At 72.5% G+C, this 54861-nt stretch carries 57 protein-coding genes (2 of these 57 cut by a window edge); 33 read left to right on the top strand and 24 right to left on the bottom strand.

From position 1 onward, the window contains the following. The 8 genes from QFZ71_RS19685 to QFZ71_RS19650 form a co-directional block, all read left to right on the top strand. Window positions 1-209 carry the end of a Uma2 family endonuclease gene (locus tag QFZ71_RS19685; protein ID WP_307669497.1) on the top strand. 358 nt of this gene lie to the left of the window's left edge, so 209 of the gene's 567 nt are visible here — the last part of the coding sequence; its start codon lies beyond the left edge, outside the window; its stop codon occupies window positions 207-209. Between the two features lie 372 nt (window positions 210-581). After that, entirely contained in the window at window positions 582-755 is a 174-nt protein-coding gene (locus QFZ71_RS19680) for a hypothetical protein (RefSeq protein WP_307669496.1), read from the top strand. A gap of 659 nt (window positions 756-1414) precedes the next feature. Then, window positions 1415-1714, top strand: coding sequence for a hypothetical protein (locus QFZ71_RS19675; protein ID WP_307669495.1), 300 nt, complete (start codon window positions 1415-1417; stop codon window positions 1712-1714). Window positions 1715-1800: 86 nt separating this feature from the next. Next, window positions 1801-2319: a septum formation family protein gene (locus QFZ71_RS19670; RefSeq protein ID WP_307669494.1), complete on the top strand. Its 519-nt coding sequence runs from the start codon at window positions 1801-1803 to the stop codon at window positions 2317-2319. Continuing rightward, window positions 2316-3329, top strand: a complete 1014-nt coding sequence (locus tag QFZ71_RS19665) for an ABC transporter ATP-binding protein (protein WP_307669493.1) — start codon at window positions 2316-2318, stop codon at window positions 3327-3329. The genes QFZ71_RS19670 and QFZ71_RS19665 overlap by 4 nt, the downstream gene beginning before the upstream one ends. Further along, entirely contained in the window at window positions 3316-4272 is a 957-nt protein-coding gene (locus QFZ71_RS19660; RefSeq protein WP_307669492.1) for a hypothetical protein, read from the top strand. Before QFZ71_RS19665 ends, QFZ71_RS19660 begins: the two co-directional genes overlap by 14 nt. Then, on the top strand, window positions 4272-5222 hold the full coding sequence (locus tag QFZ71_RS19655) for a hypothetical protein (protein WP_307669491.1): 951 nt from the start codon (window positions 4272-4274) through the stop codon (window positions 5220-5222). The genes QFZ71_RS19660 and QFZ71_RS19655 overlap by 1 nt, the downstream gene beginning before the upstream one ends. A gap of 214 nt (window positions 5223-5436) precedes the next feature. Continuing rightward, entirely contained in the window at window positions 5437-8661 is a 3225-nt protein-coding gene (locus QFZ71_RS19650) for a tetratricopeptide repeat protein (protein WP_307669490.1), read from the top strand. A 236-nt stretch (window positions 8662-8897) separates the two neighbouring features. Here the strand turns inward: QFZ71_RS19650 and QFZ71_RS19645 are convergent, their stop codons facing one another. Further along, window positions 8898-9137, bottom strand: coding sequence for a hypothetical protein (locus QFZ71_RS19645; RefSeq protein ID WP_307669489.1), 240 nt, complete (start codon window positions 9135-9137; stop codon window positions 8898-8900). A 1-nt stretch (window position 9138) separates the two neighbouring features. Beyond that, window positions 9139-10020 carry a mycothiol conjugate amidase Mca gene (mca, locus tag QFZ71_RS19640; RefSeq protein WP_307669488.1) on the bottom strand — a complete coding sequence of 294 codons (882 nt, stop codon included), beginning with the start codon at window positions 10018-10020 and terminating at the stop codon, window positions 9139-9141. A 212-nt stretch (window positions 10021-10232) separates the two neighbouring features. Between mca and QFZ71_RS19635 the strand changes: the two genes are divergently transcribed. Next, window positions 10233-10649 carry a DUF4307 domain-containing protein gene (locus QFZ71_RS19635; RefSeq protein ID WP_307669487.1) on the top strand — a complete coding sequence of 139 codons (417 nt, stop codon included), beginning with the start codon at window positions 10233-10235 and terminating at the stop codon, window positions 10647-10649. A gap of 222 nt (window positions 10650-10871) precedes the next feature. Next, window positions 10872-11369, top strand: coding sequence for a transcription elongation factor GreA (gene greA, locus QFZ71_RS19630; protein ID WP_030115193.1), 498 nt, complete (start codon window positions 10872-10874; stop codon window positions 11367-11369). Window positions 11370-11475: 106 nt separating this feature from the next. On the opposite strand, the gene QFZ71_RS19625 is transcribed toward greA, so the two are convergent. The 3 genes from QFZ71_RS19625 to ilvA all read right to left on the bottom strand — a co-directional run bounded on the left by QFZ71_RS19625 (window position 11476) and on the right by ilvA (window position 14806). Next, a complete protein-coding gene (locus tag QFZ71_RS19625; RefSeq protein WP_307669486.1) occupies window positions 11476-12339 on the bottom strand; it encodes an ABC transporter permease in 864 nt (287 codons plus the stop codon). Then, window positions 12336-13367, bottom strand: coding sequence for an ATP-binding cassette domain-containing protein (locus tag QFZ71_RS19620; RefSeq protein WP_307669485.1), 1032 nt, complete (start codon window positions 13365-13367; stop codon window positions 12336-12338). Before QFZ71_RS19620 ends, QFZ71_RS19625 begins: the two co-directional genes overlap by 4 nt. A gap of 209 nt (window positions 13368-13576) precedes the next feature. Further along, window positions 13577-14806: a threonine ammonia-lyase gene (ilvA, locus tag QFZ71_RS19615; protein ID WP_307669484.1), complete on the bottom strand. Its 1230-nt coding sequence runs from the start codon at window positions 14804-14806 to the stop codon at window positions 13577-13579. A gap of 156 nt (window positions 14807-14962) precedes the next feature. On the opposite strand from ilvA, the gene QFZ71_RS19610 reads away from it, so the two are divergent. The 4 genes from QFZ71_RS19610 to QFZ71_RS19595 all read left to right on the top strand — a co-directional run bounded on the left by QFZ71_RS19610 (window position 14963) and on the right by QFZ71_RS19595 (window position 16692). Further along, the gene (locus tag QFZ71_RS19610) at window positions 14963-15493 is read left to right on the top strand and encodes a MarR family winged helix-turn-helix transcriptional regulator (protein WP_307669483.1); all 531 of its coding nucleotides are present in this window, start codon (window positions 14963-14965) and stop codon (window positions 15491-15493) included. Between the two features lie 149 nt (window positions 15494-15642). Then, window positions 15643-16176: a sigma factor-like helix-turn-helix DNA-binding protein gene (locus QFZ71_RS19605; protein ID WP_307669482.1), complete on the top strand. Its 534-nt coding sequence runs from the start codon at window positions 15643-15645 to the stop codon at window positions 16174-16176. Continuing rightward, window positions 16173-16430, top strand: coding sequence for a hypothetical protein (locus QFZ71_RS19600; protein WP_307669481.1), 258 nt, complete (start codon window positions 16173-16175; stop codon window positions 16428-16430). Before QFZ71_RS19605 ends, QFZ71_RS19600 begins: the two co-directional genes overlap by 4 nt. Before the next feature lie 70 nt (window positions 16431-16500). Next, on the top strand, window positions 16501-16692 hold the full coding sequence (locus QFZ71_RS19595) for a DUF1059 domain-containing protein (protein WP_307669480.1): 192 nt from the start codon (window positions 16501-16503) through the stop codon (window positions 16690-16692). A 60-nt stretch (window positions 16693-16752) separates the two neighbouring features. Here the strand turns inward: QFZ71_RS19595 and QFZ71_RS19590 are convergent, their stop codons facing one another. Next, complete coding sequence (locus QFZ71_RS19590; RefSeq protein ID WP_307669479.1) at window positions 16753-17898, bottom strand: cystathionine gamma-synthase; 1146 nt, start codon at window positions 17896-17898, stop codon at window positions 16753-16755. Window positions 17899-18046: 148 nt separating this feature from the next. Here QFZ71_RS19590 and QFZ71_RS19585 point away from each other — a divergent pair, with 148 nt between their 5' ends. Further along, complete coding sequence (locus tag QFZ71_RS19585; RefSeq protein ID WP_307669478.1) at window positions 18047-19150, top strand: hypothetical protein; 1104 nt, start codon at window positions 18047-18049, stop codon at window positions 19148-19150. A 97-nt stretch (window positions 19151-19247) separates the two neighbouring features. Beyond that, window positions 19248-19913 (top strand): peptide-methionine (S)-S-oxide reductase MsrA, encoded by a 666-nt coding sequence (msrA, locus tag QFZ71_RS19580; RefSeq protein ID WP_307669477.1) that lies wholly within the window; start codon window positions 19248-19250, stop codon window positions 19911-19913. Between the two features lie 140 nt (window positions 19914-20053). On the opposite strand, the gene QFZ71_RS19575 is transcribed toward msrA, so the two are convergent. Then, window positions 20054-20497, bottom strand: a complete 444-nt coding sequence (locus tag QFZ71_RS19575) for a helix-turn-helix domain-containing protein (protein ID WP_307669476.1) — start codon at window positions 20495-20497, stop codon at window positions 20054-20056. Window positions 20498-21033: 536 nt separating this feature from the next. Continuing rightward, a complete protein-coding gene (gdhA, locus tag QFZ71_RS19570; protein ID WP_307669475.1) occupies window positions 21034-22410 on the bottom strand; it encodes an NADP-specific glutamate dehydrogenase in 1377 nt (458 codons plus the stop codon). Window positions 22411-23186: 776 nt separating this feature from the next. Here gdhA and QFZ71_RS19565 point away from each other — a divergent pair. Next, window positions 23187-23690 carry an RDD family protein gene (locus QFZ71_RS19565; RefSeq protein WP_307669474.1) on the top strand — a complete coding sequence of 168 codons (504 nt, stop codon included), beginning with the start codon at window positions 23187-23189 and terminating at the stop codon, window positions 23688-23690. A 38-nt stretch (window positions 23691-23728) separates the two neighbouring features. Here QFZ71_RS19565 and QFZ71_RS19560 read toward each other — a convergent pair whose 3' ends face one another. From QFZ71_RS19560 to QFZ71_RS19545, 4 genes are all read right to left on the bottom strand, one after another. After that, entirely contained in the window at window positions 23729-24034 is a 306-nt protein-coding gene (locus QFZ71_RS19560; protein ID WP_307669473.1) for a hypothetical protein, read from the bottom strand. A gap of 228 nt (window positions 24035-24262) precedes the next feature. Beyond that, on the bottom strand, window positions 24263-24643 hold the full coding sequence (locus QFZ71_RS19555) for a DUF1330 domain-containing protein (RefSeq protein WP_307669472.1): 381 nt from the start codon (window positions 24641-24643) through the stop codon (window positions 24263-24265). 169 nt (window positions 24644-24812) lie between these two features. Continuing rightward, window positions 24813-25025 carry a DUF397 domain-containing protein gene (locus QFZ71_RS19550; protein ID WP_307669471.1) on the bottom strand — a complete coding sequence of 71 codons (213 nt, stop codon included), beginning with the start codon at window positions 25023-25025 and terminating at the stop codon, window positions 24813-24815. Beyond that, window positions 25022-25903: a helix-turn-helix transcriptional regulator gene (locus QFZ71_RS19545; protein WP_307669470.1), complete on the bottom strand. Its 882-nt coding sequence runs from the start codon at window positions 25901-25903 to the stop codon at window positions 25022-25024. The genes QFZ71_RS19550 and QFZ71_RS19545 overlap by 4 nt, the downstream gene beginning before the upstream one ends. Before the next feature lie 242 nt (window positions 25904-26145). Here QFZ71_RS19545 and QFZ71_RS19540 point away from each other — a divergent pair, with 242 nt between their 5' ends. Beyond that, window positions 26146-26442 carry a recombinase family protein gene (locus QFZ71_RS19540; protein ID WP_307669469.1) on the top strand — a complete coding sequence of 99 codons (297 nt, stop codon included), beginning with the start codon at window positions 26146-26148 and terminating at the stop codon, window positions 26440-26442. Beyond that, a complete protein-coding gene (locus tag QFZ71_RS19535; protein ID WP_307669468.1) occupies window positions 26439-27002 on the top strand; it encodes an ATP-binding protein in 564 nt (187 codons plus the stop codon). The genes QFZ71_RS19540 and QFZ71_RS19535 overlap by 4 nt, the downstream gene beginning before the upstream one ends. Before the next feature lie 108 nt (window positions 27003-27110). Here the strand turns inward: QFZ71_RS19535 and QFZ71_RS19530 are convergent, their stop codons facing one another. Next, on the bottom strand, window positions 27111-28379 hold the full coding sequence (locus tag QFZ71_RS19530; protein WP_307669467.1) for an Ig-like domain-containing protein: 1269 nt from the start codon (window positions 28377-28379) through the stop codon (window positions 27111-27113). Between the two features lie 237 nt (window positions 28380-28616). Continuing rightward, the gene (locus tag QFZ71_RS19525; protein WP_307671518.1) at window positions 28617-29021 is read right to left on the bottom strand and encodes a hypothetical protein; all 405 of its coding nucleotides are present in this window, start codon (window positions 29019-29021) and stop codon (window positions 28617-28619) included. Between the two features lie 152 nt (window positions 29022-29173). On the opposite strand from QFZ71_RS19525, the gene QFZ71_RS19520 reads away from it, so the two are divergent. Further along, a complete protein-coding gene (locus QFZ71_RS19520; RefSeq protein WP_307669466.1) occupies window positions 29174-29470 on the top strand; it encodes a hypothetical protein in 297 nt (98 codons plus the stop codon). Between the two features lie 145 nt (window positions 29471-29615). On the opposite strand, the gene hutH is transcribed toward QFZ71_RS19520, so the two are convergent. The 5 genes from hutH to QFZ71_RS19495 all read right to left on the bottom strand — a co-directional run bounded on the left by hutH (window position 29616) and on the right by QFZ71_RS19495 (window position 35858). Next, the gene (hutH, locus tag QFZ71_RS19515; RefSeq protein ID WP_307669465.1) at window positions 29616-31166 is read right to left on the bottom strand and encodes a histidine ammonia-lyase; all 1551 of its coding nucleotides are present in this window, start codon (window positions 31164-31166) and stop codon (window positions 29616-29618) included. 124 nt (window positions 31167-31290) lie between these two features. Next, window positions 31291-32445, bottom strand: a complete 1155-nt coding sequence (locus QFZ71_RS19510) for a diguanylate cyclase domain-containing protein (RefSeq protein ID WP_307669464.1) — start codon at window positions 32443-32445, stop codon at window positions 31291-31293. 102 nt (window positions 32446-32547) lie between these two features. Further along, complete coding sequence (locus QFZ71_RS19505) at window positions 32548-33360, bottom strand: enoyl-CoA hydratase/isomerase family protein (RefSeq protein WP_307669463.1); 813 nt, start codon at window positions 33358-33360, stop codon at window positions 32548-32550. 238 nt (window positions 33361-33598) lie between these two features. Continuing rightward, a complete protein-coding gene (locus QFZ71_RS19500) occupies window positions 33599-34798 on the bottom strand; it encodes an adenylate/guanylate cyclase domain-containing protein (RefSeq protein ID WP_307669462.1) in 1200 nt (399 codons plus the stop codon). A gap of 190 nt (window positions 34799-34988) precedes the next feature. Further along, window positions 34989-35858, bottom strand: coding sequence for a biotin--[acetyl-CoA-carboxylase] ligase (locus QFZ71_RS19495; RefSeq protein WP_307669461.1), 870 nt, complete (start codon window positions 35856-35858; stop codon window positions 34989-34991). A gap of 251 nt (window positions 35859-36109) precedes the next feature. Between QFZ71_RS19495 and QFZ71_RS19490 the strand changes: the two genes are divergently transcribed. From QFZ71_RS19490 to QFZ71_RS19475, 4 genes are all read left to right on the top strand, one after another. Continuing rightward, entirely contained in the window at window positions 36110-37690 is a 1581-nt protein-coding gene (locus QFZ71_RS19490; protein ID WP_307669460.1) for an acyl-CoA carboxylase subunit beta, read from the top strand. A gap of 41 nt (window positions 37691-37731) precedes the next feature. Next, window positions 37732-37938, top strand: coding sequence for an acyl-CoA carboxylase epsilon subunit (locus QFZ71_RS19485; RefSeq protein ID WP_307669459.1), 207 nt, complete (start codon window positions 37732-37734; stop codon window positions 37936-37938). A 93-nt stretch (window positions 37939-38031) separates the two neighbouring features. Further along, complete coding sequence (gene mmpB / locus QFZ71_RS19480; protein ID WP_010058523.1) at window positions 38032-38160, top strand: morphogenic membrane protein MmpB; 129 nt, start codon at window positions 38032-38034, stop codon at window positions 38158-38160. Window positions 38161-38202: 42 nt separating this feature from the next. Beyond that, window positions 38203-38814 (top strand): nucleoside triphosphate pyrophosphatase, encoded by a 612-nt coding sequence (locus QFZ71_RS19475; RefSeq protein WP_307669458.1) that lies wholly within the window; start codon window positions 38203-38205, stop codon window positions 38812-38814. Window positions 38815-38987: 173 nt separating this feature from the next. On the opposite strand, the gene QFZ71_RS19470 is transcribed toward QFZ71_RS19475, so the two are convergent. Beyond that, window positions 38988-39425 (bottom strand): hypothetical protein, encoded by a 438-nt coding sequence (locus tag QFZ71_RS19470; protein WP_307669457.1) that lies wholly within the window; start codon window positions 39423-39425, stop codon window positions 38988-38990. Between the two features lie 353 nt (window positions 39426-39778). Between QFZ71_RS19470 and QFZ71_RS19465 the strand changes: the two genes are divergently transcribed. Further along, window positions 39779-41533 carry a biotin carboxylase N-terminal domain-containing protein gene (locus QFZ71_RS19465; protein ID WP_307669456.1) on the top strand — a complete coding sequence of 585 codons (1755 nt, stop codon included), beginning with the start codon at window positions 39779-39781 and terminating at the stop codon, window positions 41531-41533. A 262-nt stretch (window positions 41534-41795) separates the two neighbouring features. Further along, window positions 41796-42392, top strand: a complete 597-nt coding sequence (locus QFZ71_RS19460; protein WP_373465130.1) for a TetR/AcrR family transcriptional regulator — start codon at window positions 41796-41798, stop codon at window positions 42390-42392. A 191-nt stretch (window positions 42393-42583) separates the two neighbouring features. Here QFZ71_RS19460 and QFZ71_RS19455 read toward each other — a convergent pair whose 3' ends face one another. Further along, on the bottom strand, window positions 42584-43555 hold the full coding sequence (locus QFZ71_RS19455) for a DeoR/GlpR family DNA-binding transcription regulator (RefSeq protein ID WP_307669455.1): 972 nt from the start codon (window positions 43553-43555) through the stop codon (window positions 42584-42586). Between the two features lie 186 nt (window positions 43556-43741). Beyond that, window positions 43742-45181: an NAD(P)H-quinone dehydrogenase gene (locus QFZ71_RS19450; RefSeq protein ID WP_007458836.1), complete on the bottom strand. Its 1440-nt coding sequence runs from the start codon at window positions 45179-45181 to the stop codon at window positions 43742-43744. A gap of 484 nt (window positions 45182-45665) precedes the next feature. On the opposite strand from QFZ71_RS19450, the gene QFZ71_RS19445 reads away from it, so the two are divergent. From QFZ71_RS19445 to QFZ71_RS19435, 3 genes are all read left to right on the top strand, one after another. After that, the gene (locus QFZ71_RS19445; protein WP_006127099.1) at window positions 45666-46103 is read left to right on the top strand and encodes a gamma-glutamylcyclotransferase; all 438 of its coding nucleotides are present in this window, start codon (window positions 45666-45668) and stop codon (window positions 46101-46103) included. Window positions 46104-46485: 382 nt separating this feature from the next. Further along, window positions 46486-47310, top strand: coding sequence for a purine-nucleoside phosphorylase (locus QFZ71_RS19440; protein WP_307669454.1), 825 nt, complete (start codon window positions 46486-46488; stop codon window positions 47308-47310). Window positions 47311-47779: 469 nt separating this feature from the next. Further along, window positions 47780-49420 carry a phospho-sugar mutase gene (locus QFZ71_RS19435; protein ID WP_307669453.1) on the top strand — a complete coding sequence of 547 codons (1641 nt, stop codon included), beginning with the start codon at window positions 47780-47782 and terminating at the stop codon, window positions 49418-49420. A 191-nt stretch (window positions 49421-49611) separates the two neighbouring features. Here the strand turns inward: QFZ71_RS19435 and QFZ71_RS19430 are convergent, their stop codons facing one another. Further along, window positions 49612-50250 (bottom strand): PH domain-containing protein, encoded by a 639-nt coding sequence (locus QFZ71_RS19430; protein ID WP_307669452.1) that lies wholly within the window; start codon window positions 50248-50250, stop codon window positions 49612-49614. Window positions 50251-50490: 240 nt separating this feature from the next. Between QFZ71_RS19430 and deoC the strand changes: the two genes are divergently transcribed. Genes deoC through QFZ71_RS19415 form a run of 3 tightly spaced genes read left to right on the top strand, consistent with a single transcriptional unit; the run spans window position 50491 to window position 53811 of the window. Further along, window positions 50491-51438: a deoxyribose-phosphate aldolase gene (gene deoC / locus QFZ71_RS19425; protein ID WP_307671516.1), complete on the top strand. Its 948-nt coding sequence runs from the start codon at window positions 50491-50493 to the stop codon at window positions 51436-51438. A gap of 5 nt (window positions 51439-51443) precedes the next feature. Next, window positions 51444-52880, top strand: coding sequence for an aldehyde dehydrogenase family protein (locus QFZ71_RS19420; protein ID WP_307669451.1), 1437 nt, complete (start codon window positions 51444-51446; stop codon window positions 52878-52880). Beyond that, window positions 52873-53811, top strand: a complete 939-nt coding sequence (locus QFZ71_RS19415) for an aldehyde dehydrogenase family protein (RefSeq protein ID WP_307669450.1) — start codon at window positions 52873-52875, stop codon at window positions 53809-53811. Before QFZ71_RS19420 ends, QFZ71_RS19415 begins: the two co-directional genes overlap by 8 nt. 72 nt (window positions 53812-53883) lie before the next feature. Here QFZ71_RS19415 and QFZ71_RS19410 read toward each other — a convergent pair whose 3' ends face one another. Continuing rightward, the gene (locus tag QFZ71_RS19410) at window positions 53884-54303 is read right to left on the bottom strand and encodes a hypothetical protein (RefSeq protein ID WP_307669449.1); all 420 of its coding nucleotides are present in this window, start codon (window positions 54301-54303) and stop codon (window positions 53884-53886) included. 62 nt (window positions 54304-54365) lie between these two features. On the opposite strand from QFZ71_RS19410, the gene QFZ71_RS19405 reads away from it, so the two are divergent. Continuing rightward, a protein-coding gene (locus QFZ71_RS19405; protein WP_307669448.1) for a uridine kinase crosses the window boundary here: on the top strand, window positions 54366-54861 show its 5' portion. Its footprint extends 215 nt past the window's final position; the window shows 496 of its 711 coding nt (coding positions 1-496); it begins with the start codon at window positions 54366-54368; the stop codon falls past the right edge of the window.

Below are 54861 nucleotides of genomic sequence, written 5' to 3'. Positions count from 1 at the left end.
CCACCGACCGGATCGTGAAGGTGGACCAGTACGCCAAGGCCGGCATCCCCTTCTACTGGCGAATCGAGCAGGCCGCCACCGGTGTCCCGATCGTCTACACCTACGTCCTCGATCCCGCCACCAGGGCTTATCGGGACGGCGAGATGTTCACCGGCACGGTCGGGGCTGCCGTGCCCTTTCCCGTCACTGTGGACCTGGGCGTCATCTGAGATCGCCGGAACATCTCCGGGGTCGCCGTGGACGTTCCGCATGCGCTGCACGGAGGACCGTCGGTCTCGCCACCCAGCGCTCCGATGTGCCGAGCCGTCGCCTCGGCGGCGGAACGGCGGCCACCGGACGAGGCAGGGTCTTCATTCGGGTGATATCGGCGGGGCGGAGCGTTCCTCGGACGGAGTCGTCTCGTTGGGGAATCTGGAATTCTCGAACGACCGCTAACTCCGACCACCATCGGCCGCCGCTCGTCCGAGTCTCCGTGTTGCCTTCGCAGGAACGTATCTGCTGAGGGGTCGCGGGACGGCTCGGGCGCGGCAGCCCCGAGCCCCGACGTGGCCCCCGCCACCGTCACGACGGATACGGACACCGTGAAGAAGCTCATCGCCACCGCACTGTTCGCCGGCGCCTTCGCCGCCGGCACGGCCATGACCGCCCCCGAGGAACTGACCAGCCGCACCTCCGAGTTGCCGGCGGCCGACGCCCTGTACGACCTGCTGGAGGAAAGCCCCTTCGAGGAGGCGCCGTCCGCGCCGCAGATGTAGGCCGCCACTGCGCCCCGGCCGTAGCGCACAGGGACCGTCCAGGTTCCGGTCGGCTCGCGTCCCCGGTGCCCTCCTGAGACCTGGGCCCGCCCGCCTCGGGAACGTGCAGGTCATGCGGGTGTACCGGGGACGGAGACCAGGGCCACGGGAGGCGCGGGCTCCTGGCGTGCGGGCATTGCGGCCCCACGCGGGCCTCCAACACCGAACAACGGCAGAGGAACGGGGAGCGAGGAGAAGGGGTGGGGCGAGGGCAGGAGACCGCGTGACGCGACGGTGACCGGGGAGTCCTGCCGCTGCCCCGGCCTCCCGTTCGGCAGGCCCGTGGCCTCCCTCGATCCCCGCTCTCCCTCTCGGCATCTTGTTCTCCGGCCGACCGCCCCGAGGGCCAAGATCGAGACAGTTTGACGCACCACGGACGACGCGCCCTCACCACGATGATCACCCACCGTACTGACGGAGTCGCGGCCTCCGCCCCGCATGCCCGTCACGCTCGTCCTCATGATCACGCAGAGGACATATGGAGGTCACGCCTCCGACAGAACCATTGAACAGTGCCGCTGTCTTGAACTGGCCATTCACATCAAATCCCATTGCCTCTCCCTACAGCCGCCGTGAAGAGTGGGTCCCGCTTCAGTTCATCCATCCGAGGGGGCAAAGCAATGAAGAACAACGTTCGCAGAATTGGCGCGATCGGTACGGCCGCAGCAGCACTCGCCGGCATTATCGTGCTCGGTGGAGGCACCGCGGCACAGGCGGACACCCGCTGCAACTGGGGCACCATCACCATCAACAGCGGCAGGGGCGCCGAGGCCCCGAGCACGGCGTCCGGCCACCGGCACGACACCGGAAACCACTACGTCAAGTACATCTCCGGCGACCTGGTCGACTGGTGGGCGGACAACAACGGCGGCAGCGACGGGGACACGTGGGACTCGTACTACGGCACGGCCAAGTGCTAGTCTCCCCGATCGGCTAAATCAATTCCCGTGCTGCGGGGGCTTGTTCACCCGCAGCACGGGGCCCCATCCCAGAAGGCGAACCAGGCATGCGCCGTCATCTCACGTTCTCCCTGGCCACAGCCGCCCTGACGGCGCTGGTGTTGTCGGGTTGCGCCACGATCCAGGGGGAAGCGGAGAATCCGGCTCCCGATGCGGAACAGTCCGCGAACTCTCTCGACGCGATGAATGACCTGCCGCAGGGGACTCCCACGGCGTTCTCCGATCTCAAGGTCGGTACGTGTTCCAACTTCCGGGGGAATGTCCGGTCGGACCAGGAAGTCGGCACGGTGGACTGCGCGACCCCGCACCGATTCGAGATTCTTTCCGAGACCGAGATCCCCGAAGACGCGAAAAGCCCGTTTCCCGGTGACCGCGGCGTCATGGACGCCATGCGCACCCTCTGCACTCCCGTACTGGACCCTCTCATCTCGAAGAACAAGGGCTCCATGATCGGTCTGCTTTTCGCCCCGCTCGACAAAGAATCCTGGGAATCCGGGAACAGGACCGGCTACTGCGCCATAACGTTCCCCGAGCCCCGGACCGGAAAGATCGGCAAAGCCGCGTGACGCCGGAGCCCGAGCACACCGGGCCCTCCGACGTGCTGGTCCGCTTCGACGATGTGCGGAAATCCTTCCGCACCGCCCGCGGACGTCGGCAGCCTGCCCTGGACGGGTTCTCCATGTCCGTTCCCCGAGGTTCGATCGTGGGACTTCTCGGACCGAACGGGTCGGGCAAGACCACGGCCCTCAAGACGCTTCTCGGTCTCGTCCGGCCCGACAGCGGCACGGTGCACGCCTTCGGGCACGCGCTCCCCAAGGATCAGCGGTACGTCGCCGGCCGTATGGGTGCGCTCATCGAAGGCCCCGCGTTCAACGCCTCGTTGACCGGCGAGCACAACCTCCGGCTGATCGGCGAGCTGCACGGCGCGGATTCCACCGAGGTGGCCGAGGCGCTGGAGCTGGTCGGGATCGCGCACGCGGCCCGGCGCGCCTACTCCGGTTACTCGCTCGGCATGAAACAGCGGCTCGGCGTGGCCGGGGCGCTGATCTCCGGCCCCGAACTCCTCGTCCTCGACGAGCCCATGAACGGGCTCGACCCCGAAGCCGTGCGGGACATGCGGGAGTTGCTGAAGCGGTTGCGCGACGAGCGCGGTATGACCGTGGTCGTCTCCTCCCACATCCTGGCCGAGGTCGAGCTGGTATGCGACTGGGTCACCATCGTCAGGAACGGCCGCGTCATCTGCGACGCCGGCGTCTCCGAGCTGATCGCCCGAGGGACCGAGCACCTGGTGGTGCGGGTGCACGACACGGTCACCGAGCAGGCCGTGGCCGTACTGGAGCGACACGGCCACTCCCCCACCCGGATCGCGGGCCCGCGCGGCACGGACGAGCTGCGTATGGCCGTCCCGCCGCAGCAGTCGGCCCCGCAGGCGCCCGAAGTGCTGCGGCTGCTCACCGCCCAGGACGTCTATCCGCGCGAGCTGCTGGTCCGGGCCGCCTCCCTGGAGGACATCTACGTCGCAGCGGTCCGGGCGGCCGACGCCGCCGCGAAAGGCGGCCCCGTTGACCGCCGTTGACCGGGTGCGCGGATACGGCGCCCCGCCCTGGGACCGCCTCCTGCGGGCCGAGCTGCACCGGCTGACCGCCCCCCGCGCCGTACGCCGGGTCGCGGCCGGGCTGCCGCTGCTGGTCCTGGCCTTCGGCCTGTCGAAACTGTTCACCCACAGCCCCGACACCGGTCCGGCACTGCGCGAAGCGGACGCGCTCCACCGGGAGTTCCTGGAGCAGGCCGCCCGTACGGGGATGCCGACCGGAACCATCGGGCGGGACAACTTCTTCGACGACCCGCGCTACCTGATGGAGGCGCTCTCCTTCGGCGATCTGCGCACCGTCCTGCTCGGGCTCTGCGCGGCGGCCACCGTCTTCGGGATCGTCGGCGGCGGCGCCGACTGGGCTTCGCGCGTGATGCTCACGCTCACCGCCGCCGAACCCCGGCGCGCCCGGCTGTTCCTCACCCGGGGCCTGCTGGTCGTCGGTCTCTCCATGGCGGTGGCCGCCGTGTGCGGGCTGCTGCTCGTACCGTGTCTGCTGCTCGCGGCCCAGCTCCGGGGCAGTACCGCCGGGCTGGACGCGGTGTACTGGTCGGTGCTGGCCAGTCAGTTCCTGCGGGGCGTCGTGCTCGTGGGGCTCCTGGCCCTCCTCGGCTACAGCCTGGCCGTGCTGACGCGCCATGTCCCCGCCGCCCTCGCCATCGCGTTCCTCTACCTGGCCGGCGCGGGCAGGATCTTCGGGGGGCGGGGGCCGCGCCTGGCCGAGTACGACATGGACGGCCTGACCTTCGCCGTGCTCAACGAGAAGCCGGTCATCCCCATGGCGGAGTCCGACTGCATCGCCGGCCCCGGCTGCGAGGCGGTCCACGTCGATCTGACCGCCGGGGACGGCTTCGTCGGAATCCTCCTGTACCTCCTCCCGGTCCTCGCTCTGGCCCTGTGGCGCTCCACCCGGACGGATATCGGCTGATGACCCTTCTCGCAAGGCCCTCGCCGCCGCCCCTGAGCCGCCTCGTCCGCGCCGAACTCCACCGGCTGCTGAGTCCGAAACCCGTCCGGTACGCCCTCGGGGCGCTCCCCGTGGTCCTTCTGGCGCTCGCCGTCTCCGCCTTCGTCAGCCATCACACCGACGTGGCGGCGGCATGGCGGACGGCCGAAGCGGCGTACCGCGTGTACGCGGAGGAAGCGGCGCGCCGGCCTGCGGGCTCGGTCGAGACCCTGTCCCCCCGCGCGTTCTTCGACGACCCCCGCTATCTCATGACGAAGGCATCGTTCGTCGACCTGCGGGCGATGCTGTCGGGGCTGTCGCTGGCCGCGCTGGTGCTCGGCATCCTCAGCGGGGGCGCCGACTGGTCGTCCCGTGTGATGCTCACCCTCACCGCCGCCGAGCCCCGGCGCACCCGCCTCTTCCTCACCAGGGGCCTCCTCGTCACCGCGACCGCTACTGCCGCCGCCGTCCTGGCCTCGGTCCTCTTCGTGGCCCTCCTGTTCGTCGTGGCCCACTTCAAGGGGTCCCTGGCCGAGGCGGACGGACGGTACTGGACGGTGCTGGCCGTCGTCGGGGGGCGGGGCGCGGTCCTCGTCGGCCTGGTGGCGCTGCTGGGCTACGCCCTCGCCATGCTGACCCGGCGCACGACCACGGCCCTGGGCATCGCCCTCGCCTATCTGGTCGCCTCCGGCCGTATCGTCCAGGAGTACGTTCCGTCGCTGGCCGAGTACGAGCTGGCCGGGATCACGTTCGCCGTCCTCAACGAGCGCCTGCTGATGGAGACCGACCGGACCACCTGCGTGGGCGAGACCGCCTGCCTGGTCATGCGGGAGGGCACCACCGCGACCGCCGCCTTCCTCGCCCTGGCCGTTCACCTGCTCCCCGTCGTGGCGGCGGCCTGGTGGCGGTTCACCCGCCGGGACGTGGGCTGAGGCGGGCTCTCCCGGCCGCGGCGCGCCCCGCGGACGGTTCCGCGACCGCGTCCCACCGGCCTGCCCCGCCCTGTCCCGTCCTCGCTCCTTGACCCACCCCTTGCCCCGCGCCCCTCGCGCCGGGGCGCGCCACGCAGGACACTTGACCCCGACGTGTGACGTCCGACGCTCCGGAGACCGGCATCCGGAGCGCGGCTCTCGGAGGGGGACATCTATGCGGGACAGCCATCGGGCCGAGGCCGAGAGGCTGTTGGTGCGCTCAGTGGAGGAGGAGGCGCGGCGCTCCGGCGGGCGGACGGACGCCGGAGCGCTGATGTCGCGGGCCCGTGCCGCGCTCGACACCATGGCGGTAGGCGCGGCCGAGGAGTACGCCGCGTACACGCGGGCGCTCGACGCCGCGGCGGCGGGCGATCGCCCGTTGGCGGAGCGCTTCAGCCGAGCGGCGCTCGGAACACCCCTGCTGGTGACGGGAGTTGCGGCGGTCGCCGCGATCGGCGCGGATCTGGCGCTCGGCGCCGGCACCGGTCCGGCGTTCGGCGCGGGCGCGGCCGTCGCGGTGGCCGGCACGGCGACGACCGTGGCGAGGGTGACCGCCTCGCACTGGCCCGCCGCGCACCGCCGCGCCGCCGCGGCCGGACAGCCGGGCGGGGCGGAGCAGTTGAGGCTCCAGTGGCTGACCGCCCTGGAGGTACGGGGCATCCGTCCGTACCTGGACCAGCAGCGCATGCTGGCCCCGGCGTCGCGCAACCCGAAGAAGAGGCAGAACGCCGCGGTCGCATGCCGGTTGCGTGGCGGAGACCGCAGCGCGGCGGCCCGCACCCGCGTGGTGCTGGAGCAGTCGTTCGGCCATCTCCCGCAGGCGGAGGGGCCGTTCGCGGGGCGCCGGTCCGAGCTGGCGCAGATCACCCAGTGGGTACAGGCGGCACGCGCCTCCACGCGGACCCGGCCGACCGTCGTCGTCCTGCACGGCGAACCGGGGTCGGGGCGTACCTCGCTCGCGGTGCGGGCCGCGCACACGCTCAAGGACCAGTTCCGGGGGGCGTGCCTGGTCGATCTGCGCGGCCAGGTGGCCGGGGAGAGTCCGCTGCCGACCCGTGACGCCCTTCTGCACCTGCTGAACCGGCTGGGCGCCCCGCGCGAGCAACTGCTGTTCCGCGAAGGCGCGTCGGCGGAGCAGCAGGTGCGGCGGCTCGGTGAGCTGTACCACCAGCACCTCACGGGGACGCCGGTCACCGTGGTGCTCGACGACGCGACGGACGCCGAGCAGGTACGCACCCTGGTGCCGGAGCGCTCGGACAGCCTGGTGATCGTCACCGCGCGGGAGCCGCTGGAGCTGCCCGAGGATCTGCCGGCCCGCGTGCACCACCTGCCGGTCGGCCCGCTGGACGCGGCGGGCGCGGAGGAGCTGTTGCGCGAGGTCGCCGGGGAACAGGAGACCGGGCCCTACGACCACCCGTCCACGGAGGCGGTCGTGGAGCTGTGCGGCGGGCTGCCGCTGGCGCTGCGGGTCGCCGGGTCCGCGCTCGGGGGCCGCAGCCGGCACACGCTGGCGGAGGACCTGGCCGCGTACGGGCCGGTCGGCGCGGTGGAGCGGGCACTGTGGCTGCGCTACACGGACCAGGGCGACCAGGCCCGGCGGCTGCTGCGGCGGCTCGCGCTGGCGGGCCGGGCCAGTCTCGGCGCGGCGGCCGCCGCCTCGCTGCTCGCGGCGGACGAGCAGGAGGCCGAGCGGCTGCTGACGGTGCTGGCAGGGGCCGGGCTGCTCACCCGCGTACGGGGGTCGCGCTACCGGCTGCACGACCTGGTGCGGGCCTTCGCGCTGGCCCGGCTGCGGGACGAGGAGGAGGAGGCCGAGCGGACGGCGGCGCAGGAGCGGCTGCTGACGAACTACGCGGAGCTGGCCGACGCCGTGATCCGGATGGTCGACGGGAAGATGTCCACCCGCGCCGGGCAGTTCGGCTCACACGGGTTCGGGTCGCTGGACTCGGCGCTGCGTTGGCTGGACGACGAGTCGAGCTTCATCACGGCGGCGCTGCGGCACGCGGAGGGCGTGGACCAGGCGACGGTGCTGCATCTGCTGGGAGCGCTGTGCGACTACTGCCTGCTGCGCGGCGACCTGTACCGCCTGGGCGAGATCAGCGAGCTGACCAGAGCAGTGGACCAGGGGCTGCTGGAGCGCTCGGTGCAGTGGCGCACGGGCATCGCGGCCCGGCAGCTCGGCGAGCTGGACAAGGCCCGCACCACGCTCTCCTCCGTCGTCGGGCTCTACCACGAGGCGCAGAACGACGCGGGTGAGGCGCTGGCCCTCTGTTCGCTCGGGATCACCCTGCACCACCAGGGCAATCTGACCGAGGCGGCGGCCCGGCTCGGGGAGGCGCTGGCGCTCCAGTCCTCCGAGGCGCAGGCCGAGGACCGGGCCTGGACCCTGCACGCCCTGGCCGCCGTGGAGCGGGACCGGGGCGATCTGCCGAAGGCGCTGGCGCTGCTGGCCGACGCGCTGCGGCTGCACCGGGAGGGCGAGTCGCTGCACGGTGAGGCGTGGACGCGGTACCAGTTGGGCCAGGTGCGACTGCGCACGGGCGAGGTCGCGCCGGCCGAGGAGGAGCTGAGCACCGCCCTGGAGCTGTACCGGCGGACCCGCGACGGGCGCGGTGAGGCGTGGGCGATCACCCAGCTGGCCCGTGCCCGGCTGCTGGACGGCGACCCGGCGGCCGCGCTGGAGCAGCTGCGGGAGGCGTTGGAACGGCACCGGGAGAACGAGGACGCGCGCGGCGAGGCGTGGACCCTGTTCTACCTGGGCCAGGCTCTGGAGGAGGACGGGGACACCGATCAGGCGGTGCGCGAGCTGGAGCGGGCCCGCACGATGTTCTCGCGGATGCGGGACGTGTACGGGCTGGCCTGCGCCCGGCACCACTCGGGACGGGTGACGCGGGACCAGCGGGCCGCGCAGACGGGCAACCTCCGCAATTCGGGGTTCGCCCGGCAGCTGCTGATGGACGCGCGGGCCGACTTCCGGCGGATCAAGGTGCCGTACGGGGAGGCGTGGGCGTGCGTGGAGCTGGCGTTGATCGACGCGGGCAACGGGCGGGCGCCGCAGGCGCTGGAGCTGTGCGAGGAGGCGGCGGGGCTGTTCGCCTCGTACGGGGACGCGCGGGGCGGCGACTGGGCCCGGTTCCTGCGCTGCACGCTGCTGCCGTACGCGTCGCCCGGAGGCAGCGAGGTGGGCACGGTGGTCGCCCAGCAGGAGCTGGCCGAGCTGATCGGGGCCCGGCATCCGGCGCGGGACGTGAAGCTGGAGCAGTCGGCGGCGGCGTTCGCGGTGGCCCTGGAGCGGGGCGTGGACCTGGAGGACGGCTGGCAGGCGTGGCGGCTCGGGCTGACCCCGGCCCGCGCCGCCGGCCAGATCATGGGCGTGCCGCTGGAGCCGGCGCAGCCGTGAGGGGGTGAGGGGCGCGGGGGCCGAGGGGGACGGGCGCCGGTGAGCGGCGCGCGCTCCCGCGCCCGTCTCCGTACGGGAGGACGTGCGGCCCGCGCCCCACAGCCGTACGGCAGGACACACGTACGTCCCCGTGCGGGCAGGGCAGGCGCGCCTCCCCTGCCCGCACGGCAGTGCGCGTGGGCGTCCGGCGGTGAGGCCGGACGCCGCTTCCCCGGCCCCGCGGTCCGGCGCGTCGCCTACTTCCGGGGGGAGGCCGCCGCCCCGGACCCGGCCTCGGTCGGCTTCGCGTCCGGGTCGGGGGCCTCCTCGAAGTTCACCCGTCCCATGTGCCGGTTCATCGACTTCATCAGCGCCCACACGCCGACGGCGAGCGCGGCGAAGACGAGGAAGCCGAGGACGCCGGGGGTGACCTTGTTCTTGTCGAGCTCTTCGGCGGCGAGCGGGACGAGGTGCGTCAGTGCCTGGGTCGCGTACATATCAGGCATTGTCGCGGATGCCCGCGAAGAGGTCGCTCTCGGGGAGGGAGGTATCGACCAGAGACTTCGCCAGCTCGTACTCCTCGGTCGGCCAGACCTCCCGCTGGACCTCCATCGGAACCCGGAACCAGCCGCCCTCGGGGTCGATCTGCGTGGCGTGCGCGATCAGCGCCTTGTCGCGGATCTCGAAGAAGTCGTCGCAGGGGACGTACGTGGTCAGGGTGCGTTCGACGCGCTCGAACTCCTTCCACCGCTCCAGCCACTCCCCGTACGGGGACTCCAGACCGCGGGCGAGGAGCGCCTCGTGCAGGGCGACGGTGCGCGGACGGTTGAAGCCCTGGTTGTAGTACAGCTTCTGCGGCGTCCAGACCGGGCCGAACTCGTCCTCGGGGAACCGCTCCGCGTCGGCCGCACCGTCGAACGCGATCATCGAGATCGTGTGCGTCATGATGTGGTCGGGGTGCGGGTAGCCGCCGTTCTCGTCGTACGTGGTGATGACCTGCGGCCGGAACGCGCGGATCTTCGCCACCAGGCGCCCCGCGGCGTGCTCCGGGTCCTCCAGGGCGAAGCAGCCCTCGGGCAGCGGCGGCAGCGGGTCGCCCTCGGGCAGCCCCGAGTCGACGAAGCCGAGCCACTCCTGCTGGACGCCCAGGATCTCGCGGGCCTCGTCCATCTCCTTCTTGCGCACCTCGTGGATGTTCTTCTCGATGTACGCGTCGCCCTGGAGCTTCGGGTTGAGGATGGAGCCGCGCTCGCCCCCCGTGCAGGTCACGACCAGCACGTCCACCCCCTCGGACACGTACTTGGCCATGGTGGCCGCGCCCTTGCTCGACTCGTCGTCGGGGTGGGCGTGAACGGCCATCAGTCGCAGCTGCTCAGTCAAAACTCGATCCTCAGTCATGGGTCGCTGGTCGCTCCGGTCGAAGGTCGTCGGAGGTCGTCGAGGGCGGAGAGGGCCCTCGGCGGTCTCCGGCGGGAGGGGCCGGCCGGCGCCTCGTCGGTGTGGGGCGCGATCGGGTGACGGACGGGCGGCTTCTATAGTGACTGACCGAGGGGCCGGAAAATTCCTCGATGCCCGGCCCGAAGGGAACGATCATGACGACGGTTCGCCAGGCCGCGCCCGAGGGGCGCTACGGCCGGACCGAGGATCAGCGTGCGGACCGCAAGCTGAAGATCGTCGGATCGGTCCTGGGCGTCGCCCTGCTCGGCGTGATCGGGTGGATCGGCTACGACTACGTGGGCGGCCAGGGCATCAGCGCCGAGATGATCAAGTTCAAGGTCGTCTCCGACACCCGCGCCGATGTCCATCTGGAGGTCCGCAAGGACCGGGGCGGGCATGGCTACTGCGTGGTGCGGGCGCTCAGCGAGGACGGCGCCGAGGTGGGACGCAAGGAGGTCCGGTTCGACCGGGCCGAGGACCGGATCGACGAGGTCGTGACCGTGGTGACCCGGTCGCGGGCGACGGCGGTCGAGCCGATGGGCTGCACCGCCGACGACGGCCCGAAGGGCTGATCCCCTCTCCCTCCGATGACGGCCCGCAGGGGCCGGTCCCGCCGCACCACCCCGTGCGACCTGCGGTGATACGGGCCGCAGTGGCCGGTCCCGGTGTGTGACGGTTTACCTTCTCCCCCTTTTCCTGCGGAATTGTTAGGCTCGTGGTTTCGCCCACCCGACGAAGCACATGCTTCCGGGTAGGGCGATCGTTTGTATTCCCAGCACCGACGAGGAGCACCTGTGACCCAGACCAGCGAAAACGTCACCTGGCTCACGCAGGAGGCGTACAACCAGCTCAAGGCCGAGCTGGAGTACCTGTCTGGTCCCGCGCGCACGGAGATCGCCGTCAAGATCGCGGCGGCCCGTGAGGAGGGTGACCTCCGGGAGAACGGCGGGTACCACGCGGCCAAGGAGGAGCAGGGCAAGATGGAGCTGCGGGTGCGCCAGCTGACCCAGCTCCTGGAGCACGCGAAGGTCGGCGAGGCGCCGGCCGACGACGGCGTGGTCGAGCCCGGCATGGTTGTCACCATCGCCTTCGACGGCGACGAGGACGACACGCTGACCTTCCTGCTCGCCTCCCGCGAGTACGCGAGCGCGGACATCGAGACGTACTCCCCGCAGTCCCCGCTCGGCCTCGGCGTGAACGGCAAGCGGACGGGCGACGACGCGGACTACGAGCTGCCGAACGGCAAGACCGCCACGGTGAAGATCCTGGCGGCCAAGCCCTACACCGGCTGACCCGTCCCGCCACCACGCGCGGCACCCGACGACGCGGGAGCCCCGGCCTTCGGACAGGCCGGGGCTCCCGCGTCGCTTCCGTGGGTGGGCGGCGGCTCGGGCGTCCTCAGGCGGCGGCCGAGCGGTACTTGCGTACGGCCAGAGTTCGGAAGACCACGATGATCAGCACGGACCAGAGCACCGAGGCGAGGATCGGGTGCTCCATCGGCCAGGCCCCGGTCACGGACTTCGGCACGCCGGGCATCGTGTTCCCGAACAGCTCGCGGGCCCCCGCCACCGTGGCGCTGAACGGGTTCCACTCGGCGACGTGCTGGAGGAAGGCGGGCATGCCGGTGACCGGGACGAAGGCGTTCGAGATGAACGTCAGCGGGAACAGCCAGATCAGACCGCCGGAGGTCGCCGCCTCCGGGGTGCGGACGGACAGGCCGATCAACGCCCCGATCCAGGAGAAGGCGTAACCGAGGAGAAGCAGCAGCAGGAAGCCGCAGAGCACCTTGCCGATGTTCTCGTGGGTGCGCCAGCCGACGAGGAGGGCGACCCCCGCGAGGACGACGAGGGTCAGCGTGGTCTGGACGAGGTCGGCGAGCGTCCGTCCGGTGAGGACCGCGCCGCGGGCCATGGGCAGCGACCGGAAGCGGTCGATGAGCCCCTTGTGCATGTCGTCGGCGATGCCCGCGCCGGCGCCCGCCGTGGCGAAGGTGACGGTCTGGGCGAAGATGCCCGCCATCAGGAACTCCTTGTACAGCTGCGGGTCGGTGGAGCCGCCGATGGAGATGGAGCCGCCGAAGACGTAGGTGAACAGCACCACGAACATGATCGGCTGGACCAGCCCGAAGATCACCATCTCCGGAATCCGGGTCATCCGAATCAGGTTCCGCTTGGCGACGACCAGGGAGTCCTTCACCGACTGTGTGATACCCCCGGAGGGGCGTGGGACCAGCGTGGGGGCGTCCTTGGAGATCGCGCTCACCGGCTCTCCTCCTTGCCCCGGCCGCTGCGGGCTCCTCGGGGACGTTCCGTTTCGGCTCCGCCGGGCTCCTCGTCCCCGTTCTCCCGGGCCTCGGCGGCGTGGCCGGTGAGGGAGAGGAAGACGTCGTCGAGGGTGGGCCTGCGCAGGGCGATGTCGTCGATCTCGACGCCCCGGGCGTCGAGGTCGCGGATGATCTCGGCCAGCAGCTTGGCCCCGCCGCTGACCGGGGCGGTCAGCTTGCGGGAGAGCTGGGCGACGGTGACCTCGCCCTTGCCGAGGGCGGTCAGCACGGAGCGGGCGCGCTCGATCTCGTCCGGGCGGTGCACGACGACCTCGACGCGCTCGCCGCCGGTGCGGGCCTTCAGCTCGTCGGAGGTGCCGCGGGCGATGACCCGGCCGTGGTCGATGACGCAGATGTCGTGGGCGAGGCGGTCGGCCTCCTCCAGGTACTGCGTGGTCAGCAGCAGGGTCGTACCGCCCGCCACCAGGTCCTCGATCACGTCCCAGAGCTGCTGCCGGTTGCGCGGGTCGAGCCCGGTCGTCGGCTCGTCCATGAACATCACGGGCGGCGACACGACGAGCGCCGCCGCGAGGTCCAGGCGGCGGCGCATCCCGCCGGAGTACGTCTTGGCGGTGCGGTCGGCGGCGTCGCCGAGGTTGAACCGGTCCAGCAGGACGCCCGCGCGGGCCTTGGCGTCCCGCGCGCCGAGCTGGTAGAGCTGCCCGACCATCTGGAGGTTCTCGCGGCCGGTCAGATACTCGTCGACCGCCGCGAACTGGCCGGAGAGCCCGATCGAGCGGCGCACCTCGTTGGGCTTGCGCAGGACGTCGATCCCGGCCACGACGGCCGTGCCGCTGTCCGGGCGCAGCAGCGTGGTCAGCACCCTTACGGCGGTGGTCTTGCCCGCGCCGTTGGGTCCGAGCAGCCCGAGGACGGTGCCTTCGGGGACGTCGAGATCGACGCCGTCCAGGGCTCGTACGTCGCCGAAGGTCTTCACCAGACCTTCGGCGTGGATCGCACCTGGCATGGAGGGGCTCCTCCGTCACACATGGATGACCGCGCCCGTACGGGCTTGGCTCCCGTACGGGCCTACTCGGCGATCCTAGGATTCACCGGGCGTCATCGCGCGGCGAACGACAATATCCGGCCGATCGGAATAAAGCGGGCGATCAGCCCGGCGTGTGGCCGATCGGCGTGTAGCTGATCGACGCCGGCCGATCGGCGGGTGGCGGGCGCTCAGCCGATCACCCGGTAGCCGGCCTCGCGCAGTGCCGCCTCGACGTCCGCGCAGTGCTGCGGGCCCATCGTCTCCAGCCGCAGATCGACCTCCGCCTCCGTCAGCCCGAGGCGCGGGTCGGTGCGTACATGGCTGATGTCGAGGACGTTGGCGTCGGCCACGGTCAGCGTGGCCAGCAGGGCGGCCAGCGCGCCGGGGCGGTCGGTGAGGCGCAGCCGCAGGCTCAGGTGGCGGCCGGCCGCGGACATGCCGTGCCGCAGGATGCGCTGCATCAGGAGCGGGTCGACGTTGCCGCCGGACAGCACGGCCACCACCGGCCCCCGGAACGCCTCAGGGTCGCTGAGCAGTGCGGCCACCGGGCCGGCGCCGGCCGGTTCGACGACCATTTTGGCGCGCTCCAGGCAGAGCAGCAGCGCGCTGGACAGCTCATCCTCGGTGACCGTGCGGACCTCGTCGACCAGCTCCGCGATCAGGGGGAACGGTACGTCGCCGGGGCGGCCCACCTTGATGCCGTCGGCCATCGTGGTCGGGGAGTCGATCGAGACGGGGTGCCCGGCGGCCAGCGAGGGCGGGTAGCAGGCGGCGCCCTCGGCCTGGACGCCGACGATGCGTACGTCGGGACGCAGGGCCTTCACCGCGACGGCGACGCCCGCGGCGAACCCGCCGCCGCCGATGCCGACGACGATCGTGCGGACCTCGGGGCACTGTTCCAGGATCTCCAGTCCGACCGTGCCCTGGCCCGCGATGATGTCGGGGTGGTCGAAGGGGTGGATGAAGACCGCGCCGGTCTCCTCCGCGTACCGCTGGGCCGCCTCCAGGGTCTCGTCGACGACCTGGCCGCACAGCCGCACCTCCGCCCCGTACTCGCGGGTCGCGGCGACCTTGGGCAGGGGCGCCCCGACCGGCATGAAGACGGTGGAGCGCACCCCGAGAAGCGAGGAGGCCAGCGCGACGCCCTGGGCGTGGTTCCCGGCGCTGGCGGCGACGACCCCGGCCGCCCGTTCCACCGGGGTGAGGCCGGAGATCCGGACGTAGGCGCCGCGCAGTTTGAAGGAGCCGGTGCGCTGGAGGTTCTCGCACTTGAGGTGGACCGGGGCGCCGACCAGCTCGCTCAGGTGGCGGCTGCCCTCCAGGGCGGTCGTCCGCGCCACTCCGGACAGCATCTTCTGCGCGCCCTTGACGTCGTCGAGGATCAGGGCGGGGTGACGGGCGGTCGCGCGGAAGCTCATGCCGCAAGTCTTGCAGCTCCTGCCGGGCGCGGCAGACGTGTCTCCAGGCGGCCTGCGGTGATGTCCGCAGGTTTGTGCGGCACTGGTACGCGTTGCCCCGTGGCCGCGTACTCTGTCCCCCACTCATCCGACTCCGCACGAAGAGAGCCCCCGGCCATGCCCCCACAGGACATGACGACTGCTGCGTCTCCTTCCGGGGGCGCCGTCCCCGAACTCCAGGGCCCCGAGGGCCTGCTGGACGCGCTCCAGCACCAGGTGGCGGTCTTCGCCCGCCGTGCCGAGCAGACCCGCCTCGGCGGAGTCGGCCAGGTGCGCAACTCGATGGACCGCGCCGCGTACCTGCTGCTGAACCGGCTCGACCGGGAAGGCCCGATGGGGGTCAAGGCGCTGGCGGCCGGGATGGGCATCGACTCCTCCACGGTGACCCGGCAGGTCGCGCCGCTCGTCGACACCGGGCTGGTCAAGCGCACGTCGCACCCGGAGGACGGCCGGGCCGTGGTGCTCCAGCTGTCGCCGCGCGGTCAGGCGCGCCTGGACGAGGTGCGGGCCTCGCGCCGCGAGCTGATGTCGCGGGTGACGGAGGGCTGGACCGAGGAGGAGCGGGACACGTTCTGCGCGCTGCTCACCCGCTTCAACGGATCGCTGGCCGCCCGTCAGGCCGCGCACCAGCCGCCGCAGGCCGACTGAGCGGCGTACAGCTCCCCCGCAGGGCAGCGGAAGCGGCGTACGGCTCCCCCTGATCGCCGAGGGTGGACGGAGGTGTGGGGACGACCCGCCGCGAACCGGTCGTGTCACCCCTCTTGACCGCACGAGTGCGGCGGGGCTCGGATGTGGTCGTGAGCGATCGGGCTGAGCACCGGGACCGGCTCCGCGCCCTGGAGTTCGAGGCCTTCGTGGCGGGCGCGGGCGGCCGCCTGCTGCACACGGCGACGCTGCTCACCGGCGAACCGTCGGGGCCGCCCGGCGGGTACCCGCGGGCCGAGCGGCTGCTGCGCGCGGCGCTCGCCCGTACGTACGCCGACTGGGACCGGCTGCGCGGCGGCGACCCCTACGACCTGGCCCGCCGGGAGCTGGTCCTCCGTTTCGCCCGCGAGGCCCGGCGCCACCAGCGGCCCCGCGGCGGACTGCTGGAGCGGCTGACCCCCGTCGAGCGGCTCGTGCTGGTCCTGCGGATGTACGAGGAGGTCGGCGAGGAACAGGCGGCGGCGCTGCTCGGGCTGCCGGGCGACCGGGTCCGCGCGGTGTGCGCCCGCGCGGTGGCCGCGCTGCGGTCGGCCGGACGGGGACGGGGCCCGGCGTCCACCGCCCGCGGCGGAACGGGACGCCCCGCCCCACCCGGTACGGCTCCGGGGCCCCGGGGGGCGGCATGAGCGCGGACCGCCGGGACCCGCGCGAGGAGCGGGTCCGCCGGATGCTGGACGGCCCGCACCCGGTCCTGCCGCCGGACCTGGCCGCGCGGGCGGTCCGGCAGGGGGGCCGCCGGCTGCGGTGGCGCCGGGCGGTGCACCGGACGGCGGCCTGGCTGCTGGCGGCGGTGCTCGTCGCGGTCCTGGTCTGGGCCGCTGTCGAGCAGCCGTGGGCGACCGAGCCCGCGCAGGTGACTCCGCCGCTGGAGGACTGGTGAGCCGTCGAGGCCCCGGTGCGGGCGGCCTACGCTGGAGGGAACGGTCGTCGTACGAGCCGAGGAGACCGTGGTGACCAGGAAGATCGCAGACTGCCGCAGGTATCCGAGCGAGACGCACTGCACCCTCACCATCGCCGGTGAGGAGGACGAGGTCGTCCGGGCCGCGAGCGAGCACGCCGCGTCGGTCCACGGACACGAGGACGGTCCCGCACTGCGCGAGCAGGTCAGGGGCATGCTGGAGGACGAGAAGGTGAGCGCCTGAACCGGGGAGAGGCGCCCGCCGCAACCGGCGGGCGCCTCTCCCGTGTGCGTGCCCCGAGGGTCAGCCCAGCGCCCGGGTGAGGTCGGCGAGCAGGTCGTCGGCGTTCTCGATGCCGACGGAGAGGCGGACCAGGTCGGCCGGGACCTCCAGCGGGGAGCCCGCGGCGGAGGCGTGCGTCATCCGGCCCGGATGCTCCAGGAGGGATTCCACCCCGCCGAGTGACTCGCCGAGGGTGAACAGCTTCGCCCGGTCGCAGACCGCGACCGCCGCCTCCTCGCCGCCGGCGACGCGGAAGGAGACCATGCCGCCGAACGCCTTCATCTGCTTGGCGGCGATCTCGTGGCCGGGGTGGCCGGGCAGCCCCGGATAGAGGACCTGGGACACCTTGGGGTGCCGGGTCAGCAGGTCGGCGACCTTGGTGGCGTTCTCGGTGTGCCGGTCCATGCGGACGGCGAGCGTCTTGATGCCGCGCAGGACGAGCCAGGCGTCGAACGGTCCGGCGACCGCGCCCATGGCGTTCTGGTGGAACGCCAGCTCGTCGGCGAGCTCCGGGTCGTCGACGATCAGCGCGCCGCCGACCACGTCGGAGTGGCCGCCCATGTACTTGGTGGTGGAGTGCACGACGACGTCCGCGCCGAGCGCGAGGGGCTGCTGGAGGTAGGGCGAGGCGAAGGTGTTGTCGACCACGAGGCGCGCCCCGGCCTCCCGCGCGACCTGGGCCACGGCGGCGATGTCGGTGATGCCGAGCAGCGGGTTGGACGGGGTCTCCACCCAGACGGCCTTGGTACGCGGGGTGAGCGCGGCCCGTACGGCGGCCACGTCCGAGGTGTCGGCCACCGAGAACTCCACGCCCCACCGCGAGGCGACCTTCGCGAACAGCCGGAACGTGCCGCCGTAGGCGTCGTTCGGGATGACCACGTGGTCGCCGGGGGTCAGCAGCGTACGCAGGAGGCAGTCCTCGGCCGCGAGGCCGGAGGCGAAGGCGAGGCCGCGGCGGCCGCCTTCGAGGGCCGCGAGATTCTCCTCCAGGGCGGTCCGGGTCGGGTTGGCGCTCCGGCTGTACTCGTAGCCGCCGCGCAGTCCGCCGACACCGTCCTGCTTGTACGTGGACACCTGGTAGATCGGCGGAACCACCGCACCGGTGAGGGGGTCGGCGGTGTTCCCCGCGTGGATGGCGAGGGTCTCGAAGCTGTGCTGGTCGCTCATGGTCCCGAGGGTAGTTCGTCGGGAGGGGGTGTCCGGCGCTTCCGGGTGGATCGGCGGGTGGCGTACAGGGGGCCGCCCGCCCCCGCGGGATGGCCGGAGCCCTTTGGGGCCCTTACCGGCCACGCGCCGTTCCGGGGACAATGGGTCCATGGAGATTCTGTTGTTCCTGCTCGCGATGTGCCTGCTCGCCGCGGTGATCGGCCCCTGGGTGATGCGCCGGCGGGGCGGTATCCGCCAGGTCGACCCCGGTTCGCCGGACGCGGCGGACCCGGACACGTACGGTTTCGCCCGCCAGGAGGAGCTGGACGTCCGGATGCCGGGCCCCGACCAGGACCTCCTCGACGTGCTCGACGTGGTCCAGGGCACCCGGGACTGGCGGGCGGCCTCCCAGCTGCTGGCCGGTACACCGAAGGAGGGCGAGGTGCGCTGGCAGCGGGTGCAGGCGTTCGCGGGCGCGGCCTCGCTGGAGCTGGCGCAGCGGCCCGGAGCCGGGGGATCGTGGCTGCGCGCGTGGCGGGCGGAGTCCCCGAAGGACGCGGGCGGCGCGGCGGTGCACGCGGAGTTCCTGGTGCAGCAGGCGTGGCGCTCCTCGGCGGCGGGCAGCGACGACTTCCGGATCATCCTGGAGGAGGCCCGTACGGTCTGCGGCGAGGCGGCCCTGCTGGCGCCGGGCGACCCCGTCCCGTACATCGTGGAGCTGGCGGTGGCCCGAGGCCTCGGGTACACCCCGGAGCAGTTCGACCAGCTCTGGGCGAAGATCATCGACCGGGCTCCGGCCCACATGGGCGCGCACATCGCGGCGCTGCACTTCCACTGCGAGAAGTGGCACGGCTCGCGCAAGGACGCCGACGCGTTCGCGACGGCCGCCGCCGCCCGCGCCCCGCAGGGGTCGCTGCTCGCCGCGCTGCCGCTGTTCGCGGTGTACGAGCACCTGCCGGAGGTCAATCTGGTGCAGGGCTTCTACCGCGGCCAGGTGGTGACGAAGGCGGTCGAGGGCGCGATGTTCGCGGTGCACTCCGCCCGCCCGGACGACCCGATGCTGGCGCACGTGCGCCATCTGCTGGTGCTGTTCCTGGTGCACATGGAGCGCTGGTCGGAGGCGATGCACCAGCTGGTGCGCATCGACGGTCATGTGGGCGCGCTGCCGTGGACGGCGGAGCCGGACCCGGCGGCGCAGTACGCGGTCTACCGGGCGCTCGCGGTCGCGGGGTACGAGGCGAACGGCGGCAGCCCGGCGACGCTGCCGCACTGAGGCGGGGGGGGCGCGTCCCCCGCGTCCACGCCCCGGAATCCCGGCGCCCGCTCCCGTGTTGTACGTACCGAACCCCGACCCCGGAGGAGCCCCCCGCATGTTCCTGAACCGTCGTACCCCCGAGCTCCCCACCCCGGAGCAGGCCCTGCGCGGCCGCCCCGTTCCGGAGTTCACCGTCCCCTCCCGCCACACCGTCCTCGGCAACCCCCTGGTGGGCCCGTATCCGGAGGGCCTGGAGGTGGCGGACTTCGCCCTGGGCTGCTTCTGGGGCGCGGAGCGGAAGTTCTGGCAGACCGAGGGCGTCTGGACGACGCTCGTCGGTTACCAGGGCGGCTACACCGAGAACCCCACGTACGAGGAGGCGTGCTCGGGGATGACCGGGCACACGGAGGCGGTCCGCGTGGTCTTCGACCCCGCGGTCGTCACCTACGAGGAGTTGCTCAAGCTGTTCTGGGAGTCGCACGACCCGACCCAGGGCTTCCGCCAGGGCAACGACGTGGGCACCCAGTACCGCTCCGCGATCCACACCCACTCCCCCGCCCAGGCGGCAGCGGCGGAGGCGTCCCGTGAGGCGTACCAGAAGGTCCTGACGGCCTCGGGCCACCGGGAGATCACCACGGAGATCCTGCCCGCCGAGGGCCGTCCGTTCTGGCCGGCGGAGGCGTACCACCAGCAGTACCTGGACAAGAACCCGGGCGGTTACTGCGGGATCGGCGGCACGGGCGTCTCCTGCCCGATCGGCGTGGCCCCGGCCGGGGGCTGATCCGCCGGACTGCCCTGCACCGCCTCTTCCGACCGCTGGGCCGTGCCGGGCCGTGTCCGGCCGTGTCGTGCCAGGCCGCGTCCATGGCATCGCGGACCCGGACGCCCGGCCGGACGGGCCCGCGTGACGTCCTCCCCCGGTCAGGCCGCCAGCAGCACGCCGCCCATCGGACCGGCCGGACCCGTGGCCCCACGACCGCCCGCCGGGCCCACGGCCCGGCGACCGCCCGTCACCCGCAGCGTCCGGGACCGGGCCGCGGCGAGGCTGACCAGCCGCTCCCCGGCCAGCGCCAGGACGTCCGCGAGGGTCAGCCCGAGCGCGCGGGCGGCGGCGGCCAGCACCTCGGAGGAGGCTTCCTTCCGACCGCGCTCCACCTCGGAGAGGTACGCCACGGAGATCCGGGACGCGTCGGACACGTCCTTCAACGTCCGCCCCCGCGCCTTGCGTTCGCGCCGCAGCACCTCCCCCACGAGGTCCCGCCACAGCGGCTCCCCGGGCAGGGCGCCGGCCGGACACGGGTCGACCGCCGTCGGGAGCGGGCGCAGGGGGATCACGTCGGCCTGGTTCGTCGCTCGGATGCTCACCGTTCCAGCCTAGGAGTGCGGAGCGCTCCCCGCACCGGCCGGACGTTGCGCTCCGGGCGGATCTGCTGTCGGCGAAGTTCCGTGACAGGAGTCGGCGTTCGGGAACCGGCCCGGATCGGGGCACGGCAACACCAGCTTCACGGACGGACAGTGGTCCGGCGTCCGACAGGACGCTGAGCCAGGGCACGTACGGAATGCTCAGCCCGTAGGCGGGCATGCCGCCCTCCTGCGCCTGCACCCTCTCGACGTGCGGGGCGAAGGGCGGCCGCCAGAGGCCGGACGGCAGCAGAAGCAGCGGGAGCGCGTAGGCCGGGCGCGTCGCCCGGCGGGGAACGGGCCGCTCGGTGTCACCGGCGGTCGGGGGCGGTGCGGGATCTTCGGCGTCGTGTCTCCACCCTCGCGGGGCGGGCACGCGGGGGGCTCTCCCCCCGCACGGGCCCCGTCCGCTCCCCCGCGTGGGTGAGACCGCCGTGCGCGGTCTCACCCACGCGGGGCGGCGGACGCCGGGAGGGCGGCGTCGCCTCCCCGGCGTACCGTCAGATCAGCCCCTGCGCCAGCATCGCGTCCGCGACCAGCTCGAAGCCCGCGATGTTCGCGCCGACCACGTAGTTGCCGGGGCTGCCGTAGCGCTCGGCGGTCGTGTGGCAGGAGTCGTGGATGTGCCGCATGATCTCGGCGAGCCGCTCCTCGGTGTGGGCGAAGGTCCACGAGTCGCGGGAAGCGTTCTGCTGCATCTCCAGGGCGCTCGTCGCCACCCCGCCCGCGTTGGCCGCCTTGCCGGGCGCGAAGGCGACGCCCGCCTCCTGGAGGACGCGGACCGCCTCCGGGGTGGTGGGCATGTTGGCGCCCTCCGCGACCGCCTTGACCCCGTTGCGTACGAGGTCCAGCGCGTCGGCCTCGTGGAGTTCGTTCTGGGTGGCGCAGGGCAGGGCGACGTCCACGGGGACCGACCACACCCCCGTACCGGGGACGAACCGGGCGTGGGCGCCGCGGCGTTCGGCGTATTCCGAGACGCGGCCCCGGCCGGTCTCCTTGATCTCCTTGAGGAGGGCGAGGTCGATGCCCTTCTCGTCGACGACGTAGCCGCCGGAGTCGGAGCAGGTCACCACGGTCGCGCCGAGCTGCTGGGCCTTCTCGACGGCGTAGATGGCGACGTTGCCGGAGCCGGAGACCGCGACGGTCTGGCCCTCCAGGGACTCGCCCCGGCTGCGCAGCATCTCCTCGGTGAACAGGACGGTGCCGTAGCCGGTGGCCTCCGTACGGGCCTGGGCGCCGCCCCAGCCGAGGCCCTTGCCGGTGAGGACGCCGGACTCGTAGCGGTTGGTGATCCGCTTGTACTGGCCGAAGAGATAGCCGATCTCGCGGCCGCCCACGCCGATGTCACCGGCCGGAACGTCCGTGTACTCGCCCAGGTGGCGGTGGAGTTCGGTCATGAACGACTGGCAGAACCGCATGATCTCGGCGTCGGACCGGCCCTTGGGGTCGAAGTCCGAGCCGCCCTTGCCGCCGCCGATGGGCATGCCGGTGAGGGCGTTCTTGAAGATCTGCTCGAAGCCGAGGAACTTCACGATGCCGAGGTTGACCGAGGGGTGGAAGCGCAGGCCGCCCTTGTAGGGGCCGAGCAGGCTGGAGAACTCCACCCGGAAGCCGCGGTTGACGTGGATGTCGCCGGAGTCGTCCGACCACGGCACCCGGAAGATCAGCTGGCGCTCGGGTTCGCATATCCGCTCGATGACGCGCGCGTCGACGAACTCCGGGCGGCGGGACAGCACCGGCCCGAGCGTCTCCAGGACCTCGCGGACCGCCTGGTGGAACTCCCGCTCGCCCTGGTTGCGGCGCAGGATCTCGGCGTAGAGCGGCTCGATGAGGCGGGCGGCGTCGTGCGTGCGGGCGGAGTCGGGGGTGACCGGCATCTGATCAAGACCTTCCGTGGTCGGCTCGTGCGCTTCGGCGCTCCCGTCCCGGAGCGCCGCCGGTCCGCTTCCCCCGCCGAAGCCCCGTGGACTCCCGGCCGGGCGACGCGCTGGACCGTCGTACGGTTCGATTCTCCAGGGATGCCCGATGATCTTCGAGGACCATCCACATAATGGCCATGATCAGCCGTTTTGCTGAGCGCCCGGACCCTCGCCGCAGGCCGCCGACCGGCCTGGACGCGCCGTTCCGGGCGGCTTGCGCGGCACGGCCCGCCCCTCGGCCGCCCGGCCGGCACGTGGCGAAGGTCACCTTGCGGATCGGCCCCGTCGTGGCCGGGAGGGGTTCGGGCGACCGGGCCTGACACCCACCGGACGACCGGGGACGCGCGGCGGGGACGCGACGGTGACGCAGGCGACTCCCCCGACCGCGAGGAGTGGGCAACGGTAAGAGTCTGGTGAAAACCACACCGTGGTACGGGAGTTACCGGTCAGGAACAGGGACACCCCGATCGGCGATCGGTCATGATGCCCCCATGTCGAAGCCACGGGGGCATCGGACGGGGAAGCCTCCTGACCCGGTGCGGGCGCCGCACGGAGCACTCGGGGCCGGGAGCGTCGTCGCCCGGCCCGGCCGGGGTCTGCCGATGACACCGCCCCCGACCCCACCGCCGTGCGGGCACCCGCCCGCGCGGGCGTCCTTTCCGGCGTACGCCCGCACCTCCGCGTATCCCGCTCCGGGCTTCCGGGAGCCGCGCATCCCCAGAGGCACCGGAGACGTGCGTCGCTGTCTGGCGGTCGGTCTCGACTGCTACCTGTGCCTGCTGGCCGTCGGGCTGCTGGTGCGCTCCGGCCCGGACTCGGGTGGGACGGCGCGCGTGGCCGCCCTGCTGGTCGTCCAGCTGATCGCGCTGTCGTTCGCCAACCAGGTGCTGCTGACGATGGCCGTCCGGGCGAGCGCCGGAAAGCTGATCATGGGCGTCCGGGTGATCCGGCTGCCGGACGCGGGCCGGCCGGGGTTCCGCCGACTGGTGCTGCGCTGGCTGTACGGCCTCCTGTGGCTGTACGGCCTCTTCTGGCTGCCGGCGCGGCCGTGGCGGCGTCCCCGGGCCCCGGCGGTGGGCGGCCACCCCCCGGAGAGCCCCCGGACACGCCCCACCGAGCCGCACGGGGACCTGGCGGGGGTGCGCCAGGTCCGCCGGAGCGACCTGCGGTCCTACCGGGCGGCGGTGCGGGGGCGTACGGACCGAGCGTGCCCGGCGCGCCCTGTGTCGTCCCCGTGAGGCGAAAGGGCGGCGCCTCTCCGCGAGGTGACGTGTCCTCAGCGCCAGTCACCGGTCGCCCAGGCCACCAGGCGGGGGCGGGCCGTGTACGGGTCGCAGGCGACGAGCGCCTCGGTGGAGACGAGGTCGTGGGTGACGAACTGCCCGACGTCGCGGGCCGTCCGGGTGAAGTCGTCGGAGACGTCGCCGGGTTCCCCGATCGTGACCGGGACGGAGGACGCGGCGGTGGATTCCTCTTCGCAGCCGACGTGAGGGAGCGGCTGGCCCAGGTACCAGCCGCCGACGAAGACGGCGTACAGGACGGCGGTGGCGCCCAGGCGGCGCGGAGTTATCCAGTGAGGCACGTGCCGGAGTGTTCCACGGCCCGGACCGCGGGGGCACTCCGGTTCCCCCGCAGCGACTCCGTCCGGGCTCGACGTGCCGCCCCCGGCCGGACGACCGCCGGGCCGCTCGCCCGTCGCCTGTCACCCGCAGCCCGTCACCCGTCACCCGTCACCCGCAGCCCACGTACAGCCTGGCCGGACGCCTCCGGCTCACCCGTCGGCGGCCGGGAGCGGGCCCCGGCGTCTACGTCAGGGGGCGGCGCACTCCTCCTGCCCGGCCGCCCGGTCCCGCGCGCTCCGCATCGCCGCCGCCGTGGCCGAGGCGTCGTACTCCGGACCGACCCCCGGCACGATCACCACGTCACCGACGAGGTGCCGGGTGCGCAGCGGCAGGATCTCCTGGTAGGCGGGGGACGCGTACCAGGCGCGGGCCTCCTCGACACCGGGGAACCCGACGACGACCAGCTTGCCCGGCCACGCTCCCTCCACCACCTCCACCTCGGCGCCGTGGACCACGAAGCGGGCTCCGTAGGGCGCCATGGTGGCCTGGATCCGCTCGATGTAGCTCAGCACCTCGTCGTCGACGGGGCCGTCGGTGGGGCGCAGGTGGGCGATGGCGTACGCGGTCATGGTCCGGTCCTCCGTGATGGGGCGGGGCGTTGTTCCTGACGCCTCCGATGCTGCCGGGCGGGGGCGGAGGGCGTCGATTACCCCGGAGGTCATGGCCCCGACCTGTACAGCGAAGCGTCCGGCCGGCTCGGCCGGCCGGACGCTCTTGGGACCGCAGATGGGGCTCGTACTACGACCGCGTGAACTCGCCGCCCGCGACGCCGCTTTCAAAGGCCGCCCACTCGCCGGAGGTAAGGACGAGAGCGGGGCCGTCACCCTTGTCCTTGGAGTCCCGCATGGCCACCCGGCCATCGCCGAGGAAGGCGACCTCAACGCAGTTGGCGTCACCGTTGCTGCGGCTGCTCTTGCGCCAGACCGCACCTGTCAGGTCGGCACTGTTCACTTCAGCTCCCTCACTGCTTTCTTGAGAAGACTCGTGCTGCCCGCTTCGTCAAGCGCCGAGCCCCAGATGGACGTGAACGCACCGTCGTAGCGTTCGACCTCGTTGGCCTTGTCGAGGTAGAGCGCCCCGGTGAAGCCCTCCACGTAAACCGTGGGCGGCTCCGTGTACGGGCTGTCGCCGTGGGCAGGAAAGCGCAGCGTGACGAACGGGCCGGACATGATCCCCTCGTGCAGACCAGCGGCAAACGGCACCACGCGGACGGAGACGTTGCCCAGCTCATTCAAGTGAACCAGGTGCTCAAGCTGGTCGGCCATGACCTTGCTACCGCCGACGGGGCGACGCAGGATCGCCTCGTTGAGCGCCACGTCCACTTGGGGCGGTGCCGTCACCCGAGTGAGCAGCGCCTGACGCGTCACGCGGACATGTACGCGTCGTTCCACCTCCGCGTCATCCCGCTCAGGATCTGACCGTTTGATGAGCGCACGGGCGTAGTCCGGGGTTTGGAACAGACCGGGGACGAGCTCGGATTCGTACCAAGACAGACGGTCGGCCGCTTCTTCGAGCCCGATATAGAGATCGAAGCCCTCGGGGATCACGTCACCATAGGCGTGCCACCAGCCCCGGTTCTTCGTTTCTTTCGCCAACCCCATCAAGCCCTTGGTCAGCTCGGGATCCGCGCCGTAGGTCCGGCACATCGCCTCGACATCAAGGCTGCGAAGCGATACCTGGCCCGTCTCGATGCGCCAGATCTTCGGTTCCGACCACTCCAGTTGCTTGGCCGCAGCGCGCACCGTCAGGCGCGAGGCATTGCGCAAGTCGCGCAAGTGTCGACCGAGTTGGCGCCGAGGCACAGTCGAACCAGTCGTTGTGCCACTCACAGGCGGCCGCCTTCCTTCAATACGGGTGCCTCTTGCACCCGAAATGTAATGGCCGAGGGTTCCGGTTCGCAATGTCGCATGAGAGATCGAGCACTGCGAATCGATTACTAAAAAATGTAGTCTTGCATAACAGAGTCCTTCAGTGCTTCACTCGGTGACCCACAGAACGACCGTGAACACGTTGCGTGATTCCGGCATGGCGAGGGGACCGAAGCGCGATGAACCCGCTGATCTTTGGCTACATGCGTGTGCCCGACGACATGAGCGACGAGGAGGCGAGGCAGAAGCAGGGGGACCTCGCCACGTACGCCGAGGGCAACGGCTTCCACCTGGCGACCGTGTTCCACGAGTACGTACCGGGAGCGCAGTCCGCGTTCACGGAGCTGGTGGAGGCGGTCAAGCGCGCCGAAGCCAAGCATGTGATCGTGCCGTCCTACCGGGAGCTGGCGCTCAACCGGTCGCTCCAGGACGCCATGCTGACGCACCTCGCCTACGCCACCGGCGGCGCGGAAGTCATCAGCCTGGACGACTGCTCATGATGCTCGAAGAGGTGCCGTACCAGACCCAGCAGGTGCGCTTCGTCGATCAACTCGCGCTGACCGCAGTGCAGTCGGCCGTCTCGACCTCACGTCACTTCCTGCGGTTCGCGCTCTCCAAGTGGCATGCGGAAGTCATCGAGGAGGATGCCCTTCTCGTCTCATCGGAGCTGGTCACCAACGCCATCGCCATCACTGGAGTGGTGGCGGAGAAGCCGATGTGGGGGGAGCTGGAGCGGCTCGACCTCGTCCACGTCCGCCTGGTGGGCTTGCGGGACAGCATCGTCATCGAGGTCTGGGACGTATCGAGTGAGCCCCCCGTACTCAAGCGTGCCGACGACGAGGCCGAGGACGGGCGCGGGTTGTTCCTCGTACAGCAGGTTGCGCGGCGCTGGGGTTCCTTCCGTGCTGGGGGCGGAAAGGCGGTGTGGGCCGAGCTGGGCGTACGTCCGCCACTGCCGCGGCGACAGGAGAGCGGGCACCTCCCGGCCCGGCCGGGGACGGCAGGGCCGGACGCCACGTTCCTCCGCCGTGTCCTTGCGCGGCTGGACACGGCGCTATAGAGGCCCGGACACGCCGAAGGCGGCGGCCCCCCGGAGCGTTCCGGGGCGCCGCCGCCTTCGGGCGGGGACGGGGGTGGTGCGGGGAGAAGACCGGGAGGAGCGGGCGGATCAGGCCTGGGAGCCGGCCGTCCACTCGGCCCAGCTCATGTTCCAGCCGTTGAGGCCGTTGTCCGGGGTGATGGTCCTGTCCGGGGAGTTCTTGACGATGACCACGTCGCCGATGAGCGAGTTGTTGTAGAACCAGGCACCGGGGGCGTTGGGGTCGTTCGCGCCCTTCACATCGGCGAGGCCCACGCAGCCGTGGCTGGTGTTGGCGTTGCCGAAGATGCCCTTGCCCCAGTAGTTGCCGTGGATGAAGGTGCCCGAGGTGGACAGGCGCATGGCGTGCGGCACGTCCTTGATGTCGTACTCGCCCTTGCCGTCGTCATCGGTGAAACCGACGGTGGCGCCGTTCATCCGGGTCTCCTTGTGCTTCTCGGAGATCACCATCTGACCGTTGTACGTGGGGTTGTCCGGGGAGCCCGCGGAGATCGGGATCGTCTTGATCGTCTTGCCGTCGCGGGTGACCGTCATCTGCTTGGTCTTCGCGTCCACGGTGGAGACCTGGTTGCGGCCGATCTTGAAGGTCACGGTCTTCTGCTGGACGCCGAAGACGCCGTCCGCGCCCTCGACACCGTCGAGCGCCAGCTTCAGGGTGACGGTGGAGCCGCCCTTCCAGTAGTCCTGCGGGCGGAAGTCCAGGCGCTGGGCGTTGAACCAGTGCCCGACGACCTCCTGGCCGCTGCTGGAGTTCACGGTGATGCCGGCCTGGACGGCCTTCTTGTCCGTGATCTCCTTGTTGAAGTTGATCGAGACGGGCATCCCGACGCCGACCGTGGAGCCGTCCTCGGGGGTGAAGTTCCCGATGAAGCTGTTGTCGGGCGAGACCGTGGTGAAGGAGCTGTTCTCGTGGGCCTTGCGGCCCTTCGCGTCCTCCGCCGTGGCGTCGATCTTGTACGTGGTGGAGCGCTCCAGCTGGCCCGAGGGCTTCCAGCTCGTCCCGTCGGCGGAGACCTTGCCCTCGACCGCGGTGCCGTCCTCCGTGGTCATGACGACCTCGGTCAGCTTGCCCTTGGTGACGGAGACCTGGGCCGCGTTGTTGATGCTGGCGTTGGTCGCGCCGTTCTTCGGCTTGATCGTTATCTGCGCCTCGGAGGCGTCCTCGGCCGCGGCCTTGTCCACATCCTGCTGCGACGACTCCGAGCTGCCGGTGCTGGTCCTGCCGCCCTTGTCGCCGTCGTCGTTACAGGCCGAAAGCACCAGCACGCCGCCGAGCAGTGCGGACACGGCCACCAGGCCCCTGCGCCGCTTGCTGTCCGTCATCACACGCTTCTCCATCGTTGCCGATTTCCCCAGAATCCCCGGACGGGACCGCCAGGCGGGCGTTCCCCGTCAATGTTCCAAGAACACCCGGAACGGGTGCTCCGTTCCATATCCACGACGGATGTGGGGAACACCACTCATCGACGCACCTCCGGAAGCGGCGGTTCCCGTCTCCGGGAACCGGTTTCCGCCACCGCACGGGGCGGCCCCGGTCCGCCGGTGAGCGGGGTCCGGGGCCGGTGTCCTCACACGTCACGCCCGCTGCGCGGGTTCACCGTCCTGGCCGTCGTTCCTCCCATTGTGCGCGACCGTGTCGCCGTCCCCCTCCTCGTCTTCCCCGTCCCGCGGCAGGAAGAGGCCCTCCTCGCCGTCGTCCGCGTCGTCCCAGTCCTCCGCGTCGGGGTCGTACTCGATGCTCTCGCTGCTCCAGGACGCCTGGGCCAGTTCGACCCCGGGCACCTCGCTGACCAGGTCGAAGGGGTCGACCAGCGAGGCGAGCGCCTCTGCTCCGTCTGCCCGGACCGTGGCCTCGGCATGCATCCGCTCCTCGGCGGTGTCGCTCCCGGCGACCCCCGCGACGGGCTCCCCGTACTCGGCGGCGATGGATTCGAGCGCGGTGCCGGTCAGGGCGTCGAGGTCGGTGACCTCCAGCACCATCTCCACGCGAAGGCGAACAAACCTGGATGTCTCATCAGTGCTCATGGCCGGAGCGTACGGCCCGGCGGGGCCGCGACTTTCCACCGACCCGCTGCTTTGCTTAGCATCGGCCCACGGGGCTAACTCATGGTTGTCGCAAGGGGATCGAATCTGTGTCCGTCGCTCGTCGCACACTGCTGACCGCCACCGCCTCCGGCACGCTGCTGGCCGCACTCTGGTTCGTCCCGTCGGCCAACGCGACCGGTGAGCACGCCGGCCGGGACGTCCCGGCCGCCGCGCCCGCACACGGTGCCGGGGAGGCCGGCCCCACCTCCGGCCTGCGTCTCGCCGACACCGGTCCGGGCCTGGACACCACCCCGTATCTCATCGGCGGTACGGCCCTGTTGGGCATCGGCGCGGGCTTCGTCACGTACTCGGTACGCCGCTCGGGACCGCGTTCGGCCCACTGACCCGGCACGACCGCACCGGCACACGGAAGGGTCCCCGCACCAACCGGCGCGGGGACCCTTCTCCGTACCCCTGAGGAACCCGTTCAGGCGATTCGTACGCGCACGGGACCCGCGCCGGGTGAATCCGTACCCGTACGGGACCGGATCAGGCCAGCGGGCCGGTGACCGGCTCGACGGCCGCGACCAGGCCGCCCGCGCGGACGAACGCGTCGGCGGCGGCCAGGTCCGGCGCGAGGAAGCGGTCCGGCCCCGGACCCTCCGCCCCGGCCGCCCGCAGCGCGGCGACGGCGGCCTGCGAGGCGGGGGCGGGGACGAGCCCTTCGGCGGCGCGCAGTTCGATCGCGCGGGTCGCCGCGTACAGCTCGACGGCGACGATCCGGGCCAGATTGTCCACGGCGGTACGGAGCTTGCGCGCGGCGGACCAGCCCATGGAGACGTGGTCCTCCTGCATCGCGGAGGACGGGATGGAGTCGGCGGAGGCGGGGACCGCGAGCCGCTTCATCTCGCTGACCAGGGCGGCCTGGGTGTACTGGGCGATCATCAGCCCGGAGTCGACCCCGGCGTCGTCCGCGAGGAACGGCGGCAGCCCGTGCGAGCGGTTCTTGTCGAGCAGCCGGTCGGTGCGGCGTTCGCAGATCGAGCCGAGGTCGGCCGCGACGATCGCCAGGAAGTCCAGGACATACGCGACGGGCGCGCCGTGGAAGTTGCCGTTGGACTCCACCCGGCCATCGGGCAGCACCACCGGATTGTCGACGGAGGAGGCCAGTTCGCGCCCGGCGACGACGGCCGCGTGGGCGAGGGTGTCCCGGCCCGCGCCGTTGACCTGGGGGGCGCAGCGCACCGAGTAGGCGTCCTGGACCCGCGGGGCGTCGTCCTGGTGATGGCCCGTCAGCCCCGAACCGGCCAGTACCCGCAGCATGTTGGCGGCACTGTCGCCCTGGCCGGGGTGCGGGCGGATGGCGTGCAGCTCGGGGGCGAGGACCTTGTCCGTGCCGAGCAGCGCCTCCAGGGAGAGGGCGGCGGTGATGTCGGCGGAGGTGTAGAGGTTCTTCAGGTCGGCGAGGGCCATGACCAGCATGCCGAGCATGCCGTCCGTGCCGTTGAGGAGGGCCAGGCCCTCCTTCTCCCGCAGTTCGACCGGGGTGATGCCGTGGGCGGCGAGGAGTTCGCCGGCGGGCCGGACCGTGCCGTCGGGGCCTTCCGCCTCGCCCTCGCCCATCAGGGTGAGCGCGCAGTGCGAGAGCGGCGCGAGGTCGCCGGAGCAGCCGAGGGAGCCGTACTCGTGGACGACGGGCGTGATGCCCGCGTTCAGCACGTCGGCCATGGTCTGCGCGACCTCGGGGCGTACGCCGGTGTGCCCGGAGGCGACCGTCTTCAGCCGGAGGAACATCAGCGCGCGCACGACCTCGCGCTCGACGCGGGGGCCCATGCCCGCCGCGTGCGAGCGGACGATGTTGCGCTGGAGCTGGGCGCGCAGCTCGGTGCTGATGTGGCGGCTGGCGAGGGCGCCGAAGCCGGTGGAGACGCCGTAGACCGGCTCGGGCTTGGCGGCGAGCGCGTCCACGATGAGGCGGGCGGCGGCGAGGGCGTCCACGGCGGCGGTGGAGAGCTCGACCCGTGCGCCGTGGCGGGCCACGGCGACGACGTCCTCGGCGGTGGTTCCGGACGTCCCCACCACGACAGTGTGCATATCCATATTCAGCAGCGTACGGATTGAAACCCGCCATGTCACTAGTGGTGCGGCGCAGGGCCCCTTACGGCAGGGGCCGGTCCTCCGGGGTGCGGCGCCCGCACCCTCCGGGGTGCGGGGCCCGCCCGCCTCACGGCCGGTTGCCGCGGAGCCTGCGGCGGTCGTGGGCGGGCTTCGGCGGGGAGTCCGCGAGCCGGACGACCTCGCCGTCCCGGCCGGCCACCACCGGCCCCGGCGCACGGGCCGCCTTGGCCCGGTACTGCGCCGCGTCCGCGAGCCGGAACAGCCGGCGGGCCGAGCGGACCGGACCGATCGGGTCGCCGGTGGACGCGACCCCGCAGGCCACCCCGTCGCCCAGCTCGATCACCGCGGCCCGGTCGCAGAGCTCGGTGGCCACGCCCACCACGGCGTCCGCCGGGGGCCCGGCCGCCAGCAGGCAGAACTCGTCGCCGCCCAGCCGGGCCGCCAGCGCCTCCGGGAGCATCGCGCCGCACAGGGACAACACGGAGGCGAAACGTTCCAGCAGACGGTCGCCGACGGCGTGGCCGAGGGTGTCGTTCACCGCCTTCAGGCCGTTCAGGTCACAGACGACGAGGCTGACGACCACGCCGTCCACGCGGTGCCGTTCGACGGCCTCGTCGAGCCGGATGTCGACAGCGCGCCGGTTGGCCAGACCGGTCAGCGGGTCGGTGAAGGCCAGCTTGCGGACCTCTTCGAGCCGTTCGGTCTGGGCGATCCCGGACGCCACGACGGCCGCGAGCACGGTCGCGAAGTCCGCGTCGGCCCGGTCGAAGACGGGCTGTCCGGCCGGCCGCGCCACATACAGCTCGCCCCACGCCCGGCCGTGCAGCACGATCGGCGCGACCACGCAGCAGCCCCGGCCGCGTCGCCGCAGCGCGGCGACCCGCTGGTGGCAGTAGGGGCGGGTGCCGCGCGCGGGGCCGCCCGCACCGGGCCGCCCGTCCGCGGTCTCCACCCAGGCGTCCGGCTCACCGCCGCCCGCCCAGCGCTCGTGCAGGAATTCGGTGATCTCCGGGAACTGGTGGACCGGGTACGCCTCCTCCTCGGGGAACTCCTCCTCCCCCTCGGCCCGTTGCCCCGCGTTCACCAGCACCCGCAACCGGCCGCGCTCCCGCTCCCACACCGAGAGCGCGGCGAAACTGCCGTGCAGCGCCTCGCAGGCGCCCAGCGCCGCCGCCCGCCACGATTCCCGCGGCGTGTAGGCCGCGGCCATGGTCTGCGCCAGCGAAACCACGGCCCGCAACCGCTCGTCGTCACCACCCATTTATCCAGCTTATGTAGTTTTGTTCCTTTTTGATCAGTTTGATGCGTAACTAATGTCAACCTTTTTCAGGGAATGTTCACTCTGCGTCACGGACGAACGTCGTCACTCACCGGGCCACTGCGGGCGGCGCTTCTCGTTGAACGCGGCCACCCCCTCCGCCCGGTCGCCGGAGAAGGCGACGGACCGCCAGGCCGCGTCCTCCACCTCCAGGCCCGCCCGCAGGTCGAGCCCGTGCCCCAGCCGGAGCGCCTTCTTGGCCGCGCGCAGCCCGACCGGCGAGTTGGCGGCGATCCGGCTGCCCAGCGCGAGGGCCTCCTCCCGGTCCCGGCCGGCCTCGACCAGCTCGTCGACCAGGCCCAGTTCGCGCGCCTCCGCCGCCTCCAGCCGCCGCGCGGTGAAGATCAGCTCGGCGGCGCGCGCCGCACCCACCCGGCGCGGCAGCAACTGCGTCCCTCCGCCGCCCGGAATGACGCCCACGGACACCTCGGGCAGCCCCACCACGGCGGTGGCGTCGGCGACGATCAGGTCACAGGCGAGGGCGAGTTCGAAGCCGCCGCCGAGGGCGAAGCCGTGCACGGCGGCGATCACCGGCATCGGCAGCTCCAGGACCCCGGTGTAGGCGGCGCGGGCGGTGGGCCGCTGGCGGACGAGGTCCGCGTCGGTGAAGGAGTTGCGCTCCTTGAGGTCCGCGCCCACGCAGAAGGCCCGGTCGTGGCTGGAGGTCAGGACGGTGGCCCGGACGTCCCGGTCGGCGGCCAGGGCGTCGCAGGCGGCGGCGATGGAGCGGGCCATGTCGGTGGAGACGGCGTTCATCGCCTTCGGCCGGTCCAGGACCAGCTCGGCGACATGGCCCTGCCCCTCGTGCCGCCGTACGACGACGAACTCCCCGTACCGCTGCTCGGACGTGACGGTCATGGCTGCACCCCTGTCGGTTGACGACGCTGTCGGTCGACGACACCCGGTCCTGACGGCACCCGGCCGACGCCGGCCGCCGCCCGTTAACGAGCGTTATCCGGCAGGAATCCTAGACAGGTCGGCCCGGTCACCGACAGGGCGGAGCCGTGACGGCGGGCGGGAAGCCGTGAGGACGTCAGGAGCCGATCCGTGCCGGGCCCGGCGGCCAGGGCGGGAGCCGTCACCCCGGAGGGACGGTTCAGGAGCCGGTCCGGCCGCGCCGGGCCAGCAGCCACGGCTCCACCACGCCGAGCCCGCGCACCGGACGCTGCCACATCGGCTGGAGCCCGAAGCGGTACTTCGGCAGCGGCGGCCCGTCCTCGGGCTCCCGGCCCTCCTTCTCGGCGAGCCGGGCCCGTTCGGCGGCGGCCGCGACGGCCTCGGCCGCCTGCGCCTCCGACTCCGGGGCGTCGCCGTGGCGGACCAGCTCGGCGGCGAACGCCCCGTCCACCAGGACGGCGTCCTTCGGAGCTATCGAGGTCAGCCGGCTGGCGAGGTTCACCGTGGTGCCGAAGACATCGCCCATCCGGGTGGTGACCGTGCCGAAGGCGATGCCGACGCGCAGGGCGGGCATCGTCTCGTCCTGGCCCATCGCCTCGATCAGCCGGAGCGCTATCTCGGCGGCCGTGCCCGCGTCGTCGGCGGCGAAGAGGACCTCGTCACCGAGGGTCTTGATGAGCCGTCCGCCGTGCGCGGCGACCAGGTCGGCGGCGGTCGTCTCGAAGGACTCGACGAGCTCGCCCAGCTCCTCCTCCTCCAGCCGCCGGGTCAGCCGGGTGAAGCCCACCAGGTCCGCGAAGCCCACCGCGAGCCGCCGGTCCACCATCTCCTCGTCGTCCGCCGCCTGCACGACCCGGCCGGTGGCGGCGGCGAGCTGGCGCCGCCACACGTAGACGAGGAACTCCTGGAGCTCCGGAAGCAACAGCTCGACCAGCGGATACGTGACCTCGGTGCGGGTCATGCCCGGCTCGGGCGGCTCCGTCAGCCCCTCCAGGAACGAGTCGATCTGCCACTCGGCCAGCCGGGCGGTGGTCTGCCCGGTGGAGCGGGCGACCTGGATCGCCATCGGTTCGCTGAGCAGCCCCGCCTCGACGAGACCGGCGAGCCGCCGCAGGGCGAGCACGTCGGCCTCGGTGAGCGCCTTGGCCTGGCCGATGTCCGCGAAGCCCATGGCCCGCCAGAACCGGGAGGCCAGATCCATGGAGACTCCGGCGGTGCGGGCCGCCTGGAAGGGCGTGTACCGGCGGTCGGCCCCCAGGATCAGCGCTTCGAGGCGGATGGCGAGGGGGTCGTCGGTCGGCTCCACCGTGTGGTCGACCTCGTGGTGGGGCGTGGCGTGGACCGAGGAGTCCGTGCCGGGCTCCTCGCCCGCGCCGGACGTCGTGTCGCCGACGGTCACCAGCCGCCTCCTGCCCGTTCCCTGCGCACTTCCCTGCCGATCTCTCTTCGGATCGCCTCAACGATACGGCAGGTGTGCCCTGGCTCACGTCGTCGGCCGTCCGTCCCCGGTGCGTCGCGCGTGACGTCCGCGGCGTACGAGGTACGGCTCCCCCGCCGCCCCGGCCGGGAGCCCCCGCACCGCTCCCGCCTCAGGTCAGGCCGCCCGCCGCGCCCCGCAGGTGGACGATGTCGCCGGCCGACACCGGCTGCTGGAGCCCGTTCTCGGCGGAGAGGACGAGCCGGCCGTCCCCGTCGATCGCGACCGCTTCGCCGACCAGCGCGTTCCCGCCCGGCAGCTCCGCCCGTACGGTCCGGTCCAGCGTCGCGCAGCCCGCCGCGTACGCGGCCTGGAGCCCGCTCGCCGCCGCGTCGCCGTCCGCCGCTTTCCACGCCCCGTACCAGTGCTCCAGCGAGCGCAGGACGGCGCGCAGCAGGGTCTCGCGGTCGGTGGAGACCGCTCCGGCGAGCGCCAGGGACCCGGCGGTGGGGGCGGGCAGCTCGTCGGCGCGCAGCGAGACGTTGACCCCCAGGCCGACGACGATGCCGTCCCCGGCGAACTCCCCGAGGATGCCGCCCGTCTTGCGCTCCCCGCCGTCCACGGAGACCAGCAGGTCGTTGGGCCACTTCAGCGACATGTCGACACCGGCCGACTTGGCGAGCCCGGTCGCGGCGGCCACCCCGGCCAGCAGCGGCACCCACCCCCAGCGCTCCACGGGGATGTCACCGGGCTCCAGGTACACGGAGAGGAACAGCCCGGAGCGGGGCGGGGCGGTCCAGGTCCGCTCCAGCCGCCCGCGGCCGGCGGTCTGCTCCTCGGCGATCAGCACCGCGCCCTCGGCGGCCGCCCCGCCACGGGCCCGTTCCGCGAGGTCGGTGTTGGTGGAGCCGGTGGACTCCACGACCTCCAGCGACGTCCACAACGCGTCGGGCCGCAGCAGCCCGCGGCGCAGCGCGGTCACGTTCAGAGGCGGCCGGTCGAGGTCCGACCAGCGGTTGTGTGGCGCATCCGGTGGTGTCATGCAACCCAGCCTAGGTGTGGCAAAGGACGCACTGCCTTTCCGGAGGCGCGCCGATACCCTACGAATCAGTAGCCGATCGCGGCGCCGTTGCGAAGGCAGCAGCGTCACCGCGTCACGCAGCACCACCGAGCCAGCAGTGCCGTACCACCGCGTTACGAGTCAGTAGCCGCAGAGCCGGACAGACGACCGCCCGTCCCCCGTGACCGCGTACCGGTCGTCGTCCCCGTGACCAGGCAGGGAGCCGCCCCCCGATGTCCGAGCCGCAGATCGACACCCACACCACCGCGGGCAAGCTCGCGGACCTGACGCGCCGCATCGACGAGGCGACGCACGCGGGGTCGACCCGCGCGGTCGAGAAGCAGCACGCCAAGGGCAAGCTGACGGCCCGTGAGCGGGTCGAGCTGCTGCTGGACGAGGGTTCCTTCGTCGAGCTCGACGAATTCGCCCGGCACCGTTCGACCAACTTCGGCATCGAGAAGAACCGCCCGTACGGGGACGGTGTCGTCACCGGTTACGGCACGGTCGACGGCCGCCCGGTCTGCGTCTACTCGCAGGACTTCACCATCTTCGGCGGGTCGCTCGGCGAGGTCTACGGCGAGAAGATCGTCAAGGTCATGGACTTCGCGCTGAAGACCGGCTGCCCCGTCATCGGCATCAACGACGGCGGCGGCGCGCGCATCCAGGAAGGCGTGGTGGCGCTCGGCCTGTTCGCCGAGATCTTCCGGCGCAACGTGCACGCCTCCGGGGTCATCCCGCAGATCTCGCTGATCGTCGGCCCGTGCGCGGGCGGTGCCGTCTACTCCCCCGCGATCACCGACTTCACGGTGATGGTCGACCAGACCTCACACATGTTCATCACCGGCCCCGACGTCATCAAGACGGTGACCGGCGAGGACGTCGGCTTCGAGGAGCTGGGCGGAGCCCGTACGCACAACACCACCTCCGGGGTGGCGCACCACATGGCGGGCGACGAGAAGGACGCCATCGAGTACGTCAAGTCCCTGCTGTCGTACCTGCCGTCGAACAACCTCTCCGAGGCCCCGGCCTTCCCCGAGGAGGCGGACCTCGCCACCACCGACGAGGACCGCGAGCTGGACACGCTCATCCCGGACTCGGCGAACCAGCCGTACGACATGCACACCGCGATCGAACACGTGCTGGACGACGGCGAGTTCCTGGAGACCCAGGCGCTGTTCGCGCCGAACATCATCACCGGCTTCGGCCGGGTCGAGGGGCACCCGGTCGGCATCGTCGCCAACCAGCCGATGCAGTTCGCCGGCTGCCTCGACATCGACGCCAGCGAGAAGGCGGCGCGCTTCGTCCGCACCTGCGACGCGTTCAACGTCCCCGTCCTCACCTTCGTGGACGTGCCGGGCTTCCTGCCGGGCGTGGACCAGGAGTACGGCGGCATCATCCGGCGCGGCGCGAAGCTGATCTACGCCTACGCGGAGGCGACGGTCCCGCTGATCACGGTCATCACCCGCAAGGCGTTCGGCGGCGCGTACGACGTGATGGGCTCCAAGCACCTGGGCGCCGACCTGAACCTCGCCTGGCCGACCGCGCAGATCGCCGTCATGGGGGCGCAGGGCGCGGTGAACATCCTGCACCGGCGCACCATCGCCGCCGCCGAGGACCCGGACGCGACCCGCGCCGAGCTGATGGCGGATTACGAGGACGCGCTGCTCAACCCGTACGTGGCGGCCGAGCGCGGTTACGTCGACGCGGTGATCATGCCGTCCGACACCCGCGCCCACATCGTCAAGGGCCTGCGTCAGCTCCGCACGAAGCGGGAATCCCTGCCCCCGAAGAAGCACGGCAACATCCCGCTGTAGCGCGTCCGTTCCAGCCGCCCCTTTCCCAGAGAGGTCTGCCCATGATCAAGGTCGTACGGGGCAACCCCACCCCGGAGGAGCTGGCCGCCGCCCTGGCGGTGGTCCGGGCGCGTGCCGCGGCGGTGGCCGCCGAGCCGTCCGGGGCGCCGCTGCCGCCCGAGCAGTGGTCCGATCCGGGCCGCGTCGCCCGCTCCGGAAGCCCGCGTCCGGGCCCCCGCGCATGGGCGCGGACGTACTGGCCGTCCTAGAAGGTTTCCGAAAGCCTCCCCCGGTCCGCCGGGGGCGGCTTTGAGTACCCGTACTCAGGCGGAGGGACGGGGCGGGGCCGCAGGATCGGAAGCATGCTGTGGTCCGACCCCGAGAACAAGCCGCCGAAGGAACTGCGCGACGCCCAGGCCATGATGCGCAGAGCCGGCGTCCTGCTGGCGCTGGCGATGCTGGTGGCGATGTTCGTGCTCGGCATCCACTGACCCGTCGGGCCCGTGGCCTTCCACTCCCGTGGCCCTTCTACGATGGCGCGTATGACTGATCAGCGCCGTCTCGTGCTCGCCTCCGCCTCCCCCGCCCGCCTCGGTCTGCTGCGCCAGGCCGGTTTCGCGCCCGAGGTGATCGTCAGCGGGGTGGACGAGGACGCCCTCAGCGCGCCGACCCCCGCCGAGCTGGCCCTCGTCCTGGCGCGGGCCAAGGCGGCGGCGGTCGCGGAGCGCCCCGAGGCGGCGGGCGCCCTGGTGATCGGCTGCGACTCGGTGCTGGAACTGGACGGCGAGGCGCTGGGCAAGCCGGCCGACGCCGAGGAGGCCACCGCCCGCTGGAAGTCGATGCGCGGCCGGTCGGGCGTCCTTCAGACCGGGCACAGCGTGATCGACACCGCCTCGGGCCGTACGGCGTCGGCGACGGCGTCCACGGTCGTACGCTTCGGGGAGCCGACCGACGCGGAGGTCGCCGCCTATGTGGCCTCGGGCGAACCGCTCCATGTGGCAGGGGCGTTCACCCTGGACGGCCGTTCGGCGCCGTTCGTCGACGCCATCGAGGGCGACCACGGCAACGTCATCGGGCTCTCCCTGCCGCTGCTGCGCCGCCTGCTGGGCGAACTGGACGTCTCCGTCACCGAGTTGTGGGTCTGAGAGCCGCCTTGCGGCACGGGTCCGCGAGCCCGCGGGTCTGCCGGGCCGCGAGCCCACGGGCCTGCGGGTCCGTGAGCCCGCAGGTGCCCGGGCCGCCTCCGGAGCCGAACGGGTCCTGCGCCTTCCGCGGGGCCCGCGGCACCGGGCGGCCCGGCCCCCGTCCCGGCAGGGGCTCAGGCCGCGGCCAGGACCGGCTCCTCGCTCGGGCCGTCGCCGGCCGGGGTCTCGGGCCCGTACGCCAGCAGGGTGAAGACCAGCAGGGCCAGCACCAGCATCATGAACGCGAAGGCGCCCCAGCCGACCAGGCCGACGGTGACCGCGCCGAGGACGCCGTGCGCGACCGCGCAGCCGATCAGGACGATCCGCCGGAAGCGTCCGGGCGAGCGGTCGCGGACCCCCGCCAGCAGGGCGATCAGTCCGCACAGGACCAGCAGCAGCCCGAAGACGCCGCCCATCACCCGGGTGCCGGTGGACATGGCGGCCGGGTCCATGCCCGCGAGCGACATGTTCTGGTTCTCCACGACCGTGGCCAGGACGGCGTTGATGAGCACGACGCCCACCGCCTCCCCGAACAGCACGAGCGCGGTCACGATCGCCACCGCTCTGCGCATCGGCGTCCCACCCCCTGTTACCTCTGGTACGTGCGTAGCGCGGACCCTACTCACGGGTATTCCTTCGGACAAGGGTCGGGCCCGCCCGCACGCCGGGCAAAGAATCCATCGGCCGTTCGTAGGATGTCCACAAAGAATCGCCGTGCCGCGTTGACCTTCAGGACAGAGACCTGGACCACACCGGGTGGTTACTGTGCGGTTGAGGATCCCGGCGTACCGTGGTGCCACAAGGGATTTCACTACTGGGGCAAGCCTCGGATCACACTCCGTGTGAGCAAGCTCACTCTTGGGGACAGGTCGTACGGCCGTGTCGGTAGTCCCTAAACTCAGCTTGTTTCGAGGAGGGAGTCATCGTGCGCAAGGTGCTCATCGCCAACCGTGGCGAAATCGCTGTCCGCGTTGCTCGGGCGTGCCGGGACGCGGGGATCGCGAGTGTCGCGGTCTACGCCGAGCCGGACCGGGACGCGCTGCATGTCCGGGCCGCTGACGAGGCGTTCGCGCTGGGCGGTGACACCCCGGCCGCCAGCTACCTGGACATGGCCAAGGTGCTGCGGGCCGCCGCGGACTCGGGGGCGGACGCGATCCACCCCGGTTACGGGTTCCTGTCGGAGAACGCGGAGTTCGCCCAGGCCGTCCTGGACGCCGGGCTGACCTGGATCGGCCCTCCGCCGCAGGCGATCCGCGACCTCGGCGACAAGGTCGCCGCCCGGCACATCGCCCAGCGCGCGGGCGCGCCGCTGGTGGCGGGCACCCCGGACCCGGTCTCCGGCTCCGACGAGGTCGTCGCCTTCGCCGAGCAGCACGGCCTGCCGATCGCGATCAAGGCCGCCTTCGGCGGTGGCGGGCGCGGCCTGAAGGTGGCCCGCACCCTGGAGGAGATCCCCGAGCTGTACGACTCCGCGGTCCGCGAGGCGGTCGCCGCGTTCGGCCGGGGCGAGTGCTTCGTCGAGCGCTACCTCGACAAGCCCCGCCACGTGGAGACCCAGTGCCTGGCCGACTCCCACGGCAACGTGGTCGTCGTCTCCACCCGTGACTGTTCGCTCCAGCGCCGCCACCAGAAGCTGGTGGAGGAGGCTCCGGCCCCCTTCCTGAGCCAGGCGCAGAACGACGAGCTGTACGCCGCCTCGAAGGCGATCCTCAAGGAGGCCGGCTACGTCGGCGCCGGGACGGTCGAGTTCCTGGTCGGCCTCGACGGCACGATCTCCTTCCTGGAGGTCAACACCCGCCTCCAGGTCGAGCACCCCGTCACCGAAGAGGTCACGGGCATCGACCTCGTACGCGAGATGTTCCGCATCGCGGACGGCGAGGAGCTGGGATACGGCGACCCGGCGGTGCGCGGACACTCGTTCGAGTTCCGGATCAACGGCGAGGACCCGGGCCGCGGCTTCCTGCCCGCGCCCGGCACGGTCACCCTCTTCGCCCCGCCGTCCGGCCCCGGCGTCCGGCTGGACGCGGGCGTCGAGTCGGGTTCGGTCATCGGCCCGGCGTGGGACTCGCTGCTCGCCAAGCTGATCATCACCGGGGCCACCCGCGAGCAGGCGCTCCAGCGCGCCGCCCGCGCGCTGGAGGAGTTCCAGGTCGAGGGCATGGCCACCGCCATCCCGTTCCACCGCGCGGTCGTCACCGACCCCGCCTTCACCGCGGACCCCTTCACCGTGCACACCCGGTGGATCGAGACCGAGTTCGTCAACGACATCAAGCCCTTCGCCGCACCCGCCGACGCGGACGCGGAGGACGAGGCCGGGCGCGAGACCGTGGTCGTCGAGGTCGGCGGCAAGCGCCTGGAGGTCTCGCTGCCGTCCTCGCTCGGCATGAGCCTGGCCCGTACCGGCCTCGCCGCCGGTGCCAAGCCGAAGCGCCGCGCCGCGAAGAAGGCCGGCTCGGCCGCCTCGGGCGACTCCCTCGCCTCGCCCATGCAGGGCACCATCGTCAAGATCGCGGTGGAGGAGGGCCAGGAGGTCAAGGAGGGCGACCTCGTCGTCGTCCTGGAGGCCATGAAGATGGAGCAGCCGCTCAACGCTCACCGTTCCGGCACCATCAAGGGCCTCTCCGCCGAGGTCGGCGCCTCCGTCTCCTCCGGCGCCCTGATCTGCGAGATCAAGGACTGACCTCCCGCACGCCCCGGCAGGGCCCGGTCCACGTCCTCACGACGCGGGCCGGGCCCTGTCGCCATCGTGACCCCGGACCTCACGCCGCCGGGGCCTCGGCCCTCGCGCGACCGACGTGCCGCGCCCGCCGTGACCGTGGCACCGCGCCTGGCGCGACCGTGGCACCGGCCGTTCCCCGCAGTGGCATCCTGGAAACCGACGACGGGTCCGAAAGGCCGCCGGTGTCCGAGGCGGTCCGAGGGCCGAGGGAGGGGTAGGAGCCATGACAGGGGCGATCCCGAGGGAGACGAGCACGCCGCAGCCGCCGGCCCGGCCGATGCGGGCGGACGCACGGCGGAACCACGACCGGCTGGTGGGCGAGGCGCGCAGGTCGTTCGCCGAGCACGGTACGGACGCGTCGCTGGAGGACATCGCCCGGCGGGCGGGCGTGGGGATCGGCACCCTGTACCGGCATTTCCCCAACCGGGACGCCCTGATGAACGCGGTCTTCCAGGACGCCCTGTGCTCCCTGCTGACCCGTTCCCGTGAGCTGGCGGCGGCGGAGGCGCCGTGCCGGGCGCTGGTGGACTGGCTGGGCGCCATCGTCACGCATGCGGGCGAGTACCGCGGTCTGGCCCACGCCCTGATGTCCGCCTCCCGTGACGCGACCTCGCCGCTCACGCAGTGCCACCAGCCGCTGCGGGAGGCGGGTGCGGGCCTGCTGCGCCGGGCCCAGGAGAGCGGGTCCGTACGGGACGACGTCTCGATCGACGACCTTCTCCAGCTCACCAACGCGATCGCACTGGCGGCCGAACAGTCGCCCGACGACCCGGAGTTGACGGAACGGCTGCTCCGGCTGACGCTGCGCGGGCTGAAGTAGGGGCTGGAGACGGCGGCCTGAGGCAGCCGAGCCGAGGAGCGCGCCCCTCTCAGCGGCGAGTGCACCCCTTCCCTCCACTTCCCTCGACCGAAGGGAAGCGCCCTCGGGTGGAGGGAAGTGCTCCGCCCTCGGGTGAGGGACGGCGGTCCGGGGGGGGGGCGGTGCCCCCCGGACCGGTCCGCCGGAATGGGCTACCGCCGGCGGAGATCCGCCACGCGGGCGCGCTCGCCCGACGAGGGCTGGTCGGACAGGGACGTGGCGCTCCGCAGCTGCGGCCCCAGCCCCCCGTTCCGCGGCGTCGTACGCCGCTGTCCCGGCAACGGCATGTCGCGGCGCGGGCGGCGCTCTCCGGGAGGGCCGTCCCCGCCGGACGCGTCCGTGTCCGGACCGGCCACCGTGATCTCCACACCCTGATCGGCCAGGGCCTGGAGCTCGGCGGCGGCCCGCTCGTCGTGGAGCGGCGGCTCGTCCGTGACCAGACGGGTGATCAGCTCGGTGGGCACCGTCTGGAACATGGTGTCCGAACCGAGCTTCGTGTGGTCCGCCAGGACGACCACCTCCGAGGCGGCCTGGACGAGAGCCCGGTCGACGCTGGCCGAGAGCATGTTGGAGGTGGACAGGCCACGCTCCGCCGTGAGACCGCTCCCGGAGATGAACGCGCGGGAGACCCGCAGCCCCTGGAGGGACTGCTCCGCCCCGCTGCCCACCAGCGCGTAGTTGCTCCCGCGCAGGGTGCCGCCGGTCATGACGACTTCGACCCGGTTGGCATGGGCCAGCGCCTGGGCCACCAGCAGCGAGTTGGTGACGACGGTCAGACCGGGGACGCGCGCGAGCCGGCGGGCCAGCTCCTGCGTGGTCGTGCCGGCACCGACCACGATGGCCTCGCCCTCGCCGACGAGACCGGCGGCCAGGTCGGCGATCGCGGTCTTCTCCGCGGTGGAGAGATGGGATTTCTGCGGAATGCCGGACTCCCGCGTGAGACCGCCCGGCAAGACCGCACCGCCGTGCCGGCGGTCGAGGAGTCCTTCTGCCTCCAGTGCCCGCACGTCCCGCCGTACGGTCACTTCGGAGGTCTGGACGACGCGGGCGAGCTCACGGAGCGATACCGCCCCGTTGGCACGCACCATTTCGAGGATCAATTGACGACGTTCTGCAGCGAACACGGAACTGACAGTAACCTGCCCGCCGGTGGGTTTTCAGCAGTTTGCGCCGAATAACAGAAGTTGTACTTCAAAGGGGCCTCCAAGTGGTATAGGAGGCCCCTTGGTCGGTCAGGGGTGATCGCGGACGGCTCTCAGCGCCGTCCGGGCTGCCGGGGGTTGCCGGGGATTGTCCGGTTTCCCGGCCCCTCAGCCCTCGCCGGTGAGCTTGCGGGTGTGCAGCTGCCGGGCCACTTCGGCGATCGATCCGGACAGGGACGGGTACACGGTGAATGCGTTTGCGATCTGTTCCACCGTCAGGTTGTTGTCGACCGCGATCGAGATGGGGTGGATCAGCTCGCTGGCGCGCGGCGCGACGACGCAGCCGCCGACCACGATCCCCGTACCGGGGCGGCAGAAGATCTTGACGAAGCCGTCGCGGATGCCCTGCATCTTGGCGCGCGGGTTGCGCAGCAGCGGCAGCTTGACGACCCGCGCCTCGATCTTGCCCGCGTCGACCTCGGCCTGGCTGTAGCCGACGGTGGCGATCTCCGGGTCGGTGAAGACGTTGGCGGAGACCGCCTTCAGGTTCAGCGGGGCCACCGCGTCGCCGAGGAAGTGGTACATCGCGATCCGGCCCTGCATCGCGGCCACCGAGGCCAGCGCGAAGATCCCGGTGACGTCGCCGGCCGCGTAGACGCCGGGGGCGCTCGTGCGCGAGACCCGGTCGGTGAGGACGTGCCCGGAGTCCTTGAGCCGTACGCCCGCCTCCTCCAGGCCCATCCCCGCCGTGTTCGGGATCGCGCCGACGGCCATCAGGCAGTGCGAGCCGGTGATGACCCGGCCGTCCGCGAGGGTGACCTCGACCCGGTCGCCGACGCGCTTGGCGGACTGGGCGCGGGAGCGGGCCATGACGTTCATCCCGCGCCGCCGGAAGACGTCCTCCAGGACGGCGGCGGCGTCCGGGTCCTCACCGGGCAGCACCCGGTCGCGGGAGGAGACGAGGGTGACGCGGGAGCCGAGCGCCTGGTAGGCCCCGGCGAACTCGGCGCCGGTGACACCGGATCCGACGACGATGAGCTCCTCGGGCAGCTCGTCGAGGTCGTAGACCTGGGTCCAGTTGAGGATGCGCTCGCCGTCGGGCTGCGCGTCCGGGATCTCCCGGGGGTGGCCGCCGGTCGCTATCAGCACGGCGTCGGCGGTCAGCCGCTCCTCGGTGCCGTCGGCGGCGGTGACGACGACCTGGCGGGAGCCGTCGGCGGCCTGGAGACCGTCGAGCCGGCCCCGGCCCCGCATCACGCGGGCGCCGGCCCTGGTGACGGAGGCGGTGATGTCGTGGGACTGGGCGAGCGCGAGGCGCTTGACCCGGCGGTTGACCTTGCCGAGGTCCACGCCCACGACACGGGCGGCCTGCTCCACGTGCGGGGTGTCGTCGGCGACGATGATGCCCAGCTCCTCGTACGAGGAGTCGAAGGTGGTCATCACCTCGGCCGTCGCGATCAGGGTCTTCGACGGCACGCAGTCGGTGAGGACCGAAGCTCCGCCGAGACCGTCGCAGTCGACGACGGTCACCTCCGCACCGAGCTGGGCGCCCACCAGGGCTGCCTCGTAGCCGCCGGGGCCGCCGCCGATGATCACGATCCGGGTCACGAAAAGTCCGCCTCGCGTTGGGTTGCCCCGCGGCCGCCCTGCCGCCCCGGCCGGGGGTCCGGGGGATCGCCCCGGGGGTCTGCAGTACGTACTCCATTGTCCCGCACGCGCCAAGGTGCTTCGCCCCGGGGCCCTCCATACGGGAAAGGACGCGCCCACCACGGGGGATCGGGGCGGCCGGGGCGCGCGGGAACAAACGATCGGCGCGCGGACGCGCGCGAGACCGGGTGGCCCGAGACGCGGAGGCACGGGCGGCGGAGAAGGCTGTCCGGGCGGCGCGCGGACGTGGTCCGGACGGCGCGCGGACGTGGTCCGGACGGCGCGCGGACGTGGTCCGGACGGCGCGCGGACGTGGTCCGGACGGCGGGAGCGCACGGAAGCGGGGCCCGTCCCCGGCGTCACGCGCCGTCCCCGTACTCCCCCGACCGGGGCCTTCGTCACAGGAACCGCCTCTCCCGCTCCCGCCTCCCGTACCCTCGGTCCCATGTCGCTCTACGCCGCGTACGCCGGCAACCTCGACGCGCGGCTGATGACCCGCCGCGCCCCGCATTCCCCGATGCGCAGCACCGGCTGGCTCAACGGCTGGCGGCTGACCTTCGGCGGGGAGCAGATGGGCTGGGAGGGGGCGCTGGCCACCGTGGTGGAGGCGCCGCGCTCCCAGGTCTTCGTCGCGCTGTACGACCTGGCGCCGATGGACGAGGACTCCATGGACCGGTGGGAGGGCGTCGGCCTCGACATCTACCGCCGCATGCGCATCCGGGTGCACACCCTGGACGGCGAGGAACCGGCCTGGATCTATGTGCTGAACGGGTACGAGGGCGGGCTGCCCTCGGCGCGCTACCTGGGCGAGATCGCGGACGCCGCGGAATCCGCCGGCGCGCCCCACGACTACGTGATGGAACTGCGCAAGCGCCCCTGCTGAACCGCTGCCGGACCCGGCTGGGCCAAGTGCCGTGCGTGCGGTCGCTGCCGAGCCCCTGCCGGTCACCGGCCCCTGTCGAGCCGCTGTGGGCCTGCGCCGGTCCCGCCGACTGCTGAGCCACTGCCGGTCGGCGCCGGGTCCCCGTCGGCCCGGCACCCGGCCGGGGCGGTACCCCGGCGGGCGCCGAGCGGGCCACGGTCCAGACTCTCTCTGCCTCCGGTTCCCGTCCGCACCGGCCCCTGACCAGGGCGGACGGGAACCCTCCCGCGCGTCGGCCGGGGCCCGGCCGACGCCCTGGTCGTGCGAAAGCACAAAGACCTCCCGCGCGTCTTTGCGCCGGGGCATCTACGCGCGTAGGGATTCAGCGGTTACCCTCATCCGCGTGAACGCATCTGTTATTCCGGACAACATCCAGGGCGACCCGAAGGCCGCCGCCGCCGGGGCCGCCGCCCGTCTGCGCGAGCTGACCGGCGCCGAGACCCATGACGTCGCCCTGGTCATGGGCTCCGGCTGGGCCCCCGCGGGCGAAGCGCTCGGCGTCCCGGAGGCCGAGTTCCCCGTGACCGAGCTGCCCGGCTTCCCGGCGCCCGCCGTCGAGGGCCACGGCGGCACGGTCCGCTCGTACAGGATCGGCGAGAAGCGCGTGCTGGTCTTCCTCGGCCGCACGCACTTCTACGAGGGCCGGGGCGTCGCCGCCGTCGCCCACGGGGTCCGTACGGCGGTGGCCGCGGGCTGCAGGACCGTCGTCCTGACGAACGGCTGCGGCGGCCTGCGCGAGGGCATGCGGCCGGGGCAGCCGGTCCTGATCAGCGACCACATCAACCTGACGGCCGCCTCCCCCATCATCGGCGCCAACTTCGTCGACCTGACCGATCTGTACTCCCCGCGGCTGCGCGCGCTGTGCAAGGAGATCGACGACACGCTCGAGGAGGGCGTGTACGTCCAGTTCCCCGGCCCGCACTACGAGACCCCGGCCGAGATCAACATGGTCCGGGTCATGGGCGGCGACCTGGTGGGCATGTCCACAGTCCTGGAGGCCATCGCGGCCCGCGAGGCGGGCGCCGAGGTGCTGGGCCTCTCCCTGGTCACCAACCTGGCGGCGGGCCTCTCCGGAGAACCCCTCAACCACGAGGAGGTGCTCCAGGCGGGCCGCGACTCGGCGACCCGGATGGGCGCACTGCTGGCGAGGGTGCTGGAGCGCATCTAGGGACTCTCGTGTGGATCACGCCGGGCTCGCGGGGTCCGGCCCCTGATCCAGCCTGATCCACACGAAAGACCCCGGGCGGTACGCGGTGGGCCGGGCCCTTTCCCCCGGGCAGTAGGCGGTGGACCGGGCCCCTTCTCCGGCTCGGTCCGGGCCCCTTCTCCGGCCCGGACCGAGCTCCGCCTCCGCCCCGGACCGGGGTGGAGGCCCCGCCCGGTCCGGCGGCCCGCTACGCCCCAGCCTTCCGGGATCGGGCCGTCCCAGCCCGTCAGGCGTTGAGCGATCCCTTCCGGCAAAGGGCGCTCCCGGCCCGTCCCCCGGTCGAGGAGCGGGGCCCGGGGCGGAGCCCTGGTTTCGGGGAAGGGCGCGCAGGGGAACAGCCCGCGCAGCGTCCACCCGCGTCCACCACCCGCATCACGTACCACCGCCCCGCACACCGAAGACTTCCGCACCCCCCTGAAAGGCGGCCCCCGTGCAGCACGACCTCATCGCGCAGGCCAGAACCTGGCTGGCCGAGGACCCCGACCCCGAGACGCGCGACGAGCTGGCCGCGCTGATCGAGGCCGGCGACACCCAGGAGCTGGCCGCCCGTTTCGCGGGCACGCTCCAGTTCGGCACCGCCGGGCTGCGCGGCGAGCTCGGGGCCGGGCCGATGCGGATGAACCGGTCCGTGGTGATCCGGGCGGCGGCCGGTCTCGCCGCCTACCTGAAGGCGCAGGGGCAGGAGGGCGGGCTCGTCGTGGTGGGCTACGACGCCCGCTACAAGTCCGCCGACTTCGCGCGCGACACCGCCGCCGTGATGACCGGTGCGGGGCTGCGCGCCGCCGTCCTGCCGCGCCCGCTCCCCACCCCCGTCCTGGCGTACGCCATACGGCATCTGGGTGCGGTCGCCGGGGTCGAGGTCACCGCCAGCCACAACCCGCCGCGCGACAACGGCTACAAGGTCTACCTCGGCGACGGCTCGCAGATCGTGCCCCCCGCCGACGGCGAGATCGCGGCCGCCATCGCAGCGGTCGGCCCGCTGGACGGCGTGGTCCGTCCGGAGGACGGCTGGGAGACGCTGGGCGAGGACGTCCTGGACGCCTACCTGGCCCGTACGGACGCGGTCCTGGCCGCCGGCAGCCCCCGGACCGCACGCATCGTCCACACGGCGATGCACGGCGTCGGCACCTCGGTGCTGACCGCCGCGTTCGAGCGGGCCGGCTTCCCCGCGCCGGTGCTCGTCGCCGAGCAGGCCGAGCCGGACCCCTCGTTCCCCACCGTGGCCTTCCCCAATCCGGAGGAGCCCGGCGCGATGGATCTCGCCTTCGCCACCGCGCGCCGGGCCGCGCCGGACCTGATCATCGCCAACGACCCGGACGCGGACCGCTGCGCCGTCGCCGTGCCCGACACCTCGGTGGAGGGCGGCTGGCGGATGCTGCGCGGCGACGAGGTGGGCGCGCTGCTCGCGGCGCACCTGGTGGAGCGGGGCGTCTCCGGCGTGTTCGCGGAGTCGATCGTGTCCTCCTCGCTGCTCGGCCGGATCGCGGAGAAGGCGGGCCTCGGGTACGAGGAGACGCTGACCGGCTTCAAGTGGATCGCGCGGGTGGACGGCCTGCGGTACGGGTACGAGGAGGCGCTCGGCTACTGCGTCGACCCCGAGGGCGTCCGGGACAAGGACGGCATCACCGCCGCCCTCCTCGTCGCCGAGCTGGCCTCCGTGCTCAAGGAGCGGAGCCGTACGCTCCTGGACCTGCTGGACGACCTGGCGCTCGCCCACGGCCTGCACGCCACCGACCAGCTCTCGGTGCGGGTGGAGGACCTGACGGTCATCGCGGACGCCATGGCCCGCCTCCGCGAGCAGCCGCCGACCGCCCTCGCGGGCCTGGCGGTCACCTCGGCCGAGGACCTGACGCGGGGCACGGACCGGCTGCCGCCCACCGACGGGCTGCGCTACCACCTGGAGGGCGCGCGGGTGATCGTCCGCCCGAGCGGCACCGAGCCGAAGCTGAAGTGCTACCTGGAGGTCGTCGTCCCGGTGGCGGACGCGGCCGGGCTGCCCGCGGCGCGGGTCCGGGGAGCGGAACTGCTCGCCGCGATCAAGCGGGACCTGGCGGCGGCCGCCGGGATCTGAGGACCGCGCGGGAGAAGCGAGGAGGAGGCGCCGGCCCGGTGGAAGCTTCCACCGGGCCGGCCCCTCCTCCTCCAGCGCCGTCGGCGGTCACGCCCGGCAGCCCGCGGCCGTCCGTGGTCACGCCGGGCAGCGTTCGGCCATCAGGGGGCACGCGGGCGGCGTTCGGCCGTCCGCAGGTCCGCCGGGGCTGGTCAGCCCACCGCCCAGACCACCGCGAGCACGACCGCGCCGGCCACGGCCGGGGCCATCACCTCGTACGCCCAGCGCACCGAGACCTCGGCCGCGCCCTCCGGCGTCGTCCCGCCCGCGCCCTCGGCCAGGTCCCGCAGATCGCGGACGGTCTGGTCGGCGGAGGCGGTGCGGGCGGCGGAGTCGCGGACGTCGGCGCTGACCGACGTACGGCCGTAGGGGTCGTCGTGCGCCGCGCGGGCCGCGCTGCGCGCCGCGCGCTTGCGGGCGCGCAGCGAGACGGGGACCGCCCAGAGCTGGTACTTCGCGCCGTCCTGGGCGAGCAGCTCGGAGGAGTACGAGGCGCGCACGTCGGCGACCTCGGTCCAGGGGAGCAGGATCGTCCGGAACGGGTTGCGGACGCGGATGCGCTCGTCGTTCACGAAGACCGCGGGCCGCAGGGTGAAGGCCACGACCAGCGGCACCACGAGCAGCAGGGCCCCCGCCGCCAGCCACGGCACGCGGCCCTCGCCCCGGATCATGGCGTCGCCGGCCATCCAGGCGATCAGCAGGAGCAGCAGCACCCCGCAGACCAGCGCGGCGACGGACCGGTAGGTCCGGTCGGCGTAGGGCGGCTCTGCGGGAGGTGTGGGGCTCGTCATGGGGCCGATTCTGCCTGACGGGCACGGAGGTCGGCGGAGCGGCCGTGCCGCCCGGCCGCGGGTCGCACCAGGTCGCCGCGGCACGCGGCCCCGGAAGCGGGACGTACGGCCGTCGGGCGCGGGACGCACCCGGCGTCGGGGACGGAGCGCACCGGCTGCCCGCGGCCTCGTGCGGAACGCCCGGATGACCTGGCCCCCTGTACAGGTCGCTACGCGCGTAGATATGCTCCTCTGGTGACCATGCCCACCACTGCTCCCGCATTCTCCGACGCGACGGCGTCCGACAGTGCGCTGCGCCGCTTCCTGTTCGGGCTGCCCGGCGTCGACGCCGTCGGCCTCGAAGCGCGCGCCGCCGCCCTCGGAACCCGTTCGATCAAGACGACGGCCAAGGCGTACGCCATCGATCTCGCCATCTCGATGATCGACCTGACGACGCTGGAAGGCGCGGACACCCCGGGCAAGGTCCGGGCTCTCGCCGCCAAGGCCGTCAACCCCGACCCGACCGACCGCACGACCCCGCGCACCGCGGCCGTCTGCGTCTACCCCGACATGGCGGCCACCGCCGCCGCCGCGCTGGCCGGCTCCGGTGTGAAGGTGGCGTCCGTGGCGACCGCCTTCCCGGCGGGCCGGGCGGCGCTGGACGTCAAGCTCGCGGACGTCCGCGACGCCGTGGCGGCCGGGGCGGACGAGATCGACATGGTGATCGACCGGGGGGCGTTCCTCTCCGGCCGGTTCCTGAAGGTCTACGAGGAGATCACCGCCGTGAAGGCGGAGTGCGGCCCGGCCCGCCTCAAGGTGATCTTCGAGACCGGCGAGCTGTCCACGTACGACAACATCCGCCGGGCCTCCTGGATCGGGATGCTGGCGGGCGCGGACTTCATCAAGACCTCGACCGGCAAGGTGGCCACCAACGCCACCCCCGCCAACACCCTCCTCATGCTGGAGGCCGTGCGCGACTTCCGGGCGGCCACCGGCGTACAGATCGGTGTGAAGCCCGCCGGCGGTATCCGCACCACCAAGGACGCGGTGAAGTTCCTGGTCCTGGTGAACGAGACCGCGGGCGAGGACTGGCTGGACCCGCACTGGTTCCGGTTCGGCGCGTCCAGCCTGCTCAACGACCTGCTGATGCAGCGCCAGAAGCTCAGCACCGGCCGTTACTCCGGCCCCGATTACGTGACGGTGGACTGATAGCCATGGCATCCGCATTCGAGTACGCACCGGCGCCGGAGTCCCGTTCCGTCGTCGACATCGCCCCGTCCTACGGGCTGTTCATCGACGGCGAGTTCACCGAGGCCGCCGAGGGCAAGGTCTTCAAGACCGTCTCGCCGAGCACCGAGGAGGTTCTCTCCGAGGTCGCGCGCGCGGGCACGGCGGACGTGGACCGGGCCGTGAAGGCGGCCCGGAAGGCGTTCGGGAAGTGGTCGGCGCTGCCCGGCTCCGAGCGCGCCAAGTACCTGTTCCGGATCGCTCGGATCATCCAGGAGCGCAGCCGTGAGCTGGCCGTCCTGGAGACGCTCGACAACGGCAAGCCGATCAAGGAGACCCGCGACGCGGACCTCCCGCTGGTCGCCGCGCACTTCTTCTACTACGCCGGCTGGGCCGACAAGCTGGACCACGCGGGGTACGGGGCGAACCCGCGCCCGCTGGGTGTGGCAGGCCAGGTCATCCCGTGGAACTTCCCGCTGCTGATGCTCGCGTGGAAGATCGCCCCGGCGCTCGCCACGGGCAACACGGTGGTCCTCAAGCCCGCCGAGACGACCCCGCTCTCCGCCCTGTTCTTCGCGGACATCTGCCGCCAGGCCGGGCTGCCGAAGGGTGTCGTCAACATCCTGACCGGGTACGGCGACGCGGGCGAGGCCCTCGTCACGCACCCCGACGTGAACAAGGTCGCCTTCACCGGCTCGACCGCGGTCGGCAAGGCCATCGCGCGCTCCGTCGCGGGCACCGACAAGAAGGTCACGCTGGAGCTGGGCGGCAAGGGCGCGAACATCGTGTTCGACGACGCCCCGATCGACCAGGCCGTCGAGGGCATCGTCACCGGGATCTTCTTCAACCAGGGCCAGGTCTGCTGCGCGGGCTCCCGGCTGCTGGTGCAGGAGTCGGTCCAGGACGAGGTGCTGGACGCGCTGAAGCGGCGGCTGTCCACGCTGCGGCTGGGCGACCCGCTGGACAAGAACACCGACATCGGCGCGATCAACTCCGCCGAGCAGCTGGCCCGGATCACCGCTCTGGTGGAGACCGGCGAGGCGGAGGGCGCGGAGCGCTGGAGCGCCCCGTGCGAACTGCCGTCGTCCGGCTACTGGTTCGCCCCGACGCTCTTCACGAACGTCACGCAGGCGCACACGGTGGCGCGGGACGAGATCTTCGGCCCGGTGCTCTCGGTCCTCACGTTCCGCACCCCGGACGAGGCGGTCGCCAAGGCCAACAACACGCAGTACGGCCTCTCGGCGGGCATCTGGACGGAGAAGGGCTCCCGCATCCTCGCGGTCGCCGACAAGCTCCGGGCGGGCGTCGTCTGGGCCAACACGTTCAACAAGTTCGACCCGACGTCGCCGTTCGGCGGCTACAAGGAGTCGGGCTACGGCCGCGAAGGCGGCCGCCACGGCCTGGAGGCGTACCTCGATGTCTGACCGCGAACCGATCAACGGCTCCGCCGAGCGGCGTCTCGGCGTCTTCAAGACCTACAAGCTGTACGTCGGGGGCAAGTTCCCCCGCTCCGAGAGCGGCCGGGTGTACGAGGTGACGGACTCCAAGGGCCAGTGGCTCGCCAACGCACCGAAGTCCTCCCGCAAGGACGCGCGTGACGCGGTCGTGGCGGCGCGCAAGGCGTTCGGCGGCTGGTCGGGCGCGACCGCCTACAACCGGGGCCAGGTCCTCTACCGCGTCGCGGAGATGCTGGAGGGGCGCCGGGAGCAGTTCGTCCGCGAGGTGGCCGCCTCCGAGGGGCTGTCGAAGTCCAAGGCGGGCGCCGTGGTGGACGCGGCGATCGACCGCTGGGTCTGGTACGCGGGCTGGACCGACAAGATCGGGCAGATCGCGGGCGGGGCCAACCCGGTCGCGGGCCCCTTCTTCAACCTCTCCACCACCGAGCCGACGGGCGTGGTCGCGGTCCTCGCGCCGCAGGAGTCCTCGCTCCTCGGCCTGGTGTCGGTGATCGCCCCGGTCATCGCCACCGGCAACACCGCGGTCGTCGTCGCCTCGGCCGACGCCCCGCTGCCCGCGCTGTCGCTGGGCGAGGTACTGGCCACCTCGGACGTCCCCGGCGGCGTGGTCAACATCCTGTCGGGCGTCACGGCGGAGATCGCCGCCCCGCTCGCCGCCCACCAGGACGTCAACGCGATCGACCTGACCGGCGCGGACACGGCGCTGGCCAAGGAGCTGGAGATCGCCGCGGCCGACAACCTGAAGCGCGCCCTCCGTCCCCAGCCTGTGGACGGGGGCGCGGCGGGCGCCGAGGACTGGTTCGCCTCCCCCGGAACGCACCGGCTGACGGCCTTCCTGGAGACCAAGACGGTGTGGCACCCGACGGGCGCGCTGGGAGCCGCGGGCTCCTCGTACTGACCCGCCGCATCCGGCACCCGGACGGGGCCGCCCTCCCACCCCGAGGCGGCCCCGTCCGGCGTGTCCCGCGCGTCAGCCGGTGACGAGACCGGTCACCTGGCCCACCACGGGCAGCTCGCTCAGCGAGGCGCCACTGGCGATGGGGCCGGTGACGATCGCGGTGGTCACCGGCTTGAAGTCGGCGATCTGGGTACCCACGGCGTTGTCCAGCGGGTCCACCCCGGTGTTGGCCAGCGGGTCGAGCTGAAGGTCGGTGACCGGGGCGACACTGCTGGCCAGCGAGGTGCCGAGCGCGCTGGTCACCGCCGGCGCGGCCGTCTCGCCCACCGCCTTGAGGGCGGAGGTGCCCTGGTCGGGGACCTCGGAGACGGCGGGCAGCTGTACGGCCCCGGCGGAGCCCGCACCGGCCCCCAGGGCCGCTCCCAGGGCGGTGAGTGTCAGACCGGCGCGCAGCAGGGCGCGGCGTTCGGGCTTGCGTGCGTGAAGTCCCATGTTTTCCACCTGATCGAACCTGGTCGGGTAATCGTCTGTGCGCGCAGAGTAGTTGAGGTGTGATGCTGGATACCAACGGACGGCCCGGGGGGTCCCCTGCCCGGGTCAATGCCTCACACTTCTGTTCTGTGAGTTCCCAACCGATCCCGACCCGCGTCGTCCTGCTCGCGGGCCCCTCAGGCTCCGGCAAGTCCGTCCTGGCCGCCCGCACCGGCCTCCCGGTGCTGCGCCTGGACGACTTCTACAAGGAGGCGGGCGACCCGACGCTGCCGCAGGTCCCCGGCTCCCCGGACATCGACTGGGACTCCGCGGCGTCCTGGGACGCGGACGCGGCGGTCGCCGCCATCGCCGAGCTGTGCCGGTGCGGCAGCACGGACGTCCCGGTGTACGACATCGCCACCAGCTCCCGTACGGGCCACGAGACCTTCCACATCGAGCGGTCGCCGCTGTTCGTGGCGGAGGGCATCTTCGCGGCGGACATCGTGCGGCGCTGCCAGGAGCTGGGGCTGCTGGCCGACGCGCTCTGCCTGCGCGGCCGCCCGACGACGACCTTCCGCC

It is taken from the genome of Streptomyces sp. V2I9 (genome assembly GCF_030817475.1).
In the GTDB taxonomy this organism is placed as follows: domain Bacteria; phylum Actinomycetota; class Actinomycetes; order Streptomycetales; family Streptomycetaceae; genus Streptomyces.
Note: the sequence above shows the minus strand (reverse complement) of the source record. Positions and strands in the feature narration are given on the sequence as shown.

Excerpts from the sequence above, each read along its gene's own strand:
- QFZ71_RS19675 (WP_307669495.1), top strand. The coding sequence starts at position 1,415 with ATGAAGAACAACGTTCGCAGAATTGGCGCGATCGGTACGGCCGCAGCA.
- QFZ71_RS19670 (WP_307669494.1), top strand. The coding sequence starts at position 1,801 with ATGCGCCGTCATCTCACGTTCTCCCTGGCCACAGCCGCCCTGACGGCG.
- QFZ71_RS19655 (WP_307669491.1), top strand. The coding sequence starts at position 4,272 with ATGACCCTTCTCGCAAGGCCCTCGCCGCCGCCCCTGAGCCGCCTCGTC.
- QFZ71_RS19650 (WP_307669490.1), top strand. The coding sequence starts at position 5,437 with ATGCGGGACAGCCATCGGGCCGAGGCCGAGAGGCTGTTGGTGCGCTCA.
- QFZ71_RS19645 (WP_307669489.1), bottom strand. The coding sequence starts at position 9,137 with ATGTACGCGACCCAGGCACTGACGCACCTCGTCCCGCTCGCCGCCGAA.
- QFZ71_RS19635 (WP_307669487.1), top strand. The coding sequence starts at position 10,233 with ATGACGACGGTTCGCCAGGCCGCGCCCGAGGGGCGCTACGGCCGGACC.
- QFZ71_RS19620 (WP_307669485.1), bottom strand. The coding sequence starts at position 13,367 with ATGCCAGGTGCGATCCACGCCGAAGGTCTGGTGAAGACCTTCGGCGAC.
- ilvA (WP_307669484.1), bottom strand. The coding sequence starts at position 14,806 with ATGAGCTTCCGCGCGACCGCCCGTCACCCCGCCCTGATCCTCGACGAC.
- QFZ71_RS19610 (WP_307669483.1), top strand. The coding sequence starts at position 14,963 with ATGCCCCCACAGGACATGACGACTGCTGCGTCTCCTTCCGGGGGCGCC.
- QFZ71_RS19600 (WP_307669481.1), top strand. The coding sequence starts at position 16,173 with ATGAGCGCGGACCGCCGGGACCCGCGCGAGGAGCGGGTCCGCCGGATG.
- QFZ71_RS19590 (WP_307669479.1), bottom strand. The coding sequence starts at position 17,898 with ATGAGCGACCAGCACAGCTTCGAGACCCTCGCCATCCACGCGGGGAAC.
- QFZ71_RS19585 (WP_307669478.1), top strand. The coding sequence starts at position 18,047 with ATGGAGATTCTGTTGTTCCTGCTCGCGATGTGCCTGCTCGCCGCGGTG.
- msrA (WP_307669477.1), top strand. The coding sequence starts at position 19,248 with ATGTTCCTGAACCGTCGTACCCCCGAGCTCCCCACCCCGGAGCAGGCC.
- gdhA (WP_307669475.1), bottom strand. The coding sequence starts at position 22,410 with ATGCCGGTCACCCCCGACTCCGCCCGCACGCACGACGCCGCCCGCCTC.
- QFZ71_RS19555 (WP_307669472.1), bottom strand. The coding sequence starts at position 24,643 with ATGACCGCGTACGCCATCGCCCACCTGCGCCCCACCGACGGCCCCGTC.
- QFZ71_RS19540 (WP_307669469.1), top strand. The coding sequence starts at position 26,146 with ATGCGTGTGCCCGACGACATGAGCGACGAGGAGGCGAGGCAGAAGCAG.
- QFZ71_RS19535 (WP_307669468.1), top strand. The coding sequence starts at position 26,439 with ATGATGCTCGAAGAGGTGCCGTACCAGACCCAGCAGGTGCGCTTCGTC.
- QFZ71_RS19530 (WP_307669467.1), bottom strand. The coding sequence starts at position 28,379 with ATGGAGAAGCGTGTGATGACGGACAGCAAGCGGCGCAGGGGCCTGGTG.
- QFZ71_RS19525 (WP_307671518.1), bottom strand. The coding sequence starts at position 29,021 with ATGGTGCTGGAGGTCACCGACCTCGACGCCCTGACCGGCACCGCGCTC.
- hutH (WP_307669465.1), bottom strand. The coding sequence starts at position 31,166 with ATGGATATGCACACTGTCGTGGTGGGGACGTCCGGAACCACCGCCGAG.
- QFZ71_RS19510 (WP_307669464.1), bottom strand. The coding sequence starts at position 32,445 with ATGGGTGGTGACGACGAGCGGTTGCGGGCCGTGGTTTCGCTGGCGCAG.
- QFZ71_RS19505 (WP_307669463.1), bottom strand. The coding sequence starts at position 33,360 with ATGACCGTCACGTCCGAGCAGCGGTACGGGGAGTTCGTCGTCGTACGG.
- QFZ71_RS19495 (WP_307669461.1), bottom strand. The coding sequence starts at position 35,858 with ATGACACCACCGGATGCGCCACACAACCGCTGGTCGGACCTCGACCGG.
- QFZ71_RS19490 (WP_307669460.1), top strand. The coding sequence starts at position 36,110 with ATGTCCGAGCCGCAGATCGACACCCACACCACCGCGGGCAAGCTCGCG.
- QFZ71_RS19485 (WP_307669459.1), top strand. The coding sequence starts at position 37,732 with ATGATCAAGGTCGTACGGGGCAACCCCACCCCGGAGGAGCTGGCCGCC.
- mmpB (WP_010058523.1), top strand. The coding sequence starts at position 38,032 with ATGCTGTGGTCCGACCCCGAGAACAAGCCGCCGAAGGAACTGCGCGAC.
- QFZ71_RS19475 (WP_307669458.1), top strand. The coding sequence starts at position 38,203 with ATGGCGCGTATGACTGATCAGCGCCGTCTCGTGCTCGCCTCCGCCTCC.
- QFZ71_RS19470 (WP_307669457.1), bottom strand. The coding sequence starts at position 39,425 with ATGCGCAGAGCGGTGGCGATCGTGACCGCGCTCGTGCTGTTCGGGGAG.
- QFZ71_RS19460 (WP_373465130.1), top strand. The coding sequence starts at position 41,796 with ATGACAGGGGCGATCCCGAGGGAGACGAGCACGCCGCAGCCGCCGGCC.
- QFZ71_RS19445 (WP_006127099.1), top strand. The coding sequence starts at position 45,666 with ATGTCGCTCTACGCCGCGTACGCCGGCAACCTCGACGCGCGGCTGATG.
- QFZ71_RS19430 (WP_307669452.1), bottom strand. The coding sequence starts at position 50,250 with ATGACGAGCCCCACACCTCCCGCAGAGCCGCCCTACGCCGACCGGACC.
- deoC (WP_307671516.1), top strand. The coding sequence starts at position 50,491 with ATGCCCACCACTGCTCCCGCATTCTCCGACGCGACGGCGTCCGACAGT.
- QFZ71_RS19420 (WP_307669451.1), top strand. The coding sequence starts at position 51,444 with ATGGCATCCGCATTCGAGTACGCACCGGCGCCGGAGTCCCGTTCCGTC.
- QFZ71_RS19415 (WP_307669450.1), top strand. The coding sequence starts at position 52,873 with ATGTCTGACCGCGAACCGATCAACGGCTCCGCCGAGCGGCGTCTCGGC.
- QFZ71_RS19410 (WP_307669449.1), bottom strand. The coding sequence starts at position 54,303 with ATGGGACTTCACGCACGCAAGCCCGAACGCCGCGCCCTGCTGCGCGCC.